Origin of the sequence: Brachybacterium sp. YJGR34 (assembly GCF_003347015.1) — a bacterium.
Taxonomy (GTDB): domain Bacteria; phylum Actinomycetota; class Actinomycetes; order Actinomycetales; family Dermabacteraceae; genus Brachybacterium.
In genome coordinates, this window is the sequence record NZ_PNFB01000011.1 from 57,527 (window position 1) to 114,295 (window position 56,769).

At 73.1% G+C, this 56,769-nt stretch carries 54 protein-coding genes (2 of these 54 only partly in view); 46 read left to right on the forward strand and 8 right to left on the reverse strand.

The window, feature by feature from the left end; all coding sequences use genetic code 11:
* A protein-coding gene (locus CXH06_RS10985) for a GntR family transcriptional regulator (protein ID WP_114855231.1) crosses the window boundary here: on the reverse strand, window positions 1–92 show its start. 307 nt of this gene lie to the left of the window's left edge; 92 of the gene's 399 nt are visible here — the first part of the coding sequence; its start codon is at window positions 90–92; its stop codon lies off the left edge, out of view.
* A gap of 126 nt (window positions 93–218) precedes the next feature.
* Between CXH06_RS10985 and CXH06_RS10990 the strand changes: the two genes are divergently transcribed.
* The 15 genes from CXH06_RS10990 (at window position 219) to CXH06_RS11060 (ending at window position 12,259) form a co-directional block, all read left to right on the forward strand.
* Window positions 219–1,376, forward strand: a complete 1,158-nt coding sequence (locus CXH06_RS10990; RefSeq protein WP_232820311.1) for an amidohydrolase family protein — start codon at window positions 219–221, stop codon at window positions 1,374–1,376.
* Between the two features lie 206 nt (window positions 1,377–1,582).
* Window positions 1,583–2,044: a 30S ribosomal protein S16 gene (gene rpsP, locus CXH06_RS10995; protein ID WP_114855233.1), complete on the forward strand. Its 462-nt coding sequence runs from the start codon at window positions 1,583–1,585 to the stop codon at window positions 2,042–2,044.
* Window position 2,045: 1 nt separating this feature from the next.
* On the forward strand, window positions 2,046–2,288 hold the full coding sequence (locus tag CXH06_RS11000) for a KH domain-containing protein (protein ID WP_114855234.1): 243 nt from the start codon (window positions 2,046–2,048) through the stop codon (window positions 2,286–2,288).
* A 1-nt stretch (window position 2,289) separates the two neighbouring features.
* On the forward strand, window positions 2,290–3,297 hold the full coding sequence (locus tag CXH06_RS11005) for a hypothetical protein (protein WP_232820312.1): 1,008 nt from the start codon (window positions 2,290–2,292) through the stop codon (window positions 3,295–3,297).
* On the forward strand, window positions 3,294–3,881 hold the full coding sequence (rimM, locus tag CXH06_RS11010) for a ribosome maturation factor RimM (RefSeq protein ID WP_114855235.1): 588 nt from the start codon (window positions 3,294–3,296) through the stop codon (window positions 3,879–3,881). Before CXH06_RS11005 ends, rimM begins: the two co-directional genes overlap by 4 nt.
* A 9-nt stretch (window positions 3,882–3,890) precedes the next feature.
* Window positions 3,891–4,643 carry a tRNA (guanosine(37)-N1)-methyltransferase TrmD gene (gene trmD / locus CXH06_RS11015; RefSeq protein ID WP_232820313.1) on the forward strand — a complete coding sequence of 251 codons (753 nt, stop codon included), beginning with the start codon at window positions 3,891–3,893 and terminating at the stop codon, window positions 4,641–4,643.
* A 321-nt stretch (window positions 4,644–4,964) separates the two neighbouring features.
* Window positions 4,965–5,315, forward strand: coding sequence for a 50S ribosomal protein L19 (gene rplS / locus CXH06_RS11020; RefSeq protein ID WP_114855294.1), 351 nt, complete (start codon window positions 4,965–4,967; stop codon window positions 5,313–5,315).
* Window positions 5,316–5,334: 19 nt separating this feature from the next.
* Complete coding sequence (gene lepB, locus CXH06_RS11025) at window positions 5,335–5,913, forward strand: signal peptidase I (RefSeq protein ID WP_114855236.1); 579 nt, start codon at window positions 5,335–5,337, stop codon at window positions 5,911–5,913.
* A 30-nt stretch (window positions 5,914–5,943) separates the two neighbouring features.
* Window positions 5,944–6,732, forward strand: a complete 789-nt coding sequence (gene lepB / locus CXH06_RS11030) for a signal peptidase I (RefSeq protein ID WP_114855237.1) — start codon at window positions 5,944–5,946, stop codon at window positions 6,730–6,732.
* The gene (locus CXH06_RS11035; protein WP_114855238.1) at window positions 6,729–7,505 is read left to right on the forward strand and encodes a ribonuclease HII; all 777 of its coding nucleotides are present in this window, start codon (window positions 6,729–6,731) and stop codon (window positions 7,503–7,505) included. Before lepB (CXH06_RS11030) ends, CXH06_RS11035 begins: the two co-directional genes overlap by 4 nt.
* Entirely contained in the window at window positions 7,502–7,804 is a 303-nt protein-coding gene (locus tag CXH06_RS11040; protein WP_114855239.1) for a DUF2469 domain-containing protein, read from the forward strand. The genes CXH06_RS11035 and CXH06_RS11040 overlap by 4 nt, the downstream gene beginning before the upstream one ends.
* A 324-nt stretch (window positions 7,805–8,128) precedes the next feature.
* The gene (locus tag CXH06_RS11045; RefSeq protein WP_232820314.1) at window positions 8,129–8,482 is read left to right on the forward strand and encodes a YraN family protein; all 354 of its coding nucleotides are present in this window, start codon (window positions 8,129–8,131) and stop codon (window positions 8,480–8,482) included.
* Window positions 8,482–10,020 carry a YifB family Mg chelatase-like AAA ATPase gene (locus tag CXH06_RS11050; protein ID WP_114855241.1) on the forward strand — a complete coding sequence of 513 codons (1,539 nt, stop codon included), beginning with the start codon at window positions 8,482–8,484 and terminating at the stop codon, window positions 10,018–10,020. Before CXH06_RS11045 ends, CXH06_RS11050 begins: the two co-directional genes overlap by 1 nt.
* Window positions 10,017–11,255 carry a DNA-processing protein DprA gene (gene dprA / locus CXH06_RS11055; RefSeq protein ID WP_114855242.1) on the forward strand — a complete coding sequence of 413 codons (1,239 nt, stop codon included), beginning with the start codon at window positions 10,017–10,019 and terminating at the stop codon, window positions 11,253–11,255. The genes CXH06_RS11050 and dprA overlap by 4 nt, the downstream gene beginning before the upstream one ends.
* A 38-nt stretch (window positions 11,256–11,293) precedes the next feature.
* Window positions 11,294–12,259 carry a tyrosine recombinase XerC gene (locus tag CXH06_RS11060; RefSeq protein WP_114855243.1) on the forward strand — a complete coding sequence of 322 codons (966 nt, stop codon included), beginning with the start codon at window positions 11,294–11,296 and terminating at the stop codon, window positions 12,257–12,259.
* Here CXH06_RS11060 and CXH06_RS11065 read toward each other — a convergent pair.
* A complete protein-coding gene (locus CXH06_RS11065) occupies window positions 12,207–12,902 on the reverse strand; it encodes a murein hydrolase activator EnvC (RefSeq protein WP_114855244.1) in 696 nt (231 codons plus the stop codon). The genes CXH06_RS11060 and CXH06_RS11065 overlap by 53 nt on opposite strands.
* A gap of 390 nt (window positions 12,903–13,292) precedes the next feature.
* Here CXH06_RS11065 and rpsB point away from each other — a divergent pair, with 390 nt between their 5' ends.
* The 11 genes from rpsB (at window position 13,293) to CXH06_RS11120 (ending at window position 24,191) form a co-directional block, all read left to right on the forward strand.
* Complete coding sequence (gene rpsB, locus CXH06_RS11070; RefSeq protein WP_114855245.1) at window positions 13,293–14,207, forward strand: 30S ribosomal protein S2; 915 nt, start codon at window positions 13,293–13,295, stop codon at window positions 14,205–14,207.
* A 103-nt stretch (window positions 14,208–14,310) separates the two neighbouring features.
* Entirely contained in the window at window positions 14,311–15,135 is an 825-nt protein-coding gene (tsf, locus tag CXH06_RS11075; protein ID WP_114855246.1) for a translation elongation factor Ts, read from the forward strand.
* Window positions 15,136–15,326: 191 nt separating this feature from the next.
* Window positions 15,327–16,019: a UMP kinase gene (pyrH, locus tag CXH06_RS11080; RefSeq protein ID WP_232820315.1), complete on the forward strand. Its 693-nt coding sequence runs from the start codon at window positions 15,327–15,329 to the stop codon at window positions 16,017–16,019.
* A 76-nt stretch (window positions 16,020–16,095) separates the two neighbouring features.
* Entirely contained in the window at window positions 16,096–16,662 is a 567-nt protein-coding gene (gene frr, locus CXH06_RS11085; RefSeq protein WP_114855248.1) for a ribosome recycling factor, read from the forward strand.
* Between the two features lie 31 nt (window positions 16,663–16,693).
* Entirely contained in the window at window positions 16,694–17,587 is an 894-nt protein-coding gene (locus CXH06_RS11090; protein WP_114855249.1) for a phosphatidate cytidylyltransferase, read from the forward strand.
* Window positions 17,584–18,879 (forward strand): 23S rRNA (adenine(2503)-C(2))-methyltransferase RlmN, encoded by a 1,296-nt coding sequence (rlmN, locus tag CXH06_RS11095; RefSeq protein WP_114855250.1) that lies wholly within the window; start codon window positions 17,584–17,586, stop codon window positions 18,877–18,879. The genes CXH06_RS11090 and rlmN overlap by 4 nt, the downstream gene beginning before the upstream one ends.
* Window positions 18,880–18,973: 94 nt before the next feature.
* Window positions 18,974–19,522, forward strand: a complete 549-nt coding sequence (locus tag CXH06_RS11100) for a DivIVA domain-containing protein (RefSeq protein WP_114855251.1) — start codon at window positions 18,974–18,976, stop codon at window positions 19,520–19,522.
* Window positions 19,519–20,727, forward strand: a complete 1,209-nt coding sequence (dxr, locus tag CXH06_RS11105; RefSeq protein WP_114855252.1) for a 1-deoxy-D-xylulose-5-phosphate reductoisomerase — start codon at window positions 19,519–19,521, stop codon at window positions 20,725–20,727. The genes CXH06_RS11100 and dxr overlap by 4 nt, the downstream gene beginning before the upstream one ends.
* 2 nt (window positions 20,728–20,729) lie before the next feature.
* Complete coding sequence (locus CXH06_RS11110; protein WP_114855253.1) at window positions 20,730–22,073, forward strand: RIP metalloprotease; 1,344 nt, start codon at window positions 20,730–20,732, stop codon at window positions 22,071–22,073.
* A 96-nt stretch (window positions 22,074–22,169) separates the two neighbouring features.
* Window positions 22,170–23,333: a flavodoxin-dependent (E)-4-hydroxy-3-methylbut-2-enyl-diphosphate synthase gene (gene ispG, locus CXH06_RS11115; RefSeq protein ID WP_114855254.1), complete on the forward strand. Its 1,164-nt coding sequence runs from the start codon at window positions 22,170–22,172 to the stop codon at window positions 23,331–23,333.
* A gap of 6 nt (window positions 23,334–23,339) precedes the next feature.
* Complete coding sequence (locus CXH06_RS11120) at window positions 23,340–24,191, forward strand: DUF4081 domain-containing GNAT family N-acetyltransferase (RefSeq protein WP_114855255.1); 852 nt, start codon at window positions 23,340–23,342, stop codon at window positions 24,189–24,191.
* 16 nt (window positions 24,192–24,207) lie between these two features.
* Here CXH06_RS11120 and CXH06_RS11125 read toward each other — a convergent pair whose 3' ends face one another.
* Both CXH06_RS11125 and CXH06_RS11130 read right to left on the reverse strand, forming a co-directional pair.
* Complete coding sequence (locus CXH06_RS11125) at window positions 24,208–25,044, reverse strand: bifunctional 2-polyprenyl-6-hydroxyphenol methylase/3-demethylubiquinol 3-O-methyltransferase UbiG (protein WP_114855256.1); 837 nt, start codon at window positions 25,042–25,044, stop codon at window positions 24,208–24,210.
* Between the two features lie 124 nt (window positions 25,045–25,168).
* Window positions 25,169–26,548 (reverse strand): hypothetical protein, encoded by a 1,380-nt coding sequence (locus tag CXH06_RS11130; protein WP_114855257.1) that lies wholly within the window; start codon window positions 26,546–26,548, stop codon window positions 25,169–25,171.
* 122 nt (window positions 26,549–26,670) lie between these two features.
* Between CXH06_RS11130 and CXH06_RS11135 the strand changes: the two genes are divergently transcribed.
* Window positions 26,671–28,461 (forward strand): proline--tRNA ligase, encoded by a 1,791-nt coding sequence (locus CXH06_RS11135; RefSeq protein ID WP_114855258.1) that lies wholly within the window; start codon window positions 26,671–26,673, stop codon window positions 28,459–28,461.
* 7 nt (window positions 28,462–28,468) lie between these two features.
* Here CXH06_RS11135 and CXH06_RS11140 read toward each other — a convergent pair whose 3' ends face one another.
* Window positions 28,469–29,578, reverse strand: a complete 1,110-nt coding sequence (locus CXH06_RS11140) for a DUF4439 domain-containing protein (RefSeq protein ID WP_232820316.1) — start codon at window positions 29,576–29,578, stop codon at window positions 28,469–28,471.
* 127 nt (window positions 29,579–29,705) lie between these two features.
* Between CXH06_RS11140 and rimP the strand changes: the two genes are divergently transcribed.
* The 7 genes from rimP (at window position 29,706) to truB (ending at window position 37,299) form a co-directional block, all read left to right on the forward strand.
* Window positions 29,706–30,284, forward strand: a complete 579-nt coding sequence (gene rimP / locus CXH06_RS11145) for a ribosome maturation factor RimP (RefSeq protein ID WP_114855259.1) — start codon at window positions 29,706–29,708, stop codon at window positions 30,282–30,284.
* Window position 30,285: 1 nt separating this feature from the next.
* Window positions 30,286–31,272: a transcription termination factor NusA gene (nusA, locus tag CXH06_RS11150; RefSeq protein WP_114855260.1), complete on the forward strand. Its 987-nt coding sequence runs from the start codon at window positions 30,286–30,288 to the stop codon at window positions 31,270–31,272.
* Window positions 31,273–31,409: 137 nt separating this feature from the next.
* Window positions 31,410–31,715, forward strand: coding sequence for a YlxR family protein (locus CXH06_RS11155; RefSeq protein ID WP_114855261.1), 306 nt, complete (start codon window positions 31,410–31,412; stop codon window positions 31,713–31,715).
* A gap of 96 nt (window positions 31,716–31,811) precedes the next feature.
* Window positions 31,812–34,694, forward strand: coding sequence for a translation initiation factor IF-2 (infB, locus tag CXH06_RS11160; RefSeq protein WP_114855262.1), 2,883 nt, complete (start codon window positions 31,812–31,814; stop codon window positions 34,692–34,694).
* Between the two features lie 63 nt (window positions 34,695–34,757).
* Window positions 34,758–35,894, forward strand: a complete 1,137-nt coding sequence (locus CXH06_RS11165) for a TRM11 family methyltransferase (RefSeq protein WP_114855263.1) — start codon at window positions 34,758–34,760, stop codon at window positions 35,892–35,894.
* Window positions 35,891–36,358: a 30S ribosome-binding factor RbfA gene (gene rbfA, locus CXH06_RS11170; protein ID WP_114855264.1), complete on the forward strand. Its 468-nt coding sequence runs from the start codon at window positions 35,891–35,893 to the stop codon at window positions 36,356–36,358. Before CXH06_RS11165 ends, rbfA begins: the two co-directional genes overlap by 4 nt.
* Window positions 36,355–37,299 (forward strand): tRNA pseudouridine(55) synthase TruB, encoded by a 945-nt coding sequence (gene truB / locus CXH06_RS11175; protein ID WP_114855265.1) that lies wholly within the window; start codon window positions 36,355–36,357, stop codon window positions 37,297–37,299. Before rbfA ends, truB begins: the two co-directional genes overlap by 4 nt.
* Before the next feature lie 90 nt (window positions 37,300–37,389).
* Here truB and CXH06_RS11180 read toward each other — a convergent pair whose 3' ends face one another.
* Window positions 37,390–38,979: a L,D-transpeptidase family protein gene (locus CXH06_RS11180; RefSeq protein ID WP_114855266.1), complete on the reverse strand. Its 1,590-nt coding sequence runs from the start codon at window positions 38,977–38,979 to the stop codon at window positions 37,390–37,392.
* 366 nt (window positions 38,980–39,345) lie between these two features.
* On the opposite strand from CXH06_RS11180, the gene CXH06_RS11185 reads away from it, so the two are divergent.
* The 7 genes from CXH06_RS11185 (at window position 39,346) to CXH06_RS11215 (ending at window position 46,514) form a co-directional block, all read left to right on the forward strand.
* On the forward strand, window positions 39,346–40,368 hold the full coding sequence (locus CXH06_RS11185; RefSeq protein WP_114855267.1) for a bifunctional riboflavin kinase/FAD synthetase: 1,023 nt from the start codon (window positions 39,346–39,348) through the stop codon (window positions 40,366–40,368).
* A gap of 152 nt (window positions 40,369–40,520) precedes the next feature.
* The gene (rpsO, locus tag CXH06_RS11190; RefSeq protein WP_114855268.1) at window positions 40,521–40,790 is read left to right on the forward strand and encodes a 30S ribosomal protein S15; all 270 of its coding nucleotides are present in this window, start codon (window positions 40,521–40,523) and stop codon (window positions 40,788–40,790) included.
* Window positions 40,791–40,990: 200 nt separating this feature from the next.
* Window positions 40,991–43,234: a polyribonucleotide nucleotidyltransferase gene (locus CXH06_RS11195; protein WP_114855269.1), complete on the forward strand. Its 2,244-nt coding sequence runs from the start codon at window positions 40,991–40,993 to the stop codon at window positions 43,232–43,234.
* 160 nt (window positions 43,235–43,394) lie between these two features.
* Complete coding sequence (locus tag CXH06_RS11200; RefSeq protein WP_114855270.1) at window positions 43,395–43,874, forward strand: DUF664 domain-containing protein; 480 nt, start codon at window positions 43,395–43,397, stop codon at window positions 43,872–43,874.
* A gap of 61 nt (window positions 43,875–43,935) precedes the next feature.
* Complete coding sequence (locus CXH06_RS11205; protein WP_114855271.1) at window positions 43,936–45,267, forward strand: pitrilysin family protein; 1,332 nt, start codon at window positions 43,936–43,938, stop codon at window positions 45,265–45,267.
* Between the two features lie 55 nt (window positions 45,268–45,322).
* Complete coding sequence (gene dapB, locus CXH06_RS11210; protein WP_114855272.1) at window positions 45,323–46,096, forward strand: 4-hydroxy-tetrahydrodipicolinate reductase; 774 nt, start codon at window positions 45,323–45,325, stop codon at window positions 46,094–46,096.
* A gap of 16 nt (window positions 46,097–46,112) precedes the next feature.
* Window positions 46,113–46,514, forward strand: coding sequence for a hypothetical protein (locus tag CXH06_RS11215; RefSeq protein WP_114855273.1), 402 nt, complete (start codon window positions 46,113–46,115; stop codon window positions 46,512–46,514).
* 31 nt (window positions 46,515–46,545) lie between these two features.
* Here the strand turns inward: CXH06_RS11215 and CXH06_RS11220 are convergent, their stop codons facing one another.
* Window positions 46,546–46,860 (reverse strand): AzlD domain-containing protein, encoded by a 315-nt coding sequence (locus CXH06_RS11220; protein WP_114855274.1) that lies wholly within the window; start codon window positions 46,858–46,860, stop codon window positions 46,546–46,548.
* Window positions 46,857–47,672 carry an AzlC family ABC transporter permease gene (locus CXH06_RS11225; RefSeq protein WP_114855275.1) on the reverse strand — a complete coding sequence of 272 codons (816 nt, stop codon included), beginning with the start codon at window positions 47,670–47,672 and terminating at the stop codon, window positions 46,857–46,859. The genes CXH06_RS11220 and CXH06_RS11225 overlap by 4 nt, the downstream gene beginning before the upstream one ends.
* 74 nt (window positions 47,673–47,746) lie before the next feature.
* Between CXH06_RS11225 and CXH06_RS11230 the strand changes: the two genes are divergently transcribed.
* The 5 genes from CXH06_RS11230 to CXH06_RS11250 all read left to right on the forward strand — a co-directional run.
* A complete protein-coding gene (locus CXH06_RS11230) occupies window positions 47,747–48,475 on the forward strand; it encodes an HAD-IA family hydrolase (protein WP_114855276.1) in 729 nt (242 codons plus the stop codon).
* Window positions 48,476–48,631: 156 nt separating this feature from the next.
* The gene (gene asnB, locus CXH06_RS11235) at window positions 48,632–51,397 is read left to right on the forward strand and encodes an asparagine synthase (glutamine-hydrolyzing) (RefSeq protein WP_114855277.1); all 2,766 of its coding nucleotides are present in this window, start codon (window positions 48,632–48,634) and stop codon (window positions 51,395–51,397) included.
* 55 nt (window positions 51,398–51,452) lie between these two features.
* Complete coding sequence (dapA, locus tag CXH06_RS11240) at window positions 51,453–52,361, forward strand: 4-hydroxy-tetrahydrodipicolinate synthase (RefSeq protein WP_114855278.1); 909 nt, start codon at window positions 51,453–51,455, stop codon at window positions 52,359–52,361.
* A gap of 26 nt (window positions 52,362–52,387) precedes the next feature.
* Entirely contained in the window at window positions 52,388–54,082 is a 1,695-nt protein-coding gene (locus CXH06_RS11245; RefSeq protein WP_114855279.1) for a ribonuclease J, read from the forward strand.
* Window positions 54,083–54,171: 89 nt separating this feature from the next.
* A protein-coding gene (locus CXH06_RS11250; RefSeq protein WP_114855280.1) for a DNA translocase FtsK crosses the window boundary here: on the forward strand, window positions 54,172–56,769 show its 5' portion. It continues 303 nt past the right edge of the window; the window shows 2,598 of its 2,901 coding nt (coding positions 1–2,598); it begins with the start codon at window positions 54,172–54,174; its stop codon lies beyond the right edge, outside the window.

Below are 56,769 nucleotides of genomic sequence, written 5' to 3' on the forward strand. Positions count from 1 at the left end.
GCCCGGGCCCCTTCGGGGAGGCTGCCGTCCACGATCGACTCCTCGACCTTCTGGGCGATCTGCAGGAAGAGGGGCTGGTCTCCGGCGAGCACGGCGCCTCCTGGGATCGCTCGAGGAGCCGGTCGGCTCCGTGGTTCATTACTCCACTAATGAACCACGGAGCCTCACCGGTGTCAAGGGGTCGACCCCTCGGCGCGTGGTCGCGCTACGCTCGAGAGGTGGAGACGACGACGGACGCCGAGGCCCTCCTCGGCGAGGGCCCCGTGCTTCATCTGCGCGGACCGATCCTGCTGGGGCCCGAGGAGGAGCTCGCCGAGGCGTGGGTCGCGGGCGGGCGGATCCATCACGAGCGGCCGGATCTCCCCGCAGGCGCCGAGGTGCTCGAGGTCGACGGGTTCGTCACCCCGGGCCTCGCGGACCTGCACTGCCACATCGGCATCGGGGACGGCGGGGGCGGCACGAACCTCGCCGAGGCCCGCGCGCAGGCGATCACCGACCGTGACACCGGTGTGCTGCTGATCCGCGACGCCGGATCGATCATCGACACCCGCGCCCTCCAGGACCATGCCCCGGGTGCGCCGGGACATCGTCTGCCCCGGCTGATCCGCTGCGGACGCCACCTCGCCCGCACCCGGCGCTACCTGCGCGGCTACGCCCACGAGCTCGAGCCGGACCGGCTCGGCGAGGCCGTCCGCATCGAGGCGGAGCGCTCCGACGGCTGGGTCAAGCTGGTGGGGGACTGGATCGACCGTGCGGCGGGCGACCTCGCCCCGACCTGGTCGGGCGGGGACTTCGCCGCCGCCGCCGAGGCCGCCCACGCCGCCGGGGCGCGGATCACCACCCACACCTTCGACGAGGAGACCCTGCCGCTGGTCCTGGACGCCGGCTTCGACTGCCTCGAGCACGCGACCGGGCTCACCGACGAGACCATCGCGCGGGCCGCCGCGGCCCGCGTGCCGGTGGTGACCACGCTGGTCAACGTCGACCATTTCTCCGAGTACGCCGCGCAGGGAGAGCGGAAGTTCCCCGCCTACGCCGCGCACATGCGCCGCCTGCGCGAGGGTCGCTTCGCGCGCACCCGCAGCGCGCTCGAGGCCGGGGTGCCCCTGCTGGCGGGCACCGATGCGGGCGGGGTCCTGGGCCACGGCATCATCCACGACGAGCTGGACGAGCTCGCCCGTGCCGGTCTCGACGGCACGCAGATCCTCACCGCCGCGAGCTGGGCTCCCCGTCAGTTCCTCGGCGTCCCCGGTCTCGAGGACGGCGCTCCGGCGGATCTGCTGGTCACGGCCGCGGACCCGCGGAGGGACCATCGAGTGCTCCGGGAGCTGCGGGCCGTGGTGCTGCGCGGTGAGCTCCTCCGTCCGGGCCGCTGAGGGGGGCAGTCCGGCCCGTCTGTGCCCCGCCGCACAGGCGGGCAGGTGGAACGCTCGCGGGGAGCCTGGCATAATCAGGTCTCGTATGTGCCCGGACCGGCCCTCTACCCGTCCGTGCACGACACCCCGAGAACCGTCAGCGCCCGCATCACCCCACAGGCTGCGGCGGGACTCACCCGAACATCATTGAAGGAGAGTCCACCCACGTGGCTGTCAAGATCCGTCTGAAGCGCATGGGCAAGATCCGTGCACCGTTCTACCGCATCGTCGTCGCCGATTCGCGCAAGAAGCGCGACGGTGCCGTGATCGAGGAGATCGGCAAGTACCACCCCACCGAGAACCCCTCGCTCATCGAGGTCCAGTCCGAGCGTGCGCTCTACTGGCTCGGTGTCGGCGCGCAGCCCACCGAGCAGGTCGCCGCGCTGCTGAAGGTCACCGGCGACTGGCAGAAGTTCACGGGCGAGGGCGAGGCCACCGGCAGCCTGAAGTCCGCCGAGGCGAAGAAGTCCGCCGAGGAGCTCATCGCCGACGCCGACAAGGCCGCCGCCGAGTCCCGCGAGGGTGCCAAGAAGGCCAAGACCGCCGAGGTCGAGCCCGGTTCCGAGGAGGCCCCGGCCGAGGGTGAGTCCGTCGAGGACGCCGACGCCGCGGCGACCGACGAGGCCTGAGATGAGCGCTCGCGCCGAAGCCCTCGACCACCTCGTCCGCGGCATCGTCGACGACCCCGAGGCCGTGCGCGTGACCGAGAAGTCCACGCGCCGGGGTCCGCTGCTCGAGGTCCGGGTCGGCGCCGCCGATCTGGGCCGGGTCATCGGTCGGTCCGGCCGCACCGCCCGTGCCCTGCGCACGGTCACCGCGGCCCTGTCGGATGACGACGTGCGCGTCGACATCGTCGACGTCGACCGGCGCTGAGGTGCTCGGAGCGATCCCTGGGAGCGGCGCCGCCGGAGAGACCGAGAGGTCCCGGCGGCGCCGCTCCCGGTTCGTCCCCCGGCGGGGACCGGGCCGTCGCCGCGCCCTGGGCGCCCTCGTCCCGGCCCTCGGCGGTGCGCTGCTGATCAGCGGCTGCACGGGCGCGCCGGCGGGCGGCGATCCCGAGCAGACCTCGGGCCAGGATCCAACGGCCGGGAAGGCGACGCCCACGGCCTCGGCCGAGGCCGATCCGGCGCTCGTCGCCGCCTGCGGCGAGTTCTGGGGAGACCCCCTGTACCAGGACCCCACCTCCCGCGTGGTCCTGGACCGCGCGGCCACGGCGCCCGACGCCGGACCGTCGGATCCCTTCTTCTACGCCATGACCGGGGACGACGTCGACCTCGTGTTCGAGGACGCCCCCGAGGACGCGCGCACCGCGGCGAGCACCCTCGCCGAGTGGTTCCGCACCGAGCCCGAGCGGGGCACCGAGGCGGACCTCGAGGCGTTCCGCAGCGCCTGGGACGGCCTGGCCGGAACCTGCCAGGGGGTCTCCGTCGCCGCGAGCTGGACCGTCGCTCCCGGCGCCGAGGGCACGAAGCCCGCGGCGCTGGTGTGCGCCGACGTCTTCGACACCCCCGGGACCCTGACCCACTTCGCCAATGCGAACGTGCTCACCTCGAACATGTTCAAGCTGGTGGGTCTGTCCGCCCAGCAGGTGCCCGGTGACCGCACGGAGGACGTGCGGGCCACCGACGAGCTGCTCGCCGCGGAGATCGCCGCGGTGGACGACCCCGCCGTGGGCGCCGCCCTGGAGCAGGTCCGCGCCCCCTTCCAGGACGCCCTCGCGGGCGACACCGCCTCGGACGGTCTGCAGCAGCCCCTGGACCAGCTCTCCACCGCCTGCGACGCGGCGGGCTACTCCGCGCCGGAGCTCGGCGAGGACGGCGGCGCCGTCGTCGGCGCGGGCGCCGCGCGCGGGAACCACACCGACCACGAAGGACTCACATGAGCACGCTCGACGTCATCGTCGCGACCATCGGGCGGGCCCACGGCCTGCGCGGGGAGGTCGCCCTGGTGCTGCGCACCGACCAGCCCGAGGAGCGGCTGCAGCACGGCACCGTCTTCGAGGTGGAGGTCGCCGGGCGCCCTCGCGCCCTGACCGTGCGCGGCACGCGCCTCCAGCAGGACCGCTGGTACGTCAGCTTCGAGGAGGTCCATGACCGCACGGACGCCGAGTCCCTGCGCGGCGCGGAGCTCGTCATCGAGGTCGACGCCGAGGAGGAGGCGGAGGAGGACCCCGACGCCTGGTACCTCGCCCAGCTGGAGGGCCTGCCCGTCCGGCACGTCGCGGACGGCCGCGAGCTCGGGACCGTCATCGGCATCGATCACTACCCGGCACAGGACCTGCTGGTCGTGCGCACCCCGGATCGTCGCCGAGTCCAGCTGCCGCTGGTCGAGCAGCTCGTCCCCGAGGTGGACCTGGAGGCCGGGGCCGTGCTCGCCGACCCGCCCGGCGGGCTGTTCGACGCCCTGCCGGAGGACGAGCAGGGCCCCGAGCCGGAGACCTCCGCCCCGCCGCGCACGGAGCGCTGAGAGATCGCCATGGCGCTGCGCATCGACGTCATCACCATCTTCCCCGAGTACCTCGCCCCGCTCGAGCTGTCCCTGATCGGGAAGGCCCGCCGCGACGGCCTCGTCGACGTGCAGGTCCACGACCTGCGCCGCTGGACCCACGACCGCCACCGCACCGTCGACGACACCCCGCTCGGCGGCGGCGCCGGCATGGTCATGAAGCCCGAGCCCTGGGCGGAGGCCTTCGCGGCGGTGCGGGAGGCCGGGCGGGAGTCCCTCGGCGAGGACAGCGAGCCGCTGGTGGTCTTCCCGAATCCGGCCGGTGTCCCGTTCACGCAGTCCACGGCGCAGGACTGGTCGCAGCGCGACTGGCTGATCTTCGCCTGCGGACGCTACGAGGGCATCGACGAGCGCGTCTACGAGCACCTCGCCGACGGCGGCTGGGAGGTCGCGCTGACCTCCCTCGGGGACTACGTGCTCAACGGCGGGGAGGTCGCCGTGCTCGCCCTCACCGAGGCCGTGGTGCGCCTGGTCCCCGGCGTGGTCGGCAATGCGGAGTCGCTGGTCGAGGAGTCCCACTCCGAGGGGCTGCTCGAGTACCCGCTCTACACCCGGCCCGCGCGCTGGACCGATCCCGCCGGCGTGGTCCGCGAGACCCCCGAGATCCTGCTGTCCGGGGACCACGGACGGATCGCCGCCTGGCGACGCGAGCAGTCGCTCGCGCGCACCCGACGGCGCCGGCCCGACCTGCTCGGGGAAGCCGGCGGCGACGCCTCGCGCTGAGGCGCCCGCCGTTGCGCTCCGCGTGACCGATCCGACACTTGCCCGGCCTGCTGACCAGCGACGCCGTCAGGTGCTGGGCTTGCCGCCCCGCGACGGCACTGGCAGAATGAGCGCTCGTGCGCACCGCGCGACCCTCTGCCTCAGGGGAGGGCGCGATCAGCGGTCGGGCAGATCCGTGGCGATGGGAGTCGCCGCCAGAGGCCCAGCACGCCGGCACGAGGGGTCCGCTCCTCGCCGGATCGACGGTTCATGGAGGACGCCCCGCTCGGGGCTCCCGCGAACGATGCCGTCCGACCTGAGGCGGAGGGCTGGAGACACACCATGCAGAAGCTCGACGAGCTCGACAAGGCGTCGCTGCGCGACGACATCCCCGATTTCCGCGCCGGCGACAACGTCAAGGTGCACGTGAAGGTCGTCGAGGGCAACCGCTCCCGCGTCCAGGTCTTCCAGGGCTACGTCATCGCCCGCCAGGGCCACGGCGTGGGCGAGACCTTCCGCGTCCGCAAGATCTCCTTCGGCGTCGGCGTGGAGCGCGTGTTCCCCGTGCACGCCCCGACGATCGAGAAGATCGAGGTCGTCACCCGTGGCGACGTGCGCCGCGCGAAGCTGTACTACCTGCGTAACCTCACGGGCAAGAAGGCCCGCATCAAGGAGAAGCGCACCCACTCCTGATCCTCCCCGGATCCCAGGAATGACCCGCGCCAGCGCGAGCGGACGGCGGCGGCCCCACCCGGTGGTGGCCGCCGCCGTCTGCGTCGTGCTGCTGCTGGTCGCCGCGGGCCTGGTCCGGCATCTCGTGGTCCGTCCCTTCGAGGTGCCGTCGGCCTCGATGGAGCCGGTCCTGCGCAGCGGCGACGTGATCCTCGCGGACCGCGGCGAGCGCGGGAGCGCGCGGCGCGGCGAGATCGTCGTGTTCGACGGGACCGGCTACTTCGCCCCCACGGCGGACGGCGGTGACCGGTACTGGGTCAAGCGGGTCATCGCCGTGGGCGGCGACCGGGTGGAGTGCTGCGACCCCTCCGGATCCCTCCTCCTCGACGGCGAGCCGCTGCCGGAGCCCTACCTCCCGGCGGGGACCGCGCCCAGCACGATCGAGTTCGACCTCGAGGTGCCCGAGGGACGGATGTTCGTCCTCGGCGACAATCGGGCGGACTCCACCGACTCCCGCCACCTGCTGGGCGCGCCCGGCGGGGGGATGATCCCCGTCGAGCGCGTGGTCGGCGAGGTGGATCGCATCGTGTGGCCATGGCCTCGCCGCGCGGCGCTCTGATTCGCAGGGTCTGCGGATAGGATCACGGCGATGAATGCGTCCGATGCCTCCCGCCGCGCAGTGTCCGATTCCGAGGACGCTGCGTCCGCTGGGGATCCCGGAGCGGAGGAGGCGGCGACCGGCCACGGTCGCGGTGCCCGCCGCAGCCGCCGTCAGCGTATGCCGCTGTGGCTGGACACGCTGGTCACGATGGTCGTCGCCCTCATCATCGCGGTGCTGGTCAAGACCTTCCTCATCCAGCCCTTCTACATCCCCTCGGCGTCGATGAACCCGACGCTGCTGGAGGACGACAAGATCCTGGTCTCCAAGCTGACCCCCGGGGTGTTCGACGTCCAGCGCGGTGACGTCATCGTCTTCGAGGACCCGGACGACTGGATCCCCGGCGACGCCACCGAGAACCCCACCCCCCGGGTGCGGGTGATGATGGCGCTGAGCCTCGTGGGCCTCGCCCCGGACCCCTCCCAGGACCACCTCGTTAAGCGCCTGATCGGCCTGCCCGGCGACCACGTGGTCTGCGAGGAGGAGGGCGGCGCGCTGCGGGTGAACGGCACCGAGGTCGAGGAGCCGTACATCAACCCCCAGACCCCCGCCTGCCAGGCCGCCTTCGACGTCACCGTCCCCGACGGGAAGGTGTGGGTCATGGGCGACAACCGCTATGCCTCCGCCGATTCCGCGTGGCACGAGCACCAGGGCGAGCCGCCCTACGTCGACGAGTCGGACATCACCGGCAAGGCCGAGGTCGTGTTCTGGCCCGCGAACCGCTGGTCCGGACTGGGCGAGGGGCGCGCGAGCTTCGCCGACGTCCCCGACCAGCCGTGAGCGCCGTCGTCCCCACCCTCGACCACGAGCGCGCCCTGGCCGCCCGCTGCGGGCAGGGGTCGCGCATCGTGGTGGGCCTGGACGAGGTGGGCCGCGGGGCGCTGGCCGGACCCGTCGCGATCGGCGCCTGCGCGATCGAGATCGTCGACGGCCGCGCCGCGCCGCTGCCGGAGGGCGTGCGCGACTCCAAGGCGCTCACGGCGCGGCGGCGCGACGCCCTCGTCGACCCGATCCGTGCCGCGGCCCGGGCCGGTGCCGTGGGCTGGGCGAGCGCCGCGGAGATCGACGAGGCGGGCATCGTCGCGGCGATGACCCGCGCCGCCCTGCGGGCCCTCGACGCGCTCGAGGTCGCGGCGGACGCGATCCTCCTGGACGGGACCGTGGATCTGCTCTCCGCGCCGCTGGCCGCGGCCGGGCGGCCCGCGCCGCTGGTGGAGCTGCGGGTCAAGGCGGATCGGGACTGCGCGAGCGTGGCCGCGGCGAGCATCCTGGCCAAGGTGGCCCGCGACGCGCGCATGGTCGAGCTCGACACCCTCGCCCCCGGCTACGACTGGGCGCGCAACAAGGGCTACGGCTCCGCGGCGCACCGGGAGGCCATCGCCGCCCTCGGGACCTGCGAGCACCATCGCCGCAGCTGGCGCCTCGGCTCGGCACCGGCCCTCGTCCCGGCCGGCGTCCGTGAGCGGCCCGTGGGCCGGGAGCCGGTACCCAGCACCGCTGGCGTACTGTGGGACGACCAGTGGCCCCTGCAGGATGAGGAGGAGCGTCGGTGAGCGCCCAGGACCTCGAGAACTACGAGTCCGACCTCGAACTCCAGCTGTTCCGCGAGTATCGCGACGTGGTCAGCCTGTTCACCTACGTGGTGGAGACCGAGCGCCGGTTCTACCTGGCCAACCAGGTCGATCTGCAGGTCCGCTCCGGCGGCGGCGAGGTGTTCTACGAGCTGCGCCTGGCCGATGTCTGGGTCTGGGACATCTACCGCTCCAACCGCTTCGTCCGCTCCGTGCGCGTGGTGACCTTCAAGGATGTCAACGTCGAGGAGCTCAACAAGCAGGACATCTCCCTGCCGTAGCGCATCCCGCCCGCGGCCCGCGGGGCGTGGCGGTCGCCGCGAGCCGGCGCTCCGCGCCCTGCCGGCGCGGCGGCGAGCCCATCTTTCCTCCACAGGCCCCCGCCGTCCCCAGCGCGGCACCGGCACTGTCACGGCCGATCCCGCGGGAGCACGCTGGCGGGCATGAACTCCCTCGCCACCGCCCCCGGATCCCCGCGCCGCCGGTCCGCGCGCCCCCGCCCCGCGCCGCCGTCTCCACCACGAGGCGGTCGCATCGTCGGCGATGCCGCCTCCCCGCCTCTCCAGGGGCCGCTCGCGCCCCCGAGGCCGGAACAGGTGCGGACGATGTCCACCGCGCAGCTCGGCCGAGCGGGGGAGGACCTCGCCACCGCGCACCTGAGCTCCGGCGGCTGGCAGATCGTCGAGCGCAACCTCCGCCTGCGCCGCGGCGAGATCGACATCGTGGCCCTCGACCACGCCACGCTGGTCTTCGTCGAGGTCAAGACCCGCCGGACCTTCGTCACCGGGGTCCCGCAGGCCGCCGTCACCCCCGCCAAGCTGCGGCGCCTGCGCCTGCTCGCCGGGCAGTACCTCATGGAGCGCTCCACGCCGCACCGCGACGTCCGCATCGACGTGATCGCGGTCCACGCCCACCTCGAGGGCACCTTCTCTCTCGAACACCTCGAGGGCGTGTCCTGATGGGCCACTCGCGCACCCTCTCCGTGTCCCTCGCCGGTCTCGAGGGCACCCTGGTCGAGGTCGAGGCCGATGTCTCCTCCGGCCTGCCGTCCTTCTCCCTCGTGGGCCTGCCCGACTCCTCCACCCTCCAGGCGCGGGAGAGGGTCCGGGCGGCCGCCGCCCGCAGCGGTGTGCACCTCGCCCAGCGACGGATCACGGTGAACCTGAGCCCGGCCTGGCAGCCCAAACGCGGCTCGGGCTTCGATCTCGCGATCGCGCTGGCGATCGTGGACGCCCAGGGGGACCTGCCCACGCCGCTGCCCGAGGGGCTCGTGCTGCTCGGAGAGCTGGGACTCGACGGCGCCCTGCACCCCGTCCCCGGCGTGCTGCCGGCCCTCCTGACGGCCCGCGACCACGGGGCGCGCCGCGCCGTCGTGCCCGAGCAGAACCTCGCCGAGGCGCAGCTGGTCGAGGGCATCGAGGTCGGCGGCGCGACGGACCTCGCCGCGCTCCTGCGCCGCGTCGGGGCCGATGTCGCCCCGCGGCCGAGGAGACCGCGCCCCGCGCTGTCCGCCCCGTCACCACCGCGCTCCGCCCCCGCACCGCGGGCCGACTTCGCCGATGTGATCGGCCAGGCGCAGTCCCGGCGCGCCGCGGAGGTCGCCGCCGCCGGCGCCCACCACCTGCTCCTGATCGGCCCGCCCGGCGCCGGGAAGACGATGATCGCCTCCCGCCTCCCCGGCGTTCTGCCCGATCTCGGCATCGAGGACTCGCTCGCGCTGTCCGCGATCCGCTCGGTGGACGGCAGCTTCGACGCCCGCGCGGGCCTGCTGCGGGCACCGCCCTTCGAGAACCCCCACCACACCGCCTCCGCGGCGGCGGTGGTCGGCGGAGGACCCGGTCTCGCGCGACCGGGCGCGATCTCCCGCGCCCACGCCGGCGTGCTCTTCCTCGACGAGGCACCGGAGTTCCCCGCGCGGGTCCTGGAGGCGCTGCGCGAGCCGCTCGAGACCGGGGACATCACCCTGCACCGCACTCGCGGCGTGACCCGCTACCCGGCGCGCTTCCAGCTGGTGCTCGCCGCGAACCCGTGCCCCTGCGGCAACGCCTGGGGCCGGGGCGCGGACTGCCGATGCACGCCGATGCAGCGCCGCCGCTATCTCGCCCGGCTCTCCGGACCGGTCCTGGACCGGGTGGACATGCGGGTGCCGGTGGGACCGGTCGACCTCCGCCGTGAGGCGGGGGAGACGGGTGAGTGCAGCGCCGTCATCGCCGCCCGGGTGCGGACGGCGCGCAGGCGGCAGGAGCATCGCTACGCGGGCCGCGGCTGGTCCACCAACGCCCAGGTCCCCGGCGCGCTCCTGCGCCGCGAGTTCGCCCCCGCCCCCGAGGAGCGCCGGCTGCTCGACCACGCCGTGGCCCAGGGGCGCCTCACCCTGCGCGGCCACGACCGGGTGCTGCGCCTGGCCTGGACCCTCGCCGACCTCGACGGCGCCGACCGGCCGGGGGCCCAGCACATCGGCCAGGCCCTCACCCTGCGCGAAGGAGAACTCCGATGACGCACACTGCCCGACCCGACGGCGCGACCCGCGCCGGCGACTCCGCCTCGGACCCGGAGGAACGGCGCGCCCGGATCACCTGGTCGGTCATCGCCGAGCCGTCCGACGGCATCGCCCTGCTGGCCCGTCAGGCCCTCGGCGCCCGCGGTGCGCTCGCGCTCGTCGATCGCGGGCGCGGCAAGGAGCTGCTGGACGCCCTGGGCGGCACCCTGCCCGGCGATCCGGCCGAGCCCACCGGTCGTTCGCCCCAGGCGCGCGCCGAGCGTGCCGTCGAGCGGTGGCGGCGACGGCGGAGCGGGATCAGCATCGACGCCGTGCTCCAGGACGCGGAGCGGCGCGGCCTGCGCGTCATCGTCCCGCAGGACGCGGAATGGCCCGCCGGGCTCGACGACCTGCAGGCCACGGCACCGCACTGCCTCTGGCTGCACGGCCCGGGCCGTCTCGACCAGCTCGTGGGCACGCGCTGCGCGGCCCTGGTCGGCTCCCGCGCCGCGACCCCCTACGGGGAGGACGTCGCCGCGCGACTGGCGGCGGATCTCGCCGCCCGCGGCGGCACCGTGGTCTCGGGCGGGGCCTACGGCATCGACGCCGCCGCCCACCGCGGCGCCCTCGCGGCCGGGGACGGCGCGACCCTGGCCGTGCTCGCGGGGGGACTGGACCGGCTGTACCCGCGCGGCAACACCGAGCTGCTGTCCCGGATCCGGGCGCGGCATCTCCTGGTCAGCGAGGCTCCGCCGGGCACCGCGCCCACCCGGTGGCGCTTCCTCGCCCGCAACCGCCTGATCGCCGCCCTCACCCGGGCGACGGTCGTGGTCGAGGCCGGCTGGCGCTCGGGGGCCCTGTCCACCGCACGCCATGCCGATCTGCTCTCGAGGCCGGTGGGTGCCGTCCCCGGCCCCGTCACCTCGGCCGCGAGCGCCGGCTGCCATCGCCTGATCCGCGAGCGGGGCGCGGTGCTGGTCACCGAGCCCGACGAGCTGCTGGACCTGCTGCCCGGCGGTCCCGCCGCGGGCGAGGGCGGCTTCGCGGTGCAGGACGAGCTGGACCTGCTCTCGCCGGCGGACCGGCGGGTGCTCGACGCCGTCCCGCCGCGCTCGGCCCGGACCGTGCCGCGGATCGCGGGGGACATCGGCTTCACCGTCACGGAGGTCGAGGCCGCGACGGCCCGGCTGGCCCTGCTGGGCCTCGTGGAGCGCACGGGAGAGCGGGTGCGGCGCGCCCGCGCGCCGCGCTGAGCCGCCTCCCGGTGCCCGTGATGCGCCAGACTGGGGCGATGAGCACCGACCGGGAGCCGGGCGACGACGCGGTCGTCGACGCCTTCGCCGAGCACCTCCGCCTGGAGCGGGGACGCTCGGAGCACACCGTGCGCGCCTATCGGCGGGAGGTGCGGAGCCTGCTGACCCACCTGCGGGAGGTCGAGCGCATCGACCTGGTCGAGCTGGACCTGGCCGCCCTGCGCTCCTGGCTCGCCGAGCGCGCCGGGACCGGCGCGAGCCCGAGCACCCTCGCCCGGTCCGCGGCCGCCGCCCGCACCCTGACCACCTGGCTGGCCGCCACCGGCCGGATCCCGCACGACGTCGGCGGGAGACTGCGCGCCCCGAAACGAGGGCGGCACCTGCCCACCGTGCTCTCCGGCGACCAGGCCGCCGAGCTGCTCGACGGACTCGCTCCCGCCGACGACCAGCCCGACGCCCCCGACGATCCGGTCCGTCGGGCCGTCCTGCTGCGAGACGCCGCCGTGCTCGAGCTGCTCTACTCCTCCGGGGTGCGCGTCGCGGAGCTGGTCGCCCTGGACCGCTCGGGGATCGACCGCGAGCAGCACACGGTCAGGGTCCTCGGCAAGGGCGACAAGGAGCGCGTCGTCCCCGTCGGCATCCCCGCACTCGAGGCCATCGACCGGTGGGAGCAGGAGGGCCGCCCGGTCCTGCGCGACCAAGCAGGGCGCGGCCCCTCCCGCGCCGGCGACGCCCTGTTCCTGGGCGTGCGCGGCGGCCGCCTCGGCGACCGGGCGGTGCGCACCCTGGTGGACCGCCACGCCGCCCGGGCGGGCCTCACCCGGCACATCACCCCCCACACCCTGCGGCACAGCGCCGCCACCCATCTGGTCGAGGGCGGTGCCGATCTGCGTAGCGTCCAGGACCTCCTGGGCCACTCCTCGCTCGCGACCACGCAGATCTACACCCACGTCAGCGCCGAGCGGCTGCGCCGCACGATCGACCAGGCCCACCCCCGCGCCTGAGCGGAGCAACGCCTCGGGCGAGGGAGGGACGCACGCCGGCGGCGGGCGGGGCCGCGGGATCCGCGTCCCAGGGCAGCAGGACGCTGGGCCCGCGCCCGCCCAGCAGGAGCAGCGGATCGAGGTAGGTCCCACCGCGCCGCGCCCCGAGGTGCAGGCACTCCGCGCCCGGGCAGTGCGGGCGGGGACCGGGGGCGGAGATCGTGCCGAGCACCGCGCCGGCCTCCACCCGCCGACCCTCCTCGACCACGCCGGCGACCGGCTCGTAGGTGGAGATCAGTCCGTCCGCGTGGAGCACGGAGACCACCGACCGCCCGGCGACCGCCCCGACGAAGCGCACCGTGCCCGACGCGACCGCTCGCACTGCCGAGCCCTCGCCGGTCACCGCGAGGTCGATCCCGCGGTGGCCCGGACCGTAGTCGTGTTCGGGAGGGTCGAAGGGCACCAGGACCTCGGGCGGGGAGACGGGCCACCGCCAGCGCTCGCCCTCGGCCCGGGCGGTGTCCGCGAGCGCCCAGGTCAGCGCGAGGCACAGGACGGCGAGCAGCCCGCGCATTGCCCACGGGTGGGCGTCCGCGGCGCGGTGCCGGAGGGCGGGGGAGCGGCGGACCGCTCGGGGCAGGTCGGGGGAGGAGGCCTCGGTCATGTCGCGCATCCTCGCCCCGGGGCCGCGGCATCGTCCGTGCCCGCGCGATGCTGGGGACGGAGCAGGGCTGGGGAGGACGCATCGCACCCCGGGCGACACCCCCGCCGGGGTGACGCAGAACGCGCGCGGAGCGGCGGAGACGTCGGATAGACTGCACGCAGCATCCGGTCCGTCCGGATGACTTCGCGTGCCCTCCAGGGCTCGTCGGCCACCGGTCCTCGTCGGCCCGCACCTCGCGTGCGGGAGCGCTCGGGGCGGCCGGCACCCGGGCACCAGGCCCCGCACCGACCGGTGTCGGGGGACAACCGAGAAAGCGGGTCCTGCGCGACGACCGCGGACGCCTCCGGGCGAGCCGTGCGAGCCCAGGCCCAGGAAACAGAGGACACCATCATGGCAGTCGTCACCATGCGCCAGCTCCTGGAGAGCGGCGTCCACTTCGGTCACCAGACCCGTCGGTGGAACCCGAAGGTCCGTCGCTTCATCTTCACCGAGCGCAACGGCATCTACATCGTCGACCTCCTGCAGACCCTGTCGTACATCGACAAGGCCTACGACTTCGTCAAGCAGACCGTCGCCCACGGCGGCACCATCCTGTTCGTCGGCACCAAGAAGCAGGCGCAGGAGTCCGTGCAGGAGCAGGCCACCCGCGTGGGCATGCCCTACGTGAACCAGCGCTGGCTGGGCGGCATGCTCACCAACCTGCAGACGGTCTCCGCGCGCGTGAACCGCCTCAAGGAGCTCGAGCAGATCGACTTCGAGGATGTGGCCTCCTCCGGCCGCACCAAGAAGGAGCTGCTGATGATGCGCCGCGAGAAGGACAAGCTCGAGAAGACCCTCGGCGGCATCCGCGACATGGGCAAGGCACCCTCCGCCCTGTGGATCGTGGACACCAACAAGGAGCACCTGGCCGTCGACGAGGCGCAGAAGCTCAACATCCCGGTCGTCGCGATCCTGGACACCAACTGCGATCCCGACGAGATCGCCTACCCGATCCCGGGCAACGATGACGCGATCCGCTCCGTCACCCTGCTGACCCGGGTCATCGCGGACGCGGTGGCCGCCGGCCTCCAGGAGCGTCACGCGAAGTCCGCCGGCGGCGAGAAGAACGTCTCCGCCGTCGACGCCGAGCCGCTGGCCGAGTGGGAGCAGGAGCTGCTCAAGCAGTCCGAGGTCCAGCAGCAGGACGCTCCGGCCGAGGAGTCCGTCGCGGCGGAGCCCGCCGCGGAGAAGCCCGCCGAGGCCGAGGCCGCCGCGCCGACCGCCGAGGCGAGCGAGGCTCCGGCCGAGCAGACCTCCGCCGAGTGATCCACGGGCCCGGGAGCGATCCGCTCGCTCCCGGGCCCCTCCACGGGGAGGCGCACCCCGCCTCCCGCCACCTCCCGCAGCAGCTCCCACAAGGAAGAGGAACATGGCCAAGTACACGGCAGCAGACATCAAGGAGATCCGCGAGACGACGGGCGCGGGCATGCTCGACGTCAAGAAGGCGCTGGACGAGGCGGAGGGCGACAAGGCCAAGGCCGTGGAGCTGATCCGCGTCAAGGGCCTCAAGGGCATCGCCAAGCGCGAGGGCCGCACCGCCTCCGAGGGCCTCATCGCCGTCGACATCCGCGACTCCGAGCAGGGCCGCACCGGCACCCTGCTCGAGCTCAACTCCGAGACCGACTTCGTGGCCAAGAACGACAAGTTCGTCGCCCTGGGCGACGAGGCCGTGGCCGCCGCCGTCGAGTCCGGCGCGAACGATCCCGAGCAGCTGAGCGCGACCGCCTTCGGCGAGGCGCTCACGCAGGCCGGCGCCACCATGGGCGAGAAGATCCTGGTCCGTCGCATCGGCCGCGTCTCCGGCGAGGCCGTCACCGAGTACATGCACCGCACCAACAAGGACCTCCCCCCGCAGGTGGGCGTCCTCGTCGCCACCGACTCCGCCGGCGCCGAGGTCGCGCGCGACGTCGCCATGCACATCGCGGCCTTCACCCCGACCTACCTCACCCGGGACGAGGTGCCCGAGGAGACCGTCGCCGAGGAGCGTCGCATCGCCGAGGACACCGCGAAGAACGAGGGCAAGCCCGAGAAGGCGCTCCCGAAGATCATCGAGGGCCGCCTGAACGGGTTCTTCAAGGAGAACGTCCTGCTGGACCAGCCCTTCGCCAAGGACGCCAAGAAGTCCGTCGGCCAGGTCGTCGAGGAGGCGGGCGGCACGATCACCGGCTTCGTCCGCTTCCGCGTCGGCAGCTGACATCCCCGGGAGCGGGCCCACCGCCCGCACCCCCGGTCACGCGTGAGCGTGGCCACCGCCCCGCGGCCCCGCACCATCGGTGCGGGGCCGCGCCGGTATCAGGGCCGCGGGCCCCGCGCGGGAGGGGCGGCAAGGCCCAGACCATCACGTCACCGATACCCGTTCTCCCCCGGAGGGAGGACGGACGGCGAGTGCTCCTGAAGCTCTCCGGAGAGGCCTTCGGCGGCGGTGCCGTCGGAGTGGACCCCGATGTGGTCTCCCGCATCGCCGGAGAGATCGCCGAGGGCGTCGCCGCAGGTGTCGAGTGCGCGATCGTCGTCGGCGGTGGCAACTTCTTCCGCGGCGCCGAGCTCTCCCAGCGCGGCATGGACCGCCGCCGCGCCGACTACATGGGCATGCTCGGCACGGTCATGAACTGCCTGGCCCTGCAGGACTTCCTCGAGCAGCGCGGCGTCTCCACCCGCGTGCAGACCGCGATCGAGATGGGTCAGGTCGCCGAGCCGTACATCCCCCTGCGCGCCGTGCGCCACCTCGAGAAGGGCCGCGTGGTCATCTTCGGCGCCGGCGCCGGCATGCCCTACTTCTCGACGGACACCGTCGCCGTCCAGCGCGCGCTGGAGATCGGCTGCGAGGAGGTCCTCATGGCGAAGAACGGCGTCGACGGGGTCTACGACGCCGATCCGCGCTCCAACCCGGAGGCGAGGAAGCTCGAGCACGTCACCTACAACGACGCCCTCCAGCGCGGCCTCAAGGTCGTCGACTCCACCGCCTTCAGCCTCTGCATGGACAACGGGCAGCAGATGATGGTCTTCGGTCTCGACAGCCCCGGCAACATCACCCGCGCCCTGCGCGGCGACCGCATCGGCACGGTCGTCACCAAGTAGCGGCCCCGCATCACCCTCCCGCGCCCGATGCGGGACAATGGACGCCGAACACCCACCGAGAACCGAGGAGCACCCCGTGAGCGACGACACCTCGAGCATCCTGAAGGATGCCCAGGCCAAGATGAGCAAGTCCGTGGATGTGACCAAGGACGAGTTCACCGCGATCCGTACCGGCCGTGCGAACGCCGCGATGTTCCAGGGCATCACCGTGGAGTACTACGGCGCCCCCACGCCGCTGAACCAGCTCGCCTCCCTGCAGTTCCCCGAGGCCCGCACCGTGCTGGTCACGCCCTACGACAAGTCCGCCACCCAGGCCGTGGAGACGGCGCTGCGCGAGTCGGACCTCGGCGTGAACCCCACCAACAACGGGGACAACCTCCGCGTGGTGCTGCCCGCCCTCACCGAGGAGCGCCGCAAGGAGTACGTGAAGCTCGCCCGCACCAAGGCCGAGGACGGCCGGGTGTCGGTCCGCGGCTCCCGCGGCAACGCCAAGAAGGCGATCGAGAAGCTGGTCAAGGACAAGGAGATCGGCGAGGACGAGGGCACGCGCGCCGAGAAGGAGCTCGAGACCATCACCAAGAAGTTCACCGAGCAGATCGACGAGGCCCTGGCGGCCAAGGAGACCGAGCTCGAGACCATCTGAGCCCCGTCCCGCCACCGCACCCCGCGACCACGTGAGCACCGACCCCGACCCGTCCGGCTCCGCGACCGCCTCGACCCCCGTCGAGGCGGTCGCCGGTGCGCCCGAGCCGCCGGCGCGGCGCGGACCCGGCCGCAATCTGCCCGCCGCGATCGGTGTGGGGGTCGGGCTCGGCGCGATCGTGCTGGCGGCGGTGTTCGTGGTGCCCCGTGCCTTCCCCGTCGTGGTCGCGGTCGCGATGGTGCTGGCGATGCTGGAGATCACGCGTGCCCTCGCCCAGGGCGGCCTGCGGGTCCCGGCGATGCCGCTGCTGGTGGGCGTCGTCGGCATGGTGATCTCCACCGAGGTCTTCGGCACGGAGGGGCTGCTGATCTCCACCGCGATCGCGGTGTGCATGCTGATCCTGTGGCGGGTGAGCGAGTCGATGGGGCTCAGCGCCCTGCGCGACGTCTCCGCCGGGGTGTTCTCCCTGGCCTGGGTGCCGTTCATGGGCTGCTTCATGCTGCTGCTGTTCGAGCGCGACCAGGGCCCGCTGCTGGTGCTGCTGGCCGTGCTGGGACCCGTGGGCAATGACGTCGGCGGCTACGTGGCCGGCGTGCTGTTCGGCAAGCATCCGATGGCGCCGAGCATCAGCCCCAAGAAGAGCTGGGAGGGCTTCGTCGGCTCGCTGCTGCTGGGCACGGCGAGCGTCACCGCGGTGGGCACCCTGGCCCTGGACCTCCCGTGGTGGACGTCCGTGATCATCGGCGTGGTCCTGGTGATCGTCTCCACCTGCGGGGATCTCGCCGAGTCGCTGCTCAAGCGCGACCTCGGCATCAAGGACATGGGCCACCTGCTGCCCGGTCACGGGGGAGTGCTGGATCGGGTGGACTCCATCCTGCTCGCCGCCCCCACCACCTACATCCTGCTGGAGGTCCTGCTGCCATGAACCCCGCCGATCCCGCCCGGCGCCCCGCCGCGCCCACGCCGCTCGCACCACCGACCGCGCTCCCGGACCTCTCCCGCGAGGCGGTGCCCGGCCAGAAGGTGGCCCTCGCCCCGGGCGAGCTGCAGCTGCGCCCGGCCCGCCGCGGCAAGGCGCCCGCCCATCTGGCGGATCTCACCCTGGCCGAGCGCATCGCCGCCGTCGAGGAGATGGGACTGCCGGGCTTCCGCGCCAAGCAGCTCTCCGTCCACTACTTCGAGCACTTCACCACCGATCCCGAGGAGCTCACGGACCTCCCCAAGGACCGTCGCGACGAGCTGGTCGAGCGGTTCTTCCCGCAGCTGCTGACCGTCGTCTCCCGCCAGAGCTCCGATCACGGCGCCACCCAGAAGTTCCTGTGGAAGCTGTTCGACGGCTCGATGGTCGAGTCGGTCCTCATGCGCTACGAGAACCGGGTCACGCTGTGCATCTCCTCCGAGGCGGGATGCGGCATGAACTGCCCCTTCTGCGCCACCGGGCAGATGGGCCTGACCCGCAACCTCTCCGCCGCGGAGATCCTCGAGCAGGTGCGGATCGCCAATCGCATGCTCTCGCGCGACGAGCTGCCCGGCGGACCCGGTCGCGTGTCGAACATCGTGTTCATGGGGATGGGCGAGCCGCTGGCGAACTACCGCCCGGTGGCGACCGTGTGCCGCCGGCTCAACGCCCCGGCGCCGGAGGGCTTCGGCATGGGGGCCCGCCACATCACCGTCTCCACCGTCGGCCTCGCCCCGGCGGTCCGGAGGCTCACCAAGGAGCGGATCCCGCTCACCCTCGCGGTGTCCCTCCACGCCCCGGACGATGCGCTGCGCGACGAGCTGGTCCCGATCAACACCCGTTTCGACGTCGACGAGATCCTCGATGCCGCCTACGAGTACTTCGAGACCACCGGCCGGCGCGTCAGCATCGAGTACGCGCTGATCCGGGACATCAACGACCAGGAGCACCGCGCCCAGCTGCTCGCGGACCGGCTGATCTCCAAGGGCGGGGCGCACTGGATCCACGTCAACCCGATCCCGCTGAACCCGGTGAAGGGGTCGAAGTGGACCGCCTCCGACCCGTTCGTGGAGAAGCGGTTCGTGGAGACCCTGCGGGCCAACGGCATCTCGGCCACCATCCGCGACACGCGCGGCTCCGACATCGACGGCGCCTGCGGCCAGCTCGCCGCCGAGGTCATCGAGACCGACGGTCATCGAGCGGACCGCGAGGCCCGCGTGGCCCGGGTCGAGGCGGTCGCCCAGAGCGGGGCCGAGTGAGCGCCCCGCCGTCCGCGGCGCCCGCCGCCTCCCCGATCCCCGCCTCCCGCATCGCTACAGTGGGGGAGAGTCAGCACCGAGGAAGGATCCACTGGTGAGCACATCGTTCGAGCGTGTCTCGCGCTTCAGCGTCGGATACGACATGCGCGAGGTCGACGAGTTCCTCTCCCGCGCCCGCACGGCCTACGAGGGCAGGGACCCGTCGTTCACCGGCGCGGACATCACCTCCGCGAGCTTCGGCACCGAGCGCGGCGGCTACGACATGCGCGTGGTCGACGAGGCGCTGGACCGTCTCTCCGACGCCTTCGCCCTGCAGGCCCGGGACGACGCCATCGCCGAGCAGGGGGAGGACGTCTGGGTCGCCCAGCTCACCGAGCGCGCCGAGGTCCTCAAGTCCCGGCTCGAGCGCCCCGCCGGGGACCGCTTCGCCCCGGCCGCGAACGGCGAGGCCGCCTACGACAAGGCCGACGTCGACGCGCTCTGCGATCAGCTGGTCGCCTACTTCACCGACGGTCACCCGATGAGCGTCGACGACGTGCGCCGTGCGGCCTTCCGCCGCCGGCGCGGGGCCGAGGGCTACCGGGAGGCCGTGGTCGACGTCTACCTCGACCACGTCGCGGACGTGATGGCCTCCGTGCCGTGACGCCCCGCAGCCCCGGGCGCCGGCTCGTCCTGCTCGGGGCGACCGGCTCCATCGGCACCCAGACCCTCGAGGTGCTGCAGCGCCACCCGGACGTGGCACGGGTCCACGGCCTCGCCGTGGGAGGCGGTCGCCCCGAGCTCGCCGCCGCACAGGTGCTCGAGAGCCGCCCGGAGCGTCTGGCGATCTCCGACCCCGCCCGCGCCGAGACCGTCGAGCGAGCCGTCCTCGCCGCCTGCGCCGGGGCCGGCGTCCGCGCGCCGCGGATCGAGGCCGGACCCGCCGCCGTCGTGGACCTCGCCGGAGCGCTCGGCGCGGAGGACGTCGTGCTCAACGCGATCACCGGCTCGGTGGGGCTGCTGCCCACCCTTGCGGCGCTGTCCTCCGGCGCGCGGCTCGCGCTCGCGAACAAGGAGTCCCTGGTCGTCGGCGGCGAGCTGGTGACCGCGGCCGCCGCCGAGGGCCAGATCCTCCCGGTCGACTCCGAGCACACCGCGATCGCGCAGGCCCTCGCGGGCGTGCGCCACGATCAGATCGACCACCTCGAGGTCACCGCCTCCGGCGGCCCCTTCCGGGGACGCACCCGGGAGCAGCTGCGCGCCGTCACCCCGGAGCAGGCGCTCGCCCACCCCACCTGGTCGATGGGGCGCGTGATCACCACCAACTCGGCGACCCTGGTCAACAAGGCGCTCGAGGTCATCGAGGCCTGCTACCAGTTCGCGCTGCCGGAGGAGCGGGTCCGGGTGGTCGTCCACCCGCAGTCGATTGTCCACTCGATGGTCACGCTCGTGGACGGCTCGACGATCGCCCAGGCGAGCCCGCCGGACATGCGCCACGCGATCGGCTGGGCCCTCGCTCACCCCGAGAAGCTCCCCGGCCTCGCCACCCCGCTCGATTTCTCCGCCGCCCAGACCTGGACCTTCGAGCCGGTGGACGAGGAGACCTTCCCCGCGATCGCGTTGGCCCGCGCCGCCCACCGCGAGGGCGGCGGCGCGATGGCCGTGTACAACGCCGTCAACGAGGAGGCCGTCGACGCCTTCTTCGACGGCTCGCTGAGCTTCCTGGGCATCACCGCGCTGATCGAGGAGGTCCTCGCTCTGCCGGATCGTCCCCGCGTCGGGCGTGCCGACGGGGTGGAGGGGCTGCTCGCCCTGGAGACCTGGGCCCGTGACGCGGCCCGCACCCTGCTCGCGGCGCGGGAGAGCTGAGCGTGCTGCTGTTCGTGCTCGGCGTGCTCGTCATCGCCGCGGGGCTGGCGTTGTCGATCGCCCTGCACGAGGTGGGCCATCTGGTGCCCGCCAAGCTGTTCGGCGTCCGCGTCACCCAGTACATGATCGGCTTCGGTCCCACGGTCCTCTCCCGCACCCGCGGGGAGACGGAGTACGGCCTCAAGGCGATCCCGCTGGGCGGCTACATCCGCATGATCGGCATGTACCCGCCGCACCGGGGCGAGCCCGAGGGCACCATCCGTGAGGACTCCACGGGACTGCTCCAGCAGGTCACCGAGCTGTCGGAGGATGCCAAGGCCTACGATTCCTCTCAGTACGGTCCTGAGGACGCCGGGCGCACCTTCGTCGCGCTGAGCGTGCCCAGGAAGCTCGTGGTGATGCTCGGCGGCCCGAGCATGAACCTGCTGATCTCGCTGCTGCTGATGGTGGTGCTGGTCTGCGGCATCGGCCTGCCCGCGGTGACGCCGACGGTGCAGTCGGTCTCGGAGTGCGTGGTCCCGGCCGACGCCCCCGCCGACGTCAGCTGCGAGGGCCGACCGCCCGCCCCCGCGCTCGCCGCGGGCATCGAGCCCGGTGACACGCTGGAGGTGATCGACGGCCATCAGATCGAGGAGTGGGCGGACGTCACCGAGGCGGTGCGCGCCAGCGGCGGCGAGAGCGTGGAGATCGTCCTCGAGCGCGACGGCGAGATCCTCACCGTCCAGGCGACGCCGATCCTGGACGAGCGCCCCGTCCTCGACGAGGACGGCGCCGCCGTCCGCGACCCGAACGGCGAGCTGGTCACCGAGGAGGTCGGATTCCTCGGCGTGGCCGGCACCCCGGATCTGGTCCCGCAGTCCCCGGCGGTGGTGCCCGAGATGGCCTGGGACGCGTTCGTCCGCACGGGACAGATCGTGCTCACCCTGCCGGTGCGCCTGTGGGAGGTGGGCGAGGCCGCCTTCGGCACCGCCGAGCGCGATCCCGAGGGCCCGATCGGGGTGGTGGGCGTCTCCCGGCTGGCGGGCGAGGTCGCCGCCGCCGACGAGCCCGGCTTCGCGCTGCGCGAGAAGGCCGGCACCATGATCTCCATGCTCGCCTCGCTGAACATGGCTCTGTTCGTGTTCAACCTGGTGCCGCTGCTCCCGCTCGACGGCGGGCACGTCGCCGGGGCGCTGCTCGAGGGTGCACGCCGGCGGATCGCCCGGCTGCGTGGACGGGGCGACCCCGGCCCGGTGGACACCTCCCGCATGCTCCCGGTGACCTATGCGGTCGCGGCCGCCTTCCTCGTCATGACGGTCCTGCTGCTGTACGCGGACATCGTCGCGCCGATCTCGCTGTTCCCCTGAGCCCCCTGCCTCTGCCCCTGCCCCGTGTCGTGCAGGACCGGTGGAGGTGTCGCACCTCGCCTCGCGGGGCGGGGACGGTGAGTCCATAATGGAGGGGTGACTTCAGTGAGCCTCGGCATCCCCTCCGTCAAGACGCCCCCGCCGGTCCTCGCGCCGCGCCGGAGGACCCGCAAGGTCCGCCTGGGCGACATCCACGTCGGCGGCGACGCGCCCATCACGGTGCAGTCGATGACCACCACGCCCACGCATGACATCAATGCGACCCTCCAGCAGATCGCGGAGCTCACCGCCGCCGGCTGCGACATCGTCCGCGTGGCCTGCCCGCGCCAGGAGGACGCCGACGCCCTGACGGCGATCGCCGCGAAGTCCCCGATCCCCGTGATCGCCGACATCCACTTCCAGCCCAAGTACGTCTTCGCCGCCATCGAGGCCGGTTGCGCGGGCGTGCGCGTGAACCCGGGCAACATCCGCCGCTTCGACGACCAGGTCAAGGACATCGCCCGGGCCGCGAAGGACCACGGCACCGCGCTGCGCATCGGCGTCAACGCCGGCTCGATCGACCAGCGCATGATGACGGGGGACCGCGTCACCCCCGAGGCGCTCGTGGCCTCCGCCAAGTGGGAGGCGTCCCTCTTCGAGGAGCACGACTTCCACGACTTCGGCATCTCGGTCAAGCACAACGACCCGATCATCATGGTCGAGGCCTACCGCCAGCTCTCCGCGGAGGGGGACTGGCCGCTGCACCTGGGCGTCACCGAGGCCGGCCCCGCCTTCCAGGGCACCATCAAGTCCTCGGTCGCCTTCGGCATCCTGCTGGGCGAGGGGATCGGCGACACCATCCGCGTGTCCCTGTCCGCCCCGCCGGTCGAGGAGGTCAAGGTGGGCAACCAGATCCTCCAGTCGCTGAACCTCAAGCCGCGCAAGCTCGACATCGTCTCCTGCCCCTCCTGCGGCCGCGCCCAGGTCGACGTCTACTCGCTGGCGGACGAGGTCACCGAGGGTCTCAAGCATCTCGAGGTCCCGCTGCGCGTCGCCGTCATGGGCTGCGTCGTCAACGGTCCGGGCGAGGCCCGCGAGGCCGATCTCGGCGTCGCCTCCGGCAACGGCAAGGGCCAGATCTTCGTCAAGGGCGAGGTCATCAAGACCGTTCCCGAGGCCGAGATCGTCGAGACGCTCCTGGCCGAGGCGAACCGGATCGCCGCGGAGATGGAGGGCGCCGAGGCGGCCTCCGCCGGGGCGCCGTCCGTCTCCGTCGGCTGACCGCGCATGTTCCGGCGCGGCGGGCGGGTCCGGGCGGTCCGTCCGGGCGGCCTCGCCGCCGCCCTCGAGCATGCTCTCACCGACCCGGTCACCAATGCGCTCGCCGGTGCGCGGCTGCGCGAGGTGGGCCGTACCGCCGCCGTCTCCCAGGAGTTCGCGGTCGCGGGTGAGGAGCACCGGATCGAGGGACTGCTCTGGCACGGGGTGAACCTCTCCCCGCTCTCCGCGACGCCGCGTGCGCTCGAGGACTTCGGCCGGCACATGGCCTCCCGACCGCGCCGCGCGAGCTCCGTGGTCGGGGAGCGGGAGGCCGTCGAGGTGCTGTGGAGCGCGCTGTCCGAGACCTGGGGCGCGGACGTGCGCGAGTATCGCTGGAGTCAGCCGCTGCTGCTCGCGGACGGCAGCGGCGACACCGGGGCGCTCCCCGGGGTGGCTCTGCGCGCCGCGGCCCCCGGCGAGGAGGACGCCGTCTTCCCCGCCGCGGTCGCGATGTTCCGCGAGGAGGTGGGGGTGGACCCCCTGCAGGGCGACGGCGGCCGCTCCTACCGGGCGCGGATCGCGGACCTCATCCGCCACCGCCGCACCTACGTGGTGACCGATCGCGGCGAGGTGATCTTCAAGGCCGACGTCGGGGCCCTCTTCGGGCCGGTCGCCCAGATCCACGGGGTCTGGGTGCGCCCCGACCACCGCGGGCAGGGGCTGGGCCGCGCCGCCATGGCGGAGCTGGTGCGCCAGGTGCGGCGCGACCACGTCCCGCAGGTCTCCCTGTACGTCAACGACTTCAACGAGCCCGCGCGCCGGGCCTACGCCGCCTCCGGCTTCCGTCCGGTGGGCGAGCTGACCACGATCCTGTTCTGAGCGCGGCCCGGCCGGATCAGGCGGGGCGGTGCGCGGTGAGCACGAACTGCATCGCCAGGCGGTCGGGATCCTCCCGGAGCCGGAACCGGTCTCCGTCGGCCACCATGAGGTCCGGCCACGGCGTCCACGCCGAGTACGGCGTCTCCTCGAAGGAGTCCAGCACCAGGCCCGCCCGGAGCAGCGCGGTGAGGATCTCGCCGATCGAGTGGTTCCACTCGTGGCTGACGCCGTGGGTGAACTCCGGGGCGTCCGCGGGGGTCTCGACGTAGCTGCCCACCTGGTCCCACGTCATCGGCTCCGCGCGCTGGAAGTAGGGCTGCTCGATCCTCAGGCCGTCGCTCACATCGTCCCCGACGGTCATGAACATCGGGTGGTCGTCCCGGATGAGGAAGCGCCCGCCGGGGCGGAGGAGGGAGGCGACGACCCGCGCCCACGCAGCGACGTCCGGGAGCCAGCACAGCACGCCCAGCGAGGTGTACACGAGGTCGAAGTCGCCCTCCACGGCGGTGCGGGCGTCGTACACGTTCGCCTCGACGTACTCGATCGGCGCACCGGCCCGCTCGGCGATGTCACGGGCCCGTCGCAGGGACTCACCGGAGAGGTCCACGCCGACGACACGGCGCGGGCCGAGCCGTGACAGGCTCACCGTGTCGGTGCCCAGATGGCACTGCAGGTGCACGACGTCGAGGCCGCTGAGGTCCCCGAGCCGCTCGCGGTCCTGGGCGACCTCGGCGCTGAGGTGCGAGGGGTCCGCGATCAGCGCGGGGATCCCGTACCCGGAGGCCTCGTGCAGCGCGGCGCGGTCGTCCCAGTTCGCGCGATTGTCCTCGAACCAGTTCTGCGTGGTGTCCATGACGGGAACGCTAGCCAGCCGGTCCCGGACGCGCGAGCGATTTCTCGATGGTCGGCGAGCCGGATGTCCTGGTCGTGCTCCTGCGCTCGCCGTCCGTGCTCGCGCCGCCGGACGCACTCTCCGGTCAGGCCGCGAGGACGTCGAGGGTCAGCAGCACGTTCGCCGCGGTCCAGGCCAGCGGCGCCACCTCCGCCGGACGGCCGTCGTGGAGCACCTTCTCGGGCAGGGAGCCGGCCTCGGTGCGATGCGCGGCGAGCCAGTCGAGCATCTCGGCGGCGGCCTCGGACTCCCCGGCCCGGGCGAGGCCCAGTGCCAGCAGGCTGGTCGACGGCGTCCAGCTGATCCCGTCCTCGCGCCACAGCGCCCCGGGGGCGATCCCGCCGCCCGGTCGGGCCAGCTCCTCGCGCAGGGCGAGCAGCTCGCGGCGGCCGACCAGACCGTGGCAGCCGGTGGCGTCCAGGAGAGCCCGGGCGGAGTCCGCACCGCCGGCGAGCCGGTAGCGCTGATAGCCCGTGGCGCCGAAGGTCCCCTCCAGCAGCGCGGAGAAGGTGCGGGCCGCCTCCCGGGCGTCCGCCGAGCCGTCGAGGGCGGCGCCGGCCCGCAGCCCGGCGAGGGTGGGAGCCATGATCCCCAGCGTCACCTCGCGCTCGGTGCGCTCCCAGTAGTCGGGGGAGGCCGGCGGCAGCGTGGTGCCCAGCGCGGTGCTCCGCAGCAGGGTGGCGTGCGAGGTGGTGATCAGCGGGGAGAGGCGGTCGTGGAGCTCCTCGCGGTCCTCGGCGGGGGCCGATCCGATGATCTCCCCGGCGGCCCACAGCAGCAGACCCGTGCCGTCGAACTGGCGGGGGCGTCCGTCGGGGGCGCGATCGGTGACCGGGTCGTAGCGCGCCTCGAACCACCCGTCGGCCCCCTGCACGGACTGCAGGTGCTCGAGCACCGCCACGGACCGCTCCCGGACTCCCACGCGCGCCAGCGCCACCGCGGCGAAGGCGGCATCGCGCGGCCACACGTGACGCCACGAGCTGCTCCACGCCGCCACCGGTGCCGGGAGGTCGTCGGAGAGCACCCAGAGATCGCGCAGCGCGGCCTCGGCGAGCTCCGTCCGGCCGGGCGCGCCGCGCGCCGCGAGTCGCTCGCGCCACGGCGCGGTCCCCTCCCAGAACGCGGCCTCGCGCGCCCTGACGGGGGAGGAGTCCGGGAGGTCCTCGGCGACGCGGGCACCGGGGGCCAGAGCGAGGTCCTCACCGCGGCCGCCGACGAGCACCCGTCGACCGCTCGTGTCGTAGGCGACGGTCTGCGAGAACAGCGCGATCTCGGTGCGGGGGTCGGCGGCGGGGCCGAGGAGGCGGTGCGCGGCGACGGATCCGGTGCCCACCACGCCCACCGCGGCCAGCGCCCCCGCGGTGCGCAGCACCTCGCGACGGGAGGCGGGGCGCGACGGCGCCACCGCGTCCCCCTCCGCCGCGGGTGCCCGAGAGCCGGGACCGCCGTGCGCTCGCGTGGTCATCGCTTCAGGGTAGCCCCGCACCGCCGGGCCTCGGGGAGGGGTCCGCGGACAGTACGATGGTCGCGCGCCGCCCGCCCGTGTCCGCCGCGCGCCGCCCCGCTCGCTGTGAAAGGCCCTGCCCCATGATCCGTTTGTCGTCATCCTTCGTCCGCACGCTGCGGGAGGATCCGGCCGACGCCGAGATCGCCAGCCACAAGCTGCTCGTGCGCGCCGGTTACATCCGCCGCAGCGCGGCCGGGATCTACACCTGGCTGCCGCTCGGGCTCAAGGTGCTGCGCAAGGTCGAGGCGATCGTGCGCGAGGAGCAGGACGCGATCGGGAGCCAGGAGGTGGTCTTCTCCGCCCTGCAGCCGAAGGAGCCGTACCAGGCGACGGGGCGCTGGGAGGAGTTCCCGGGGATGTTCCGTCTCCAGGACCGCCGCGGGGACGACTACCTGCTCGCCCCCACGCACGAGGAGATGTTCGCGCTGACGGTGAAGGACCTGTACTCCTCGTACAAGGACCTGCCCACGATGCTGTACCAGATCCAGACGAAGTTCCGCGACGAGGCGCGTCCCCGGGCCGGGCTCCTGCGCACCCGCGAGTTCATCATGAAGGACGCCTACTCCTTCGACATCGACGACGCCGGTCTGGCCGCCTCCTACGAGAAGCAGCGCGGTGCGTACCAGCGCACCTTCGAGCGGCTCGGTCTGCCGACGGTCATCTGCCAGGCCGATGCGGGCGCCATGGGCGGCTCCCGCTCCGAGGAGTTCCTCCACCCCACGCCCGTGGGCGAGGACACCTTCGTGGTCTCCGACGGCGGCTACGCCGCGAACGTGGAGGCCGTCACCACGCCGGCTCCGCCGGCGCTCGAGGAGTCGGCGATCGCCGCGCTGCCCGCGATGCACGTCGAGGACACCCCGGGGGCGAGCACGATCGCCGCGCTCACCGACTTCTCCAACCAGGCCTTCCCGGGGAAGGGGCCGACGACGACCTCGGGGGAGTGGACCCGCTACGAGATGCTCAAGCACCTCGTCTACCTCCTCACCCACCCCGACGGCTCCACCGAGCCGCTGGTCATCGCGCTGCCCGGCGATCGGGAGGTCGACCCCAAGCGCCTCGAGGCGGCTCTCGCCCCCGCGGTCGCGACCCCCTTCACCGAGGCGGACTTCGCCCGCCACCCCGTGCTCGCCAAGGGGTACATCGGTCCCGCGGGGCTCGGCCTCGAGTCCCCCTCGGAGATCCGCTACCTCGTGGATCCGCGCGTGGCGCCCGGCACCTCCTGGGTCGCCGGTGCCGGCGAGCAGGGCAAGCACGTCTACGACCTGGTCTACGGCCGGGACTTCACCGCCGACGGCACCGTCGAGGCCGCCGAGGTGCGTGACGGCGATCCGGCGCCCGACGGCTCCGGCCCGCTGCGGCTGACCCGCGGCATGGAGATGGGGCACATCTTCCAGCTGGGCCGCAAGTACGCCGAGGCGCTGGACCTCAAGGTCCTCGACGAGAACGGGAAGACTGCCGTGGTGACCATGGGCTCCTACGGCATTGGCGTCACCCGCGCCGTCGCCGCGATCGCCGAGCTGCACCACGACGAGAAGGGGCTGTCCTGGCCGCGCCAGGTCGCCCCGGCCGATGTGCACATCATGGCCACCGGCAAGGGCCGGGAGGTCTTCGACGAGGCCGAGCGCATCGCCGCCGAGCTCGAGGCCCGCGGCCTGGAGGTCCTCTACGACGACCGGCCCAAGGTCTCCCCGGGCGTGAAGTTCAAGGACGCCGAGCTGCTGGGCGTGCCCACCTCCGTGGTGGTGGGCCGGAGCCTGGCCGAGGGCATCGTCGAGGTGCGCGATCGCGCCACGGGCGGGATCGACGAGGTCTCCCCCGAGGTCGTGGTCGAGACGATCCTCGCGGCGGTCGGGCCGGAGGGCGGCGCCTGACCGGCGCTCAGCCGCTCGCGGCGGGCGGGTCCTCGACCTCGATCCCCGGCAGCGGCTGCATGGTGCCGAGGCGCGGGGCGAGGAACGCGGCCTCCTGCATCGCGGCGGCGATGGACAGGAGCCGGTGCTCGAACGGCGCGGCGCCCACCAGGGCGCTGTGGTCGATCAGCAGCTCCTGGGCGAGCTGCGTCGGCAGCGCTCCGGCGGTCTCCTCGTCCAGGGTGCCTCCGGGGACCGCGTAGACCGCCTGCCGGGCGACCACGGGGGCGCCGTCCTCCTCCGCGATCCGTCCCAGCTCCTCGGCGCGCTCGCGGTGCCGGGCGGCGAGCTCCAGGTGCTGCTCGCGCTCCTCGCCCTCGACCCGTGCGGCCAGCACCTCGTGCAGGTAGCCCGCGTGCCACTCGTCCTCCTGGGTGCGCTCGAGGGTGGTCTCGTAGTCCGAGCGGGCACCGACCGACGGCGGGTCCGCGGTGGGCACCTCGCGCACGGGCCGCAGATCCGCGGCGAGGGGGGAGGCGGTGACCTCCCCGGCACCGGCCGCGGCCGTCAGCCGTCGGGCGGTCCATTCGCTGTGGGCCGCGATCGCGGAGGTCGGCCGGGCGAGCGAGCCGGACACCTGCCGGGAGGCGTCCGCCGCGAGGTCGCGCAGCGCCATGAGCTCACCGACCAGCGAGGCGGCATCGCCCGGGGCGTCGGTGGGCGCGGGATCGTCGGTCGCCCCGGGGGCGGGGTCCTCGGCGGCCTCCCGCTCGTCCTCGAGCTGCGCCCCGGTGAGCAGCGCCGTCCGCTGGACGGGCAGGGCGACGGCGAGGGCGTCCAGCGCGGCGGCGAGCTCGGGGCTCGAGGGCGCCGCGGGGTCCGCGGCGCCCAGCAGGACGTCCGTCCCGGCGATCGCGCGGTCGAGGATCTCCAGCAGGTCCACGCGATACAGATCGTCGATGCCCGGCGGCGGCGGGGTGTACTGCTCCGGGCGGCCGAGGGCGATCGGTCCGCAGCCGGCCAGGGACGCCGCCGTGCCCGAGCCCAGCGTCCCCAGGGCGGCCGCGCGCAGGAGCCCGCGACGGGTCATGCGGACCGGGGCGCGGCCGACGGACGGGGCGTGGGGGGAGTGCGGCACAGGAGGATTCTCGCATCGGCGGCCCCCGGGGAGACGCGGAGCATCCGCGGCCACTATCCTGGGGCCACTCGTCCGGGCGCAGGCACGGACGCCACAGACACCCATAGCAGGAGGAGGCGAGCGGGCCATGAGCGCACTCGACGACCAGACCATCCTGCGGGAGGCGGCCGGGCGGGTGCTGGACGCCCACGGCCTGGTGCTCGAGGAGATCGAGGTGCGCCGCGGCGGCGGAGCCCCGGAGGTGCGACTCGTCGTCGACCTCCCCGGCGACGCGCTGGGCAGCGCCGACCTCGACACCGTCGCCGACGCCTCCCGCGAGCTCTCCGACCTGGTCGACGAGGACGACGCTCTGCTCGGCCCGGACCCCGTCGTGCTCGAGGTCACCACCCCGGGCGCGGACCGCGAGCTCACCGCCCCCCGGCACTTCCGCCGCTCCCGGGGCCGCCTGCTCTCCCTGACCACCACCGACGGCACCGTGCTCCGCGCCCGCCTGCTGGGCGTCGAGGACGAGCGCCTGCGCCTGCGCCAGGAGCCCGGTCGCGACGACCGCGGCCGGCCCCGGCGCCGGCCGGCCGGCACCGACGAGCACCTGGAGCTCCCGCTCGCCGAGGTCTCCTCCGCCCGGGTGGAGATCGAGTTCGACCCGCCCGCCGACCTCGCGCAGCTGATCGCCGAGGCCGGGACCACCGCATCGAAGGAGAGCTGAGATGGACATCGACATGGGTGCCCTGCGGGCCCTCGAACGGGAGCGCGACATCCGCCTGCCCGTGCTGCTGGACGCGATCCGATCGGCGCTCCACGCCGCCTACCTGCACACCGACCACCCGGTGCGGGACTCCGAGGTGATCATCGACGAGAGCACCGGGGAGGTCGCCGTCATCGCCCGTGAGCGGGACGGGGACGGCATCGTCCTCGAGGAGTGGGACGACACCCCGGAGGACTTCGGCCGGGTCGCGGCCTCCACGGCGCGCCAGGTCATCTTCCAGCGGATCCGGGATCTCGAGGACGAGGCGGTGCTCGGCGAGTACGCCGACCGCGCCGACGACATCGTCTCGGGGATCATCCAGCAGGGCCGCGACCCTCGCATGGTGCTGGTCGACCTCGGCGAGGTCGAGGGGGTCCTGCCCCCGCACGAGCGCGTGCCGGGGGAGGACTACTCCCACGGCCGCCGGCTGCGGGCCTATGTCACCGAGGCGCGCCGTGGCCCCAAGGGGCCGCAGATCACGCTCTCCCGGTCGCATCCCAACCTGGTGCGGCGCCTGTTCTCGCTCGAGGTCCCCGAGGTCGCCGACGGCACCGTCGAGGTGACGGGGCTGGCCCGCGAGGCAGGACATCGCACCAAGATGTCGGTGACGGCCTCCGTGCCGGGCGTGAACGCCAAGGGCGCCTGCATCGGGCCGATGGGCGCTCGTGTCCGCTCCGTGATGAACGAGCTGGGCGGCGAGAAGATCGACATCGTCGACTTCGACGAGGATCCCGCGACCTACGTCGCCAATGCGCTGTCCCCGGCACGGGTCTCCTCGGTCACCGTGATCGACGAGGTGGGCCGCGCGGTCCGCGCCGTCGTCCCCGAGAGCCAGCTCTCCCTCGCGATCGGCAAGGACGGGCAGAACGCCCGGCTCGCCGCGAAGCTCACGGGCTGGAAGATCGACATCCACCCCGAGGGCGCCCCGGAGTCCGCAGCCGGGCAGTGAGCGTGACGCACGCCTCCCCGCTGCGACCGCGACCGCTCGGGTCCGCTACACTGGGGAGGCTGTTCGCCGAGCGGACGCGGGACCGACTGCGGTCCGGCACCCGCCCGAGCGGAGCTGTTCGGAACGGAGGTGGTGGTGTGGACGCCCGCACTCCTTCCCACCGTCCCGAGCGCACGTGCGTCGGCTGCCGTGAGGTGGCCGCGCGCGATCAGCTGGTGCGTCTGGTCCGGGAGCCCGCTCCCGGCGGCGCCTCCCCGCGCGTCCGCGTCGACCCCTCCGGGTCGGCCCCCGGCCGTGGAGCGTGGCTCCATCCCGATGCAGCATGTCTCGACCTCGCCCTGCGGCGAGGCGGCCTCGCCCGGTCCTACCGCGGCGCGGTCGACACCGGGCTCCTCGCCCGGGACCTCGAGAGCTTCGATCCCACCCGTACGTGGAACAGGTAGAAGAACCCATGGACATCCGATGAGTACTCGCTCATGAGCACCCTCAGGAACTAATGGTCCGCGCCCTCTTGTCGGCCGGACCGAGACAGGAGAAATGTGGCTAAGGTCCGCGTCCACGAGCTCGCCAAGGAGCTCGGACAGCCGAGCAAGGTCGTTCTGCAGAAGCTGCAGGACATGGGCGAATTCGTTCGTTCCGCCTCCTCGACCATCGAGGCACCCGTAGCACGCCGTCTGCGTCAGGAGTTCCCCGCCGCGAGCGGCGACTCCTCCGCGAAGACCGGCTCCGGCTCGTCCTCCGCACCCTCGGGTGCCCGAAAGCCCGGCGGTGCCCCGAAGCCCGGTGCGAAGCCCGCCCCGGCCGCTCCGGCCGAGCCCGCCCCCGCGGCGGAGACCCCGGCACCGGCACCGTCGAAGCCCGCCGATGCCGCGCCGGCGGCCGATGCCGCACCGGCCGCCGAGGACGCACCGTCGTCCGACACGGCCTCCGGCTCCCAGCCCTCGGGATCCGCCCCGACCCCGAAGACGGCCCCGAAGCCCGGTGGCGCCACCCCCGCGACCACGCCGAAGCCCGGCGGCGAGCGTCCTGCTCCCCGCCCCGGCAACGCGCGTCCGGGCAACAACCCCTTCGCCAGCTCGCAGGGCATGCCTCGTCCCGGTGCCCGCAAGCCGGGCCAGGGCGGCGGCCGTCCGCCGCGCGACGGCGCCCCCCGTCCGGGAAACAACCCCTTCGCCACCTCGCAGGGCATGCCCCGTCCCGGGCAGCGTCCCGGCCGCTCGGGCGGTACGGACGCCTCCGGCGGTCGCACTCCCCGCGAGGGCGCGGCGCCCCGTCCCGGCGGCGCTGCTCCGCGTCCGGGCGGCGGTGGCCGTCCCGGCATGCCGACCCCCGGCATCATGCGCCAGCACTCCAGCGGTGGCCTCGCCGAGGCCAACCAGGGCGGCGGCGGTCGCGGTCGCGGCGGTCGTCCCGGACCGGGCGGTCGTCCCGGCGGTGGTCCTCCCGCCGGCGGTGGCGGCGGTCCCCGCGGCCGCGGCGGTCGCGGCAGCACCCAGGGTGCCTTCGGCCGTGGCGGCAAGCCGGCGCGCTCGCGCAAGTCGAAGCGCGCGAAGCGCCAGGAGTTCGAGCAGATGCAGGCGCCCGCACCGGGCGGCGTGCAGATCCCGCGCGGCGACGGCAGCACGCCGATCCGCCTGCGTCGCGGCGCCTCGCTGACGGACTTCGCCGACAAGATCGACGTCAACCCGGCATCGCTGATCACCGTGCTGTTCGCGATGGGCGAGATGGCCACGGCCACCCAGTCCCTGGACGAGGTGACCTTCGATCTGCTCGGCGTCGAGCTGGGCTACAAGATCGAGATCGTCTCCCCGGAGGACGAGGAGCGCGAGCTGCTCGAGCAGTTCGACATCGATCTGGACGCCGAGCTCGCCGAGGAGGATGCGGAGGACCGCATCCCGCGTCCGCCCGTCGTCACCGTCATGGGTCACGTCGACCACGGCAAGACCCGCCTCCTGGACACCGTCCGGAAGGCGACCGTCGGTGCCGGCGAGGCCGGTGGCATCACCCAGCACATCGGTGCCTACCAGGTCGGCGTCGAGCACGACGGCCAGGAGCGCGCGATCACGTTCATCGACACCCCGGGTCACGAGGCGTTCACCGCCATGCGTGCCCGTGGTGCCAAGGTCACCGACATCGCGATCCTCGTGGTCGCGGCCGATGACGGCGTGATGCCGCAGACCATCGAGGCGCTGAACCATGCCCAGGCGGCCGAGGTGCCGATCGTGGTCGCGGTGAACAAGGTGGACAAGCCGGATGCCAACCCGGAGAAGATCCGGCAGCAGCTGACCGAGTACAACCTGATCGCCGAGGAGTACGGCGGCGACACCATGTTCGTCGACGTCTCGGCCCGCGAGAACCAGAACATCGAGGCGCTGCTGGAGGCGGTCCTGCTGACCGCCGACGCCGCGCTCGAGCTGCGGGCCAATGCGGACAAGGACGCGCGCGGCGTGGCCATCGAGGCGAACCTGGACCGCGGTCGCGGCCCGGTCGCCACGGTGCTGGTCCAGCAGGGCACCCTGCGGGTCGGCGATGCGATCGTCTGCGGCGTCGGCCACGGCCGCGTCCGGGCGATGCTCGACGAGAACGGCGTGAACGTGAAGGAGGCCGGTCCCTCCCGTCCGGTCCAGGTGCTCGGTCTGACCTCGGTCCCCGGCGCCGGCGACTCCTTCCTGGTCGCCCAGGACGAGCGCACCGCCCGCCAGATCGCCGAGAAGCGGGAGGCCGCCAAGCGTGCCGCCTCGCTGTCCAAGGCCCGCAAGCGCATCAGCCTCGAGGACATCAACAAGCAGATGTCCGAGGGCAAGGTCGAGACCCTCAACCTCATCCTCAAGGGTGACGCCGCCGGTGCCGTCGAGGCGCTCGAGGAGTCGCTGCTCGGCATCGAGGTCGGCGAGGGCGTGGATCTGCGGATCATCGACCGCGGCGTCGGCGCGATCACGATGAACAACATCAACCTCGCGGTGGCCTCCAACGCCATCATCGTCGGCTACAACGTGCGCGCCGAGGGGCTGAACGCGGAGTACGCCGACCGCGAGGGTGTGGAGATCAAGTACTACTCGGTCATCTACAACGCCATCGACGAGATCGAGCAGGCCCTCAAGGGCATGCTCAAGCCGGAGTACGAGGAGGTCGAGCTCGGCTCGGCGGAGATCCGCGAGATCTTCCGCTCCTCGAAGTTCGGCAACATCGCCGGCTCGATCGTCCGCAGCGGCATCATCCGTCGCGGGGCGAAGGCCAGGATCACCCGCAACGGCGTGGTCGTGGCCGAGAACATCGAGATCGCCGGTCTGCGACGGTTCAAGGACGATGTCACCGAGGTCCGTGACGGCTTCGAGTGCGGCATCAACCTCGGGTCGTACAACGACCTGCAGATCGAGGACCACATCACCACCTATGAGATGCAGGAGAAGCCCCGCAGCTGATCCTGGTCCGGCCGGGCGCCCCTGCGGGGGAGCCCGGCCGCATCCGCGGGGGAGGGGAGTCCCATGTCCGAGGCATCGCTCGTCCTCCGCGCACCGTCGGCCAACCGCGTCTACGCGCAGGCCGCCGGGGCACTGACCCTCGCCGAGGCCCACTGGGTGCTCGGCGCGCACCTCGGCGAGGTCCCGGCTCTCCGGGCCCGGACCGTGGGCGGCATGGAGGCCCTCGAGGTCCGACGGGCCGGGGAGGCCGCGCCCGGCGGCGCGTCGGTGTCCGAGGACGGGGACGACCGGCTCGGACGCCTGCTGGCCTCCCTCTCCGGCACACTCGGCGTGCTGGACGTCGAGCAGGAGGATCCTGTGGCGCCGCTGCTGCGCCCGCGCACGATGCCGTCGCTGCTGCGCCATCCCGACGACCTCGAGACCATCCTGAAGTACCCCGGCAAGACCAACGAGCAGTTCACCGCCCTGCTGGTGAACCTCGCGGCCGCGCTGAGCACACGGCGCAGCGGTCTGTTCGACGGCAGCCTGTCGCTCCTGGATCCCCTCTGCGGGCGCGGCACCACGCTCCACCGGGCGCTGCGGCTGGGCCTCAGCCCGCTCGGGGCGGAGATCGACCGCAAGGACGTCGAGGCCCACCGGGCGTTCCTGACCACCTGGCTGCGCACGCACCGGTACAAGCACACGGTGGACTCCACCCGGCTCACGGTGCGGGGCGAGCAGCTCGGCATCCGGTGGGACGCGGAGCTCGCGGCCGACAAGCACGCCCTGCGCGCCGGCGACGGACAGCGCCTCACCGTGCTGGGCTGCGACACCACGCGCCTGGGCGAGGTGCTCCCCGCGCGGAGCATCGACGCCCTGGTCGCCGATCTCCCCTACGGGGTCCAGCACGGTGCCCGCACCGCGGGCACCTGGCAGCGCTCCCCGCTCGAGGTGCTGCGCGCCGCGGCACCGGGCTGGCGGAGTCTGCTGCGCGACGGCGCGGGCCTCGCCCTGGCCGTCAACCGCCACACCCTCGACCACGCGGCGGCCACCGCGGTGCTCGCCGAGGCCGGCCTGCGGGTCCTCAGCCGCGACGGCGCCTTCCGCCATCGCGTGGACGCGTCCATCGACCGCGACGTGCTGCTCGCGATCCCCACCGACCACCCCCGCGCCGAGGAGCTCTGCGCTCTCGGCGCCGACCAGGAGAACCTCACATCATGACCGACAATCCCCGTGCCCTGAAGCTCGCCGACCGCATCAAGGTGATCGTCGCCACGATGCTCGACACCCGGGTCAAGGACCCGCGGTTGGGCTTCGTGACCATCACCGACGTCCGCGTCAGCGGCGATCTCCAGCACGCCACGCTCTTCTACACCGTCTTCGGCGACGACGAGGAGCGAGAGGGCACCGCAGCGGCGCTGACCAGCGCCACCGGTCTGCTCCGCCGCGAGGTGGGTCGACAGACCGGCGTACGACTGACCCCCACGCTCGAGTTCATCGCCGACGCCGTGCCCGAGAACGCGCGCGTCATCGAGGACCTCCTCGCCGAGGCCCGCGGACGCGACGCGGAGCTCGAGCAGTCCAAGCAGGGCGCGGCCTACGCCGGGGACGAGGATCCCTACCGCGCGCCCCGCGAGGAGGAGGACGAGGACGCCGCCGGGGACGAGCCCCGCGGGGACGCGTGAGCGCCGCGCCGCACGGCATCCTGCTGGTCGACAAGGCGCCGGACCGCACCAGCCACGACGTGGTCGCCCGCGTCCGCTGGCTGCTGGGCACCAAGAAGGTCGGCCATGCGGGCACGCTGGACCCGATGGCCACGGGGCTGCTGGTGCTCGGCATCGGGCAGGGCACGCGCCTGCTCACCTACCTGGTGGGTCAGGACAAGACCTACCACGCGACGATCCGGTTGGGTCGCGCCACCACCACCGACGACCGCGAGGGGGAGGAGCTCGGCGCACCGGTGGACGCCACGCCCCTCGGCGACGCCGAGATCTCCGCACGCCTCGATGCGCTGCGCGGCGACATCGAGCAGGTCCCCTCGGCGGTCAGCGCGATCAAGATCGACGGCCGGCGCGCCTACGCCCGTGCCCGGGCCGGCGAGCAGGTCGAGCTCGCCGCGCGCCCGGTGCGGATCTCCCGCTTCGAGCTCACGGCACGGCGTGACGTCGACGGCTTCGTCGACCTCGACGTCGAGATCGACTGCTCCTCCGGCACCTACGTGCGGGCGCTGGCCCGGGACCTGGGGGCGGCGCTCGGCGTCGGCGGGCACCTCACGGCGCTGCGTCGCACGGCCGTGGGTCCCTTCGCGGTCGCGGGGGGCGTGCACGTCCCGGCGCGGGGGGAGGGGGACGACGTCGACCTGCCGCTGCACGGCCTCGGCGAGATCGCCGGCCGTGTCATGCCCGTCCTGCCGGTGGACGAGGACGAGGCCGCGGACCTCGGCACCGGCCGGCGCATCCGTTCCGGGGCCGCTCCCGTGCCCGTCGCCGGGGGCGCACAGCCTTCCGGCGACCAGGCGGCGCCCGTGGCCGCGCTCGACCCCGAGGGCCGTCTGGTCGCGGTCCTCGCCGGCGAGGGCGAGCACTGGGCGCCGCGCCTGGTGGTGCCCGTCGACGCCCGCTGCTGAGAGCGCCACAGGCAGCACGCCGCCGACGATCGAAGGGCCCCTCCCGGACTATCCGGGAGGGGCCCTTCGATGCTCCTGATCAGCTGCTGCTCAGTAGTGGACCTCGGTGCGGGTGCCGATGCCCGCCCAGTCGTACAGCCACTTCGCGTCGGAGACCGGCAGGTTGATGCAGCCGTGCGAGCCGGAGTAGCCGAAGGACGAGCGCCAGGGCGCCCCGTGGAAGCCGTAGCCCTGATGGAAGTACTGCACCCACGGCACGTCCTCGGTGAGGTAGTACTTCGGGTGGCCCTCGGGGTAGTAGGCCTCGTTGGTCATGTCCTGGACCTCGTAGGTCAGGTAGATCTCGTACGACCCGGTGACCGTCTCGTTGCCCTCCTTGCCGTCGACCATCGCGCGCGGGCCCCAGACCGGGGTGTCGCCGACGTAGGCGGTGACCGTCTTGTTGGTCAGGTCCACGTCGATCCACTTCTCACCGGTGGGCTTGGCGGGCTCCTCCTCGGCCTTCTCGTCCTCGGACTCCTTCTCCTCCTCGGACGTCTTGTCGTCCTCGGTGGCCTTCTCGTCCTCGGTCTTCTCCTCGTCCTCCTCCTCGGGCTTCGGAGCGTCGATCTGCTCGACCTCGGACTCGAGGGTCTTGGTCTCGAAGGCGGCCTCGAGGGGGGTGACGCCCTTCAGCGCGGCGATGAGGTCGTCGGCGACCGTGTCGGAGTTGGTGATCTCCAGGCCGTCCTTCTTCTCGGCGACGACCTTGACGACCTCGCCCTCCTCGTCGACCTGCTCGATGCCGTCCTTCGGCTCCACGGTGTCCTTGTCGGCACGGGCGGAGACCCACTCGCGCACGGCGTCCTCGTCGACCGAGATGGCCAGTGCCTGGCCGGACTCGTCGGGCGCGACGGAGATCCAGTCGTTGCGGCGCTCGGCGGAGACCTCGTGGGCCTCGCCGTCCGCCCCGGTGATCTCCATCGGCTGCTCGAGCAGCGTGGCGATGGAGCCGACCGTCTCCTCGGCCTCCTCGGTGGTGATCGCGGGGGCGATCTCCTCGATGGGCTGCTCGACGGAGAAATCCTCGAGGGCGGGGGCGTGGGCGCTGACCGCGTCCACGAGGGTCTGCGGGTCCAGGCCCTGACCGCTGCGGCCGGGCACCGCCTCCCAGGCCTGCGCCTCCTCGTCGAAGGTGACTTCGGCGTCCACCGGCGTGGCGAGCTCCTCGGGGATCAGGCCCTCGGCGAAGTCGGTGACGGTCTTCTCGTCCACGGCGACCACCGGGTCGACGCTGTGCTCGCCGGACCACGTCGAGGACAGGACCCCGGTGAAGGAGTCGTCCCGGTCCACGGCGGCCGCGGCCGTGGCGTCGGCATCGACGCTCACGCCCAGATCGGCGAGCCCCACCTCGAGCTGCTCGTCGCCGGCGGTGACGGAGACGGTCACGCCCTCGCCCTGCTGGGCGACGAGGGCGGCGATCTCCTCCGGCGTCTGCCCGGCCACGTCCTGGCCGAGGACGCTGGTCCCGGGCAGGGCGCGGCCCTCGAACTGCTTGGCGTAGGCCAGCGCGCCGCCGGTGAGCACCACCGCGATCACGGCGAGGACGGCCACCAGGATGAGGGCCAGGCGTCGGCGGCCGTGGCGGTCGGTGGGTCGGGACGGGCCGCCCAGCGCGGCCGGTTCGGTCACGTTCGTCATGGAGATGATTCCGTTCTCAGCGGCCGTCGTGTCAGCCCCCGCTCGTACTACGCGGGAGGGCACAGGGGTCCCTCCCCGGCGCCGCATTGCCCTTCAGGGTAGCGGAGGGCCCCCACGGACGACATGGCGCGCGTCCCGACCTTCGTCACAGCTCGGCAACGACCCCCGTGCGCACGGGTGTCGTCGATCATGGTGACATCCGCCGGGAGTGTCGCCGTGAACCGGACCATCGATCCGGCGCCCACCGCGAGCGCTACAGTGTTCCCCGTTGTTCCCCGCCCCGCGGCGCTCGCGCCGTCCCCGCCCCGGGGCGCCCCACCCGCGGGTGCGATCGCGCACCCGGCACTGGAAGGACCTGACCCTGCCGTGAGCCGCGTCCCCATCTGGCACTCCGTCGCGGAGGTGCCCGCCGATCTCGGTGCGACCGCGGTCTCGATCGGGAACTACGACGGGATCCACCGCGGTCACCGCTTCGTCCTGGACCAGCTGCGCCGGCACGCCGAGGCGCGGTCCCTGGTGCCGGTGGCCCTGACCTTCTGGCCGCATCCCCGTCACGTCATGGGCACCCCGGGGGATCCCCCGCTGCTGACCGGCCACGAGGATCGCGACCGGCTGCTCCTGCTGGCCGGGATGCACGGGGTCCTGGACCTCGAGTTCACCCGCGAGTTCGCGCAGCACTCCCCGGAGGACTTCGTGCGCGTGTTCCTCGTCGAGGGGCTGGGCGCGAAGTGCGTCGTGCTGGGGGAGGACGCCCTCTTCGGGCGGGCCAACGCCGGGACCATCGAGACGATGCGGGAGCTCGGCCGGCAGCACGGCTTCGAGGTGGTGACCGTCGCGGAGCTGGGCCCCGCGGGGGAGGGGACCGGGAGGATCTCCTCCTCCCGCATCCGGCAGGACCTCCTGGGCGGCGACGTGCGCGCGGCGAATGCGTCGCTGGGTCGTCTGCACACGGTCACGGACGTGGTCCATCACGGGTTCCAGCGCGGCCGGGAGCTGGGCTTCCCCACCGCGAACCTGGGGCCGCGCCCGCAGGGCCTGATCCCGGCGGACGGCGTCTACGCCGGCTACCTCACGGTCACCGAGCAGGACCCCGCGCACGCGGGCACCGCGCCGCTGGCCGGCGCCCCCGCGACGATCTCCATCGGCACGAACCCGACCTTCGAGGCGGACGGGAGCGGGGTCTCCCTGCGCACGGTCGAGGCCTACGTGCACGGCGCGCACGATCTCGACCTCTACGGCGACACCGTGCGGCTGGAGATCGTCGACTTCCAGCGGCCCACCCTGAAGTTCGACTCCGCCGAGGCCCTCGTCGAGCAGATGGCCGAGGACGTCGAGGTGACCCGCCGCACTCTGGCCGTCGAGCACCCTGGCGCGCCGCCCGCCGGCTGATATCCTGACCGGGCCGTCACTTCGGCCGCGGAGAGCGATCCGGCCCCACCTGCAGCACCACGCCCACGGGCGGGTGCGCCCGGGGCCCGCTCGTCCAGAGAGCCCGGGACACCAGGTCCCGGAGCGCCGCGCAACGACCTGAGGAGAACCATATGGCCTTCGACACCGCCACCAAGCAGGCGATCATCTCGGAGTACGCGACCGGCGAGGGCGATACCGGTTCGCCCGAGGTCCAGATCGCCCTCCTGAGCCACCGCATCACCTACCTGACCGAGCACCTCAAGACCCACAAGCACGACCACCACACCCGTCGTGGTCTGATGCTCCTGGTCGGTCAGCGCAAGCGCCTCCTGAAGTACCTCCAGGAAGTCGACATCGAGCGGTACCGTGCGCTGATCAAGCGCCTCGGCATCCGCCGGTGATCATCCCCGCCGCTCGCCCCCACGGGCGGGCGGCGGTTTCATGTGCCCGCGATCGCGGGCCCGATCCCGCCCCGACCAGGTTCGGTCCTCGGCAGTGACCTGCGGAGCAGGAGACCCGGAGCTCCGGAGTCCCCTGACCGCCGCGGGTGACTGACGAAGGCCGCACCGGCAGGGCATCCCCTTCATCCAAGGAGAACCCCATGGCCATGGAAGGCCCCGACATCACCGCGACGACCGCGGTCATCGACAACGGCTCGTTCGGCCGCCGCGAGGTCCGCTTCGAGACCGGGCGGCTGGCCCAGCAGGCGGCCGGCGCCGTCTCTGTCTACCTCGACGACGACACGATGGTCTTCTCGGCCACCGCCGTCTCGAACAAGCCGAAGGAGCACTTCGACTTCTTCCCCCTGACGGTGGACGTCGAGGAGCGCATGTACGCCGCGGGACGCATCCCCGGCTCGTTCTTCCGCCGCGAGGGCCGCCCGGGCACGGACGCCATCCTCGCCGCGCGCCTCACCGACCGCCCGCTGCGCCCGGCCTTCGTCAAGGGCCTGCGCAACGAGGTCCAGGTCGTCCTCACCGTCATGGCCAACGGCCCCGACGACGCGTACGACGTGGTCGGCATCAACGGCGCCTCGGCCTCCACCCAGATCTCCGGCCTGCCCTTCTCCGGCCCGATCGGCGCCGTGCGCATCGCGCTCATGCCGACCGCCCAGGGCGGCCAGTGGGTCGCCTTCCCGACCTTCTCGCAGCTCGACGAGGCCGTCTTCTCGATGGTCGTCGCCGGCCGCATCGTCGGAGACGACGTGGCGATCATGATGGTCGAGGCCGAGGCCACCGACCACTCCTGGACCCTCATCAAGGAGCAGGGCGCGATCGCCCCCACCGAGGGCGTCGTGGCCGAGGGCCTCGAGGCCGCGAAGGTCTTCATCCGCAGCCTCTGCGTGGCCCAGCAGGAGCTGGCCGAGACCGCCGCGAAGCCGGTGCGCGAGTTCCCGCTCTTCCTGGACTACCAGGAGGACGCCTACGAGATCGTCTCCTCCGCCGCGACCGACCGCCTCGCCGAGGTCATGTCCATCGCCGCGAAGACCGAGCGCGAGGAGCGCACCGAGCAGCTGCTCGGCGAGGTCGTCACCGAGCTCTCGGCCGAGGGCGCTGCGCTCGAGGGCCGCGAGAAGGAGGTCACCGGTGCCTTCCGCGCGCTGACCAAGCAGGTCGTGCGCACCAAGGTCCTCACCGACGGGATCCGCATCGACGGCCGCGGTCTGCGCGACATCCGCGCGCTGTCCGCCGAGGTCGAGGTGCTCCCGCGGGTGCACGGCTCGGCGCTGTTCCAGCGCGGGGAGACCCAGATCATGGGTGTCTCCACGCTGAACATGCTGAAGATGGAGCAGCAGATCGACTCGCTCTCGCCGGTCCATCACAAGCGCTACATCCACCACTACAACTTCCCGCCGTACTCCACCGGCGAGACCGGTCGCGTGGGCTCCCCGAAGCGCCGCGAGGTGGGCCACGGCATGCTCGCCGAGCGCGCCCTGGTGCCCGTGCTGCCCAGCCGCGAGGAGTTCCCCTACGCGATCCGTCAGGTCTCCGAGGCCCTCGGCTCCAACGGCTCCACCTCGATGGGCTCGGTCTGCGCCTCGACCCTGTCGCTGCTGAACGCCGGTGTGCCGCTGCGCGCCCCGGTCGCCGGGATCGCCATGGGCCTCATCTCCGACACGGTGGACGGCGAGACGCGCTACGCGGCCCTCACCGACATCCTCGGGGCCGAGGACGCCTTCGGCGACATGGACTTCAAGGTCGCCGGCACCAGCGAGTTCATCACCGCGATCCAGCTGGACACCAAGCTCGACGGCATCCCCGCCTCGGTCCTGACCTCCGCGCTGTCGCAGGCCCAGGAGGCGCGGCTGGCGATCCTCGGCGTGCTCGGCGAGGCGATCGACGCCCCGGACGAGATGAGCCCGAACGCCCCGCGCGTCCTCGCGGTCACCGTCCCGGTGGACAAGATCGGCGCGGTCATCGGCCCCAAGGGTCAGATGATCAACCAGATCCAGGACGACACCGGCGCGGACATCACCATCGAGGACGACGGCACCGTGTACATCGGCGCCACCGACGGCCCCTCGGCGGAGGCGGCCCGCTCCGCGGTCAACGCCATCGCCAATCCGCAGGTCCCCGAGGTCGGCGAGCGCTACCTCGGCACCGTGGTGCGCGTGGTCGACTTCGGCGCCTTCGTGTCCCTGACCCCGGGCAAGGACGGCCTGCTCCACGTCACCCAGCTGCGCAAGCTCAACGGCGGCAAGCGGGTCGACAACGTCGAGGACGTCGCGAAGGTCGGCCAGAAGATCGAGGTGGAGATCCGCGAGGTCGACGCCCGCGGCAAGATCTCCCTCGCCGTGATCGAGGACGAGGCCGAGGAGACCACGGAGGAGTCCGCCGGGGAGTGACCCCGGCCGGTCCGCCGGCTCCTGAGGACGGGCGGCATCCCTGCGGGGGTGCCGCCCGTCCTCGTTCCCGGGGCCGACGACCACGGCCGACGGGTGGTGGCGCACCGCGGCGCGTGAGAGCGTGGGAGGGACCGCCGTCGGCCGGCAGGGAGGCCCCCGCATGCAGGATCCCGAGCTCCGCGAGCAGCTGGACGAGCAGCGTCGCCACGTGCTGGAGGCCGTGGGCGGCCTGGACGAGGAGCAGCTGCGGAGTGTCCGCGTCCCCTCCGGCTGGTCCATCGCCCAACTGCTGGGCCACCTCACCTACGACGACGAGATGTTCTGGATCGGGGCGGTGCTGGGAGCCGAGCCCCGGGCGATCAGCGGACTGCGGGACGGCTGGTCGCACGAGCCGGCCACGGGCCACGAGGCCGTCGCCCGCTATCGCGCGGAGATCGAGCGCTCCGACGAGGTGCTCGCCCGGTGCGATCTCTCCGCCCCGCCGCGCTGGGTCCCGCCGCCGTCCGTCTTCGACGCGCCGATCATGGCCGATGGCCGGGGGGTCCTGTTCCGCATGCTGAGCGAGACCGCCGTGCACGCCGGCCATCTCGACATCGTCCGCGAGCTGATCGACGGTCGCCGCCACCTCGTGGTCCCCTGAGGCCCCGCCCCGTGCCGAGGCTCACCCGTCCGCCGTCGCAGGTCCGTGCGAGAATCGAGCGATGCCTTGCGACCTCGCCCTCGACGACCCCCGCTCCGACGTCGTGCTCGATCCCGCCACCGGGGTGCGCCGCAGCATCCTGCCCGGCGGGGTGCGCCTGCTGACCCAGACCGACCGCAGCGTCCGCAGCGCCACCATCGGCCTGTGGCTGCCGGTGGGATCCCGCGACGAGGCCCCGGCGCACGCCGGCAGCACCCACGTGCTCGAGCACCTGCTGTTCAAGGGCACCCCTCGCCGCAGCGCGATGGACATCGCCGCCGCCTTCGACGAGGTCGGCGGGGACTCCAACGCCGTCACCGCCAAGGAGCACACCCTCTACTACGGGCGGGTCCGCTCGGCGGACGTGCCGATGGCCGTGGACGTGCTGACCGACATGATCACCGCGAGCCTCCTCGAGGAGGAGGCCCTGCTCACCGAGCGCGAGGTCATCCTCGAGGAGCTCGCGATGGCGGAGGACGATCCCAACGACGTCGGCTACGAGACCTTCCTCGCCGACGTCCTCGGCCCGGACACCCCGATCGGCCGGCCCGTCGGCGGCACCGCCGCCTCGGTCACCGCCCTCGGCATCGAGGACGTGCGCGATCACTTCGCCGCGCACTACCGGCCGGAGAACCTCGTGGTCACCGCCGTCGGCGACATCGACCACGACGAGCTCGCGCAGCTCCTGCAGGCCGGGCTGCGGCGCGGGGGCTGGACCCTCGAGCCGGGCGCGCTGCCCCGGAGCCGGCCCCACGACGCGGCGGACGCGACCGGCGCCAACCGGGCCGCGGACGTCTCCCTGCTCGTGCCCCACCGGCTCACGCGCTCGACCGAGCAGAACCACATCTACCTCGGCGGCCAGGGCTCCAGCGCCGTCAGCGAGGACCGTCACGCCCTGTCGGTGCTGATGTCGGTGCTCGGCGGCGGGATGTCCTCGCGACTGTTCCAGTCCGTCCGCGAGGAGCGCGGACTGGCCTACTCCGTGTACTCCTTCAGCGCCGGCTACCGCGACGCGGGCCTGTTCGGCCTGTACGCCGCCTGCCGCCCCGGCCGGACCTCCCAGGTGGTCGAGCTGCTCGCCGAGGAGCTCTCGCGCATGGGGCGCGAGGGCATCTCCGCGCTCGAGCTGGCCCGCGCGCAGGGGCAGATCACCGGTTCCTTCGCCCTGGGCCTCGAGGACACCAGCAGCCGGATGGGCCGCCTGGGCACGATCGAGCTCGTCCACGGCCGCTACCGCAGCGTCGACGAGACGCTCGAACAGATCGGCCGCGTCGACGAGGCCGCGGTGGCCGAGCTCGCCGCCCGTCTCGCCGCCTCCTTCAGCACTCGCGTCGAGGTCGGCCCCGAGGTCTGAGTCCGCTGCCCCCGCCGGCACCCTGCACATCGCCCCCCTGCTCCGAGGAGAACCCATGGCTGAGACCCCCACCCCGACCACCCCGCTGCGCGTCGCCGTGCTCGGCGCCGGGGGCCGCATGGGCCGCGCCGCCTGCGCCGCCGTCGAGGAGGCCGCAGACCTCGAGCTGGTCGCGCGCATCGGTCGCGACGACGAGCTGTCCGTGCTGCTCGAGGCAGGGGCGCAGGTCGCCGTCGACCTCACGGTTCCCGACGTCACCGCCCGGAACGTCCGCTGGCTCGTCGAGCACGGCATCCACGCCGTCGTCGGCACCACCGGGTGGACCGAGGAGACCCTCGGCGCCCTGCGCGAGCAGCTCTCCGGAGCCCCGGAGGTGGGCGTGCTGATCGCCCCGAACTTCGCCATCGGTGCCGTGCTGGCCATGCGTTTCGCCGAGATCGCGGCGCGCTACTACGACAGCGCCGAGATCATCGAGATGCACCACGAGAACAAGCTCGACGCCCCCTCGGGCACGGCGCGTCACACCGCGGCGGCGATCGCCCGGGGCCGGGCCGACGCCGGGCTCGGTCCCGTCCCCGACGCGACGGAGCAGGATCCGGACGGCGCCCGCGGCGCGGTCGTCGACGGCATCCACGTCCATGCGGTCCGCCAGCGGGGCCTGGTCGCCCATGAGGTCGTCCAGTTCGGCGGGGTGGGGGAGCAGTTCGTGCTGCGCCACGACTCCTTCGACCGCATCAGCTTCATGCCCGGCGTGCTGCTGGGTGTGCGCCGCGTCGCCGAGCACCCGGGCCTCACGGTGGGCCTGGACGGCTACATGGACCTCGGCTGAGGCCGGGGCCGCGTCCATGCGTCAGAAGATCTTCGTCGTCGCCCTGGTCCTGATCACCGCGGCGTACTGCTGGGGACTGGGCTGGATCGCCTGGGGGTTCGTGCGCGCCGACAGCGCGCTCGGCTACGGCCTCGCGTTCGGCATCGTCATCCTGCTGGCGCTGACCGTCTGGGTCACCTGGCGGGAGGTGCTCTTCGGTCTGGCGGCCGGACGCCTCGCCGCGCAGTACTCCCCGCCCGGATCCGCGATCCAGGACGACCCCCGCGCGGAGTTCGAGGCCGCCCGCACCGCGCTCCAGGAGACCGATCAGGAGCGCTGGCAGGACTGGTTCCGTCTGGCGCTGGCCTACGACGCGCTCCGCGACCGCCGGGCGGCGCGGATGGCGACCCGCCGCGCGATCGACGCCCGGCGCCGCTGACCGGCGCCGGGCCGACCGCGCCGCGGCCCGGTCACGACCAGCCCAGTGCGCGGAGCGCCGCCGCCGCCGCGGCCGCCCCGATCACCACCACCAGGAAGGGTGCGCGGGCGCACAGCAGTGCCACCGCCACGCCGAGGCCCGCGAGACGGGCGTCGAGCACGATCTCGGTGCCGCTGGTCGCGGCCTGGACGGCCACCAGGGCTCCCAGCAGCGCGATCGGCAGCAGCGTGGTGATCCGCGCGATCCGGGGCCGCTCCAACAGCTCCGGCGGCGTCTGGTAGCCCAGCCACTTCTGGGCGAAGGACACGGCCGACGCCGCGATCACCGCGATCCACAGCACGCTCATCGGTCCTCCTGCTCGTCGTCGTGCTCCATGACGGGTCCTGCCCCGTCGTCCCCGTCCGCGCGGCTCCCCGCCGCCGCGGAAGCGCCCGCGGCCGGCCCGGCCGGCCGCCACCGGGCCGGCAGCACGCCCGCCACGACCGCGACCAGCGCCGCGGCCAGCACTGGCAGGCCGGGCGGCAGGCTCGGGGTGGTCACGAGCGCGACGAAGGCCGCGGCCACGGCGATCGCGGCGGTCTCGAGCGAGCGCAGACGAGGCCACAGCAGGGCGAGGAAGGCCGCCGCCGCGGCGGCGTCGAGGCCCCAGGCCGCCGGGTCGGCCACGTACTGCCCGGCGAGTGCGCCCACCAGGGAGAACAGGTTCCAGAAGACGTACACCCAGACCCCGGCGGACCAGAACCCGGCCCGTTTCTGGGCGACGGTGGTCCCGGAGGCCGCGAGCGCCGCGGACTCGTCGATCGTCAGATGCGCCCGCACCAGGCCCCGCGCGCCGCCGCGCGGGAGCGAGGGGGCGAGGATCAGCCCGTACAGGGTGTTCCTCACGCCCAGCAGCACCGAGGCGAGGGCCGCACCGACCGCGGAGCCGCCCCCTCCCACCACGCCGATGAAGGCGAACTGGCTGCCGCCGGTGAACATCACCGCCGAGAGCACCATGGCCTGCCAGAGGTCGAGTCCCGAGGCCGTGGCCAGCGCCCCGAAGGAGATGCCGTACAGGCCGGTCGCGAGCCCGATCGAGAAGCCGGTGCGGCGGATGGCGCGGAGTCGGCCCTCGCCGTCCGTGCCGGGTTCCGCGAGGGAGGGTGATGCGTCGTTCATGATGCGTGACACTCTACGTTCACCTGCGTGGACACCTGTCCTGCGTCCATGCGGCGGTGTGAGAGCGTAGGGCCATGACGGCTCCTTCGGATATCGCGTCCGCACCTGTGCCCGACGAGGCCCTGCCGATGCGGACCTCCGCGCTGCTGCTGGACATGGACGGGACCCTGATCGACTCCGGCCCCTCCGTCGAGCGGGCGTGGACCGCGCTGCTGCGCGAGTACGACAGCTCGCTCGAGTTCGGGGCCGCGCAGCACGGCCAGCCCGCCCGCCAGGTGCTGCGGGAGCTGCTGCCGCACCTCACCGAGGAGGAGGTCCTGGCGGCGCACGCCCGGATCGAGGAGCTCGAGATCGCCGACGTCGACGGCATCGTCACCCTCCCCGGCACCGAACGGCTGCTCCAGGAGCTCGAGGCGGCGGCCGCTGAGCTGGGGCGTCCCACCTGGACGATCGTCACCTCCTGCACGAGCCCGCTGTTCGCGGCCCGCTGGGCCCGCACGGGGCTCGAGGTCCCCGAGCACATGGTGACCGCTGACCAGGTCACCCGGGGGAAGCCGGACCCCGAGCCGTTCCGCCTGGGCGCCGAGCGCCTGCAGGTCGAACCGGCGCGGGCGGTCGTCATCGAGGACTCCGTCGGCGGGCTCCGCTCCGGGCTCGGCGCCGGGGCGCGCACGATCGCCGTGACCAGCACCACCCCGGCCGCAGATCTGCGGCCGCTGGCGAACGCGCTGGTCACATCGCTGGACGATCTCGAGGTCCGGGTCGACGGCCAGGACCTCCTGCTGTCCCGCCGCGGCAGCTGAACCTCACGCCGCGCCTGCACGTGAGGGTGCGGCCCCCTTGATAAGCTCGGGCGGCTCCATCGGCCGGGCCGTCCGCCCGCCGGGAACCGTCGGCGACGTCCGGTGCCCCGTGCCGTGCCGTGGAGCGCAGCCGTCCCCCTCGAAAGGACCCGTCCCATGTGCGGAATCGCCGGCACCTACGGATTCGGCGCTGACACCGAGGGCATCGCCCGCCGGATGAGCAGCGCCCTGGCCCATCGCGGCCCCGACGGCGAGGGCCTCTTCGTCGACGGCCCCGCGGGCCTGGCCCATCGCCGGCTCTCCATCATCGACCGCGAGCACGGCGCCCAGCCGATGACCACCGCGGACGGGCGCTACACCATCGTCTACAACGGCGAGACCTACAACTACCTCGCCCTGCGCGAGGAGCTCGAGGAGCTGGGGCACACCTTCCGCACCGTCTCGGACACCGAGGTGCTGCTCGAGGCGCACGCCGAGTGGGGGACCGCGGCCTACGACCGCTTCAACGGCATGTTCGCGTTCGCGATCCACGACGCGACCACGGGCACCGTGACCCTCGCCCGGGACCACTTCGGCATCAAGCCCCTCTACTACTGGATCGACGAGGACGCCGACTCGCCGCGCGTCCTGTTCGGCTCCGAGGTCCGCGCGCTGCTGGCCGCGCAGCAGTTCGAGGCCGCTCCCGACGATCGCGCGGTCTACCGCTACCTGAAGTTCCGCGTCCAGGACGACGACTCCCGGACCTTCTTCCGCGGCGTCAAGCGCCTCATGCCCGGCCAGGTCCTCCAGCTGAGCGCGGACGGCACCGAGATCTCCTCCTTCACCCGCCTGCAGGAGGAGCTGCGCGAGATCGCCGCCCGCCCCGCACGGCCCTACAGCGACGAGGTCGTCGCCGAGTACCGCGAGCGCTTCCAGGAGGCGGTGCGACTGCGCCTGCAGTCCGAGGTCCCCGTGGGCACCTCGCTGTCCGGGGGTCTGGACTCCTCCGCGGTCGCCGCGGTCATCGCCCGTCATCTGCGCGACGCCCCGCAGGACGAGAGCTACCGCGCCGTGGGCAGCCGCCAGAACACCTTCTCGGCGGTCTTCCCGAACTCCTCGAACGACGAGGAGCGCTATGTCGACGCCCTGCTCGAGGACAACGCCGGGCAGATCACGGCGCACAAGATCACCCCGCAGCCCGACGCCTTCCTCCAGGACCTGCACGACTTCGTGCGCACCCAGGAGGAGCCCATCATCTCCACCGGGCCCTATGCCCAGTACGCGGTGATGCGCGAGGCCAGCGAGCACGTCACCGTGCTGCTCGACGGCCAGGGGGCCGACGAGATGATGGCCGGCTACAACCCCTACTTCTACGTCTATCTCCGCCAGCTGCGCGCCCAGAAGCGGTACAAGGAGCTCGCGGCCGAGGTCATCGGCTCCCGGGACATCCTGCGCAAGCTCGCGCGCACCAAGTACTCCGGGCGCACCTCGGTGCCGATCGAGGCGCTGCTGAACTCCGGCTTCGTCGCCGAGCACGGCGGGGAGACGGTCTCCTCCGTCCAGGACGACCTCAAGGAGCGCCTGCTCGAGGACACCTTCCGCTCCTCCCTGCCCTCCCTGCTGCGCTACGAGGACAAGAACACGATGCGCTTCAGCATCGAGGGGCGCGTCCCCTTCGTCGACAAGGAGCTGCTGAAGTTCCTCTTCTCCCTCGACGAGTCCGCGATCATCCACGACGGCTGGAACAAGCGGATCCTGCGCGAGTCCATGGACGGGATCCTGCCCGACATGATCTCGAAGCGTCGCAACAAGATCGGCTTCACCACGCCCGAGGGGGAGTGGTTCCGGACCATCGCCCCGCAGCTGCGGGACATCTTCGCCTCCGAGTCCTTCGCGAGCCGTCCTTACTTCGACGCCCGCAGCGTCCTGGCGCTCTTCGACGACTACATCGCCCATCCCGAGAACCACGGCACCCTGATGTTCTGGCGCCTGCTGAACGTCGAGCTGTGGATGCGCACCTTCTTCGACGACGCCGAGGGGGCCGGGCGGGCGCTCGGCGAGCACGCCGCACCCGAGCGCACCGCGACCACGCCGACGGCCGGTGACCGCGACAGCTCCCCGGCGGTCGAGCCCGTCCCGGTGCCCGCCCCCGAGGAGCCCAAGAGCGACTACGTCGCCAACCCCGAGAAGGAGCTCGACCTCGTCTCCGCGGCCGACGGCCACACCTGGCGCCGATTCCCGCTGCAGACCGCGCTGGTCGCCCGCGGGGACGATATGCCCTCGCTCGCCCGCGATCGCGTCGAGCGCTTCGCGGCGGGCCTGCCGGAGGGCGCCGTGCCCGAAGGTGCCGAGTGGTACTACGTCATCAGCGAGAAGATCATCGCGATCTCCCAGGGCCGCTCCTGGTTCACCTGGGAGATCACCCCGCGTCCCGCCGCGAAGGCGCTCAGCCGCTTCGTCACCCGCACCCCGGCCGGCATCGGCCTGGGCGACCCCACCACCATGGAGCTCGCCATCCGCGAGGTGGGCCTGCCCCGCGTCGTCGCGGCCTCCGTCGCCGGGGCCGCCGGCAAGGTGGTGCGCAGGAAGGGGCTGTTCTACGAGGTCGTCGGCGCGAACGTGCGGGCGATCGACGGACCGACGCCCTATTCGGCCTTCCCCTCCAACGTCTCCGCCAAGCTGCCCCCGAAGGATCCGGACGGCGTCGCGGCCTCGATCTCGGCGGCGATCCGCGGCGCGGAGATCCCCGCCGCGCTGCGCGACGGCTTCGTGGGCACCGTCGTCATGGATGCCAACGACATCGGCCGCAACGTCCTGGGCTCGGACGTCCAGGTCCCGCACGACCGCCTCGAGGCGACCTTCGCGGACAACCCCCTGGGCCAGGGCCGCCAGCGCACCCCGCTCGCGATCCTCGTCGACCTCGGCACCGCGTCACGGCCGTGAGCGCGTCCCGGCCTGGACTAGGCTCCGGGCATCAGAACCTTTTCGGGAGGAGACCATGACCAGCACCGACCCGCGCCCCGAGCGGCCCTTCGGCGCGGTGGGGACCGCGATGGTCACCCCGCTGACCGAGGACGGCCACGGGGTGGACCTCGACGCCGCCCAGAAGCTGGCCGTGCACGTCGCCGAGCACGGGAACGACCTCATCGTCGTCTCCGGCACCACCGGCGAGGCCCCGACCCTGACCGACGTGGAGAAGCTCGAGCTCACCCGCGCGGTGCGCGAGGCCGTCGGCCCCGAGGTGACGGTGGTCGCCGGGGTGGGCACGTACGACACGGCCCACTCCATCGACCTCGCGCGCGAGCACGCGAAGCTGGGCGTGGACGGCCTGCTGGTCGTCACGCCCTACTACTCCAAGCCCAGCCAGGCCGGCGTCATCGCGCACACCACGGCGGTGGCCGACTCCACGGACCTCCCGGTCATGCTCTACGACATCCCCGGCCGCACCGGCACCCCGCTGGCCGAGGAGACGCTGCTGCGCCTCGGGGAGCACGAGCGCATCCTCGCGGTCAAGGACGCCAAGGCCGACCTCCTGCAGGCCACCCTCGTCATGGAGCGGACGGGTCTGGCGTACTACTCCGGGGAGGACGCGCTGAACCTGCCGTGGCTGAGCGTCGGGGCCGCGGGCATGGTCTCCGTCGTCGGCCAGGTCGCCGGCGACCTGGAGAAGCTGATGCTCGAGGCCGTGGACCGCTCCGATCTCGCCGGCGCGCGCGAGGCCCATCTCCGCCTGGCGCCCGTGGTCGAAGCGATCATGACCCGGATGCCCGGGGCCGTGGCCGCCAAGGCCGCCCTGCACCTCCAGGGGGTCCTTCCGCACGCCGCGATGCGGGGTCCCCACGTTCCCGCCGACGCCGACCAGCTGCGGGTCCTCGCCGCCGTGCTGGATGCCGCCGGCCTTCTCTGACCGTCCGACCAGGCACGGAGGCCACGATGACCACCGCCTTCTCCCATCGGCTCGAGCAGCCCCCGGCGCTGGAACCCGGCACCCTGCGGATCACCCCGCTCGGCGGTCTCGGCGACGTGGGCCGCAACATGTCGGTCCTCGAGTTCGAGGGCCGCCTGCTGATCATCGACTGCGGCGTGCTCTTCCCCGAGGACTCGCAGCCCGGCGTGGACCTGATCCTCCCGGACTTCGACATGCTCCATGAGCGTCTCGACGACGTCGCCGCGATCATCCTGACCCACGGGCACGAGGACCACATCGGCGCCGTGCCCTACCTGCTGCGGAGGAAGCCGGACATCCCCCTGGTCGGTTCGCAGCTCACCCTCGCGTTCATCGAGGCGAAGCTCCGGGAGCACCGCATCCGGCCCTACACCTATGCCGTGGCGGAGGGGCAGTCGGAGAGCTTCGGCCCCTTCGAGTGCGAGTTCGTCGCGGTCAACCACTCGATCCCCGATGCGCTCGCGGTGCACGTCGCGACGCCGGCCGGCACCGTGCTGCACACCGGCGACTTCAAGATGGACCAGCTCCCGCTGGACGGCCGCATCACCGACCTGCGCGCCTTCGCGCGGCTCGGCGAGGCCGGCGTGGACCTGTTCATGACCGACTCGACCAACGCCGAGGTCCCCGGCTTCACCGTCGCCGAGAAGGAGATCGGTCCCACCCTGGACGCGATCTTCGCCCGCGCGCGGCAGAAGATCGTGGTGGCCTCCTTCTCCAGCCACGTCCACCGCGTCCAGCAGGTGCTCGACGCGGCCGCCGCCCACGGCCGCAAGGTCGCCTTCGTGGGGCGCTCGATGGTGCGCAACATGGGCATCGCGGCCGAGATGGGCTACCTGCACGTGCCCGAGGACACCGTGGTGGACGTCAAGCGCATCGACGACCTGCCGGAGGAGCAGGTGGTGCTGATGTGCACCGGCAGCCAGGGCGAGCCGATGGCCGCGCTGGGCCGGATCGCGAATCGCGACCACCGTGTCAGCGTGGGGCCCGGGGACGTCGTCATCCTCGCCTCCTCGCTCATCCCCGGCAACGAGAACGCCGTGTTCCGCGTGGTCAACGGCCTCATGGCGCTCGGCGCCGAGGTGGTGCACAAGGGCACCGCGAAGGTCCACACCTCGGGCCATGCGAGCGCCGGCGAGCTGCTGTACTGCTACAACATCGTGCGCCCGCGGAACGTCATGCCCATCCACGGCGAGGTGCGCCACCTCATCGCCAACGGTGAGATCGCGGAAGCCACGGGCGTGCCGCGCGACCGGGTGGTCCTGGCCAAGGACGGCCACGTGGTCGATCTGCGGGACGGCATCGCGACGGTGGTCGGTGAGATCCCCAACGGGTACGTCTACGTCGACGGATCCAGCGTGGGAGAGATCTCGGAGGCGGACCTCAAGGATCGCCGGATCCTGGGGGACGAGGGGTTCATCTCCCTCTTCGCGGTCGTGAACTCCGAGACCGGGGCGCTCATCGCCGGCCCCGAGATCCACGCCCGCGGCGTGGCGGAGGACGACGCGGTCTTTGCGGCGATCCGTCCGGAGCTGGTCGCGGCCCTCGAGCAGGCCGTCGCGGACCAGTCCGATCGTCGCGACACCTATCAGCTGCAGCAGGTCATGCGGCGGGTGGTCGGCCGGTACGTCGGCAAGCGCCTGCGCCGACGCCCCATGATCATCCCGATCGTCGTCGAGGCGTAGTCCTCGTCGGGGCGTGATCTGCGCCCGGTGACGTGCCCGCCGCGCCCGCCTCCGCAGGGCCGCGGACGGCGGGCGGTACCCTGGAGCGCATGGCGACACGTACGTCTTCCCCCGCCCGTGCGTCGAAAGGCTCGTCCCGGACCTCGTCCGCCGGCACCTCGCGGACGAAGGCCTCCGCGGCGAACGATCCCTCGACGCTCCCGCTCCCGGTGCGCGCAGTGCGCTCCGGCTATCTCTCGATCGCCCGCATGGTCGGCGGCCTGGTCCGTTCGATCGGCGTGCAGCGTTGGGAGGTGGCCCCGGAGCAGCGGCGCGACGGCTATGCGCTGTTCCTGCTGCTGCTGGCGGTGCTGGTGGCGGTGGTCGAATGGTGGCAGTCCTCCGGGCCGGTGTTCGGGGCGGTGCACACCGTGGTCGCCGGCACCTTCGGCATCTCCTCCATGGTGATCCCGCTGCTGGCCGCCGGATGGGCGGTGCGCATGTTCCGCCGTCCCGACCAGGTGCGCGCCAACTCGCGCATCGCGATCGGCATCGCCATCCTGCTCACCGCGATCTCCGCGATCGCGTCCGTGGCCGCGCGGCTGCCCGCCCCGGCCGACGGCATCGACGCGCTGGCGCGCGGCGGCGGCGTGCTCGGCTACCTGGCGGCGGCCCCGCTGGTGGCCCTGGTGCCGCCCACGGCCGTGGTGGTCATCCACTCCGTGCTCATCGCCTTCGGCATCCTGGTGCTCACGGCCACGCCCGTGGAGTCGATCCCCTCGCGGCTGCGCGGCATGTACCAGGTGATGGTCGGCAGCAGTGAGGAGGAGGACGAGGAGCGCGTGGCCTTCGGCCTGCGCCCGCGCCGGGTTGATCCGGCCGTGCACGAGCAGGCGACCACGGCCCAGCCCGCCGGCCGTCCCCGTCGGCGCACCCGCCGGGAGAAGGCCGCAGCGAAGGCGGAGGCGGCCGAGCGCGATCACGAGAGCTTCGGCTATGCCGGGGACGAGGCCTTCGAGCAGGGCGTCGCCGAGGAGGGCGAGGCGACGGCGCCGACGCGCAGGAAGGGACGCAAGGGCGGGCCGCGGCGCGCCGCGTCGCCGGACGCGACCGAGGCCGTCGACGCGGTCGAGGGCGAGAACCACCGCGCCAAGTCCTTCCCCGGTGCGGGGGCGCGGGGTGGCACGAAGGCCACCACGCCGATGCCCACGGCCGCGAAGGCGGGTGCCGCCGCGCAGGTCCCGGCGAAGGCCGCGCGGCCGGCCGAGGAGGACAAGCCCGAGCTGGTCCCGCCGCCGCCCGGGGACCTGCCCCGCGCGGGGGAGCAGCTCGAGCTCGCCGGCGACATCGTCTACACGCTCCCGGAGTCCTCGTTCCTGCTGGAGGGGCCCCCGCACAAGACCCGCTCCGAGGCCAACGACCACGTCGTGGCGGCCCTCGGGGAGGTCTTCGAGCAGTTCAACGTCAACGCCGAGGTGGTGGGCTTCTCCCGCGGCCCGACGGTCACCCGCTACGAGGTGGAGCTGGCTCCGGGCACCAAGGTCGAGAAGGTCACGGCCCTGGACAAGAACATTTCCTACGCCGTCGCCAGCTCCGACGTCCGGATCCTCTCGCCGATCCCCGGCAAGAAGGCGATCGGCATCGAGATCCCCAACACGGACCGCGAGACGGTGGTGCTGGGCGATGTGCTGCGCAGCCAGGTCGCGCGGCGCAGCGAGCACCCGCTGCTGATGGGCGTGGGCAAGGACGTCGAGGGCGGCTACGTGGTCGCGAACCTCGCGAAGATGCCCCACCTGCTCGTCGCGGGCGCCACCGGGGCCGGCAAGTCGGTCTTCGTGAACTCGATGATCACCTCCATCCTCATGCGCGCCACGCCCGAGGAGGTGCGCATGGTGCTCGTGGACCCCAAGCGCGTCGAGCTCACCCTCTACGAGGGCATCCCGCACCTGATCACGCCGATCATCACCAACCCCAAGAAGGCCGCCGAGGCGCTCGAGTGGGTGGTCAAGGAGATGGACGCGCGCTACGACGACCTCGCCGCCTTCGGATTCAAGCACGTCGACGACTTCAACAAGGCGGTGCGCGCCGGGGAGGTGACCCCGCCCCCCGGCAGCGAGCGTCGCCTGGCCCCGTACCCGTACCTGCTGGTCGTGGTCGACGAGCTCGCGGACCTCATGATGGTCGCCCCGCGGGACGTCGAGGCGTCGATCCAGCGCATCACCCAGCTGGCACGCGCCGCCGGCATCCACCTGATCCTGGCCACGCAGCGCCCCTCGGTCGATGTCGTCACCGGCATCATCAAGGCCAACGTGCCCAGCCGACTGGCCTTCTCCACGTCCTCGCTGCAGGACTCGCGGGTCATCCTGGACTCCGTCGGCGCCGAGAAGCTGATCGGCCAGGGCGATGCCCTGTTCCATCCGATGGGCAAGGCCAAGCCGATGCGCGTGCAGGGCGCCTGGGTCAACGAGTCGGAGATCCACAAGGTCGTCGACCACGTCAAGGCGCAGATGAAGCCCAACTACCGCGAGGACGTCACGGTCGTCGCGGCCAAGAAGCAGATCGACGACGACATCGGCGACGATCTCGAGGTGCTGCTGCAGGCGGCCGAGCTCGTGGTCACCACCCAGTTCGGCTCGACCTCGATGCTGCAGCGCAAGCTGCGCGTCGGCTTCGCGAAGGCCGGTCGCCTCATGGACCTGCTGGAGTCC

Bases quoted from the DNA above. Each gene is read 5' to 3' on its own strand.
- CXH06_RS11195 (WP_114855269.1), top strand. From the start codon at position 40,991: ATGGCCATGGAAGGCCCCGACATCACCGCGACGACCGCGGTCATCGAC.
- dapA (WP_114855278.1), top strand. From the start codon at position 51,453: ATGACCAGCACCGACCCGCGCCCCGAGCGGCCCTTCGGCGCGGTGGGG.
- CXH06_RS11200 (WP_114855270.1), top strand. From the start codon at position 43,395: ATGCAGGATCCCGAGCTCCGCGAGCAGCTGGACGAGCAGCGTCGCCAC.
- rpsO (WP_114855268.1), top strand. From the start codon at position 40,521: ATGGCCTTCGACACCGCCACCAAGCAGGCGATCATCTCGGAGTACGCG.
- asnB (WP_114855277.1), top strand. From the start codon at position 48,632: ATGTGCGGAATCGCCGGCACCTACGGATTCGGCGCTGACACCGAGGGC.
- CXH06_RS11180 (WP_114855266.1), bottom strand. From the start codon at position 38,979: ATGACGAACGTGACCGAACCGGCCGCGCTGGGCGGCCCGTCCCGACCC.
- CXH06_RS11060 (WP_114855243.1), top strand. From the start codon at position 11,294: ATGAGCACCGACCGGGAGCCGGGCGACGACGCGGTCGTCGACGCCTTC.
- rlmN (WP_114855250.1), top strand. From the start codon at position 17,584: ATGAACCCCGCCGATCCCGCCCGGCGCCCCGCCGCGCCCACGCCGCTC.
- rplS (WP_114855294.1), top strand. From the start codon at position 4,965: ATGCAGAAGCTCGACGAGCTCGACAAGGCGTCGCTGCGCGACGACATC.
- trmD (WP_232820313.1), top strand. From the start codon at position 3,891: ATGGCGCTGCGCATCGACGTCATCACCATCTTCCCCGAGTACCTCGCC.
- CXH06_RS11135 (WP_114855258.1), top strand. From the start codon at position 26,671: ATGATCCGTTTGTCGTCATCCTTCGTCCGCACGCTGCGGGAGGATCCG.
- nusA (WP_114855260.1), top strand. From the start codon at position 30,286: ATGGACATCGACATGGGTGCCCTGCGGGCCCTCGAACGGGAGCGCGAC.
- rpsB (WP_114855245.1), top strand. From the start codon at position 13,293: ATGGCAGTCGTCACCATGCGCCAGCTCCTGGAGAGCGGCGTCCACTTC.
- CXH06_RS11130 (WP_114855257.1), bottom strand. From the start codon at position 26,548: ATGACCACGCGAGCGCACGGCGGTCCCGGCTCTCGGGCACCCGCGGCG.
- rimP (WP_114855259.1), top strand. From the start codon at position 29,706: ATGAGCGCACTCGACGACCAGACCATCCTGCGGGAGGCGGCCGGGCGG.
- rbfA (WP_114855264.1), top strand. From the start codon at position 35,891: ATGACCGACAATCCCCGTGCCCTGAAGCTCGCCGACCGCATCAAGGTG.
- CXH06_RS11125 (WP_114855256.1), bottom strand. From the start codon at position 25,044: ATGGACACCACGCAGAACTGGTTCGAGGACAATCGCGCGAACTGGGAC.
- CXH06_RS11045 (WP_232820314.1), top strand. From the start codon at position 8,129: ATGTCCACCGCGCAGCTCGGCCGAGCGGGGGAGGACCTCGCCACCGCG.
- lepB (WP_114855236.1), top strand. From the start codon at position 5,335: ATGACCCGCGCCAGCGCGAGCGGACGGCGGCGGCCCCACCCGGTGGTG.
- CXH06_RS11245 (WP_114855279.1), top strand. From the start codon at position 52,388: ATGACCACCGCCTTCTCCCATCGGCTCGAGCAGCCCCCGGCGCTGGAA.
- lepB (WP_114855237.1), top strand. From the start codon at position 5,944: ATGAATGCGTCCGATGCCTCCCGCCGCGCAGTGTCCGATTCCGAGGAC.
- CXH06_RS11220 (WP_114855274.1), bottom strand. From the start codon at position 46,860: ATGAGCGTGCTGTGGATCGCGGTGATCGCGGCGTCGGCCGTGTCCTTC.
- dprA (WP_114855242.1), top strand. From the start codon at position 10,017: ATGACGCACACTGCCCGACCCGACGGCGCGACCCGCGCCGGCGACTCC.
- tsf (WP_114855246.1), top strand. From the start codon at position 14,311: ATGGCCAAGTACACGGCAGCAGACATCAAGGAGATCCGCGAGACGACG.
- CXH06_RS11205 (WP_114855271.1), top strand. From the start codon at position 43,936: ATGCCTTGCGACCTCGCCCTCGACGACCCCCGCTCCGACGTCGTGCTC.
- CXH06_RS11000 (WP_114855234.1), top strand. From the start codon at position 2,046: ATGAGCGCTCGCGCCGAAGCCCTCGACCACCTCGTCCGCGGCATCGTC.
- CXH06_RS11225 (WP_114855275.1), bottom strand. From the start codon at position 47,672: ATGAACGACGCATCACCCTCCCTCGCGGAACCCGGCACGGACGGCGAG.
- CXH06_RS11165 (WP_114855263.1), top strand. From the start codon at position 34,758: ATGTCCGAGGCATCGCTCGTCCTCCGCGCACCGTCGGCCAACCGCGTC.
- CXH06_RS11120 (WP_114855255.1), top strand. From the start codon at position 23,340: ATGTTCCGGCGCGGCGGGCGGGTCCGGGCGGTCCGTCCGGGCGGCCTC.
- CXH06_RS11230 (WP_114855276.1), top strand. From the start codon at position 47,747: ATGACGGCTCCTTCGGATATCGCGTCCGCACCTGTGCCCGACGAGGCC.
- CXH06_RS11215 (WP_114855273.1), top strand. From the start codon at position 46,113: ATGCGTCAGAAGATCTTCGTCGTCGCCCTGGTCCTGATCACCGCGGCG.
- dapB (WP_114855272.1), top strand. From the start codon at position 45,323: ATGGCTGAGACCCCCACCCCGACCACCCCGCTGCGCGTCGCCGTGCTC.
- CXH06_RS11050 (WP_114855241.1), top strand. From the start codon at position 8,482: ATGGGCCACTCGCGCACCCTCTCCGTGTCCCTCGCCGGTCTCGAGGGC.
- rimM (WP_114855235.1), top strand. From the start codon at position 3,294: ATGAGCACGCTCGACGTCATCGTCGCGACCATCGGGCGGGCCCACGGC.
- CXH06_RS11065 (WP_114855244.1), bottom strand. From the start codon at position 12,902: ATGACCGAGGCCTCCTCCCCCGACCTGCCCCGAGCGGTCCGCCGCTCC.